The 55,209-nt window shown below is 72.1% G+C and carries 53 protein-coding genes and 3 pseudogenes (1 of these 56 running past the window's edge); 36 read left to right on the forward strand and 20 right to left on the reverse strand.

The features are described 5' to 3' along the window. Positions 1–85: 85 nt before the first annotated feature. Together AC07CM_RS21000 and AC07CM_RS21005 are read right to left on the reverse strand one after the other, a co-directional pair. Positions 86–316, reverse strand: coding sequence for a response regulator transcription factor (locus AC07CM_RS21000; RefSeq protein WP_478877923.1), 231 nt, complete (start codon positions 314–316; stop codon positions 86–88). 135 nt (positions 317–451) lie between these two features. After that, entirely contained in the window at positions 452–961 is a 510-nt protein-coding gene (locus AC07CM_RS21005) for an HAD domain-containing protein (RefSeq protein ID WP_478877924.1), read from the reverse strand. Between the two features lie 138 nt (positions 962–1,099). Here AC07CM_RS21005 and AC07CM_RS21010 point away from each other — a divergent pair, with 138 nt between their 5' ends. Beyond that, entirely contained in the window at positions 1,100–1,651 is a 552-nt protein-coding gene (locus AC07CM_RS21010; protein ID WP_478877925.1) for a SigE family RNA polymerase sigma factor, read from the forward strand. After that, positions 1,648–2,859, forward strand: a complete 1,212-nt coding sequence (locus tag AC07CM_RS21015; RefSeq protein WP_478877926.1) for a YncE family protein — start codon at positions 1,648–1,650, stop codon at positions 2,857–2,859. The genes AC07CM_RS21010 and AC07CM_RS21015 overlap by 4 nt, the downstream gene beginning before the upstream one ends. Here AC07CM_RS21015 and dapA read toward each other — a convergent pair. Next, positions 2,846–3,742 carry a 4-hydroxy-tetrahydrodipicolinate synthase gene (gene dapA / locus AC07CM_RS21020; RefSeq protein ID WP_478877927.1) on the reverse strand — a complete coding sequence of 299 codons (897 nt, stop codon included), beginning with the start codon at positions 3,740–3,742 and terminating at the stop codon, positions 2,846–2,848. The genes AC07CM_RS21015 and dapA overlap by 14 nt on opposite strands. A 170-nt stretch (positions 3,743–3,912) precedes the next feature. On the opposite strand from dapA, the gene AC07CM_RS21025 reads away from it, so the two are divergent. From AC07CM_RS21025 to AC07CM_RS21050, 6 genes are all read left to right on the forward strand, one after another. Continuing rightward, a complete protein-coding gene (locus AC07CM_RS21025) occupies positions 3,913–4,056 on the forward strand; it encodes a hypothetical protein (protein ID WP_478877928.1) in 144 nt (47 codons plus the stop codon). Then, the gene (locus tag AC07CM_RS21030) at positions 4,053–4,748 is read left to right on the forward strand and encodes a hypothetical protein (RefSeq protein WP_478877929.1); all 696 of its coding nucleotides are present in this window, start codon (positions 4,053–4,055) and stop codon (positions 4,746–4,748) included. The genes AC07CM_RS21025 and AC07CM_RS21030 overlap by 4 nt, the downstream gene beginning before the upstream one ends. Before the next feature lie 53 nt (positions 4,749–4,801). After that, positions 4,802–5,221 carry a phage holin family protein gene (locus AC07CM_RS21035; RefSeq protein WP_478877930.1) on the forward strand — a complete coding sequence of 140 codons (420 nt, stop codon included), beginning with the start codon at positions 4,802–4,804 and terminating at the stop codon, positions 5,219–5,221. After that, positions 5,218–5,709 (forward strand): DUF3618 domain-containing protein, encoded by a 492-nt coding sequence (locus tag AC07CM_RS21040; protein WP_478877931.1) that lies wholly within the window; start codon positions 5,218–5,220, stop codon positions 5,707–5,709. The genes AC07CM_RS21035 and AC07CM_RS21040 overlap by 4 nt, the downstream gene beginning before the upstream one ends. Before the next feature lie 93 nt (positions 5,710–5,802). After that, complete coding sequence (locus AC07CM_RS21045) at positions 5,803–6,405, forward strand: helix-turn-helix domain-containing protein (RefSeq protein WP_478877932.1); 603 nt, start codon at positions 5,803–5,805, stop codon at positions 6,403–6,405. A 13-nt stretch (positions 6,406–6,418) separates the two neighbouring features. Continuing rightward, positions 6,419–7,156 (forward strand): SRPBCC family protein, encoded by a 738-nt coding sequence (locus AC07CM_RS21050; protein ID WP_478877933.1) that lies wholly within the window; start codon positions 6,419–6,421, stop codon positions 7,154–7,156. 6 nt (positions 7,157–7,162) lie between these two features. On the opposite strand, the gene AC07CM_RS21055 is transcribed toward AC07CM_RS21050, so the two are convergent. Next, positions 7,163–8,989, reverse strand: a complete 1,827-nt coding sequence (locus AC07CM_RS21055) for an endonuclease/exonuclease/phosphatase family protein (protein ID WP_478877934.1) — start codon at positions 8,987–8,989, stop codon at positions 7,163–7,165. Between the two features lie 265 nt (positions 8,990–9,254). Between AC07CM_RS21055 and AC07CM_RS21060 the strand changes: the two genes are divergently transcribed. The 5 genes from AC07CM_RS21060 (at position 9,255) to AC07CM_RS21080 (ending at position 16,166) form a co-directional block, all read left to right on the forward strand. Further along, entirely contained in the window at positions 9,255–10,682 is a 1,428-nt protein-coding gene (locus AC07CM_RS21060; RefSeq protein WP_478877935.1) for a hypothetical protein, read from the forward strand. A 184-nt stretch (positions 10,683–10,866) separates the two neighbouring features. After that, positions 10,867–12,312: an alkaline phosphatase PhoX gene (locus AC07CM_RS21065; RefSeq protein WP_478877936.1), complete on the forward strand. Its 1,446-nt coding sequence runs from the start codon at positions 10,867–10,869 to the stop codon at positions 12,310–12,312. 498 nt (positions 12,313–12,810) lie between these two features. Further along, complete coding sequence (locus tag AC07CM_RS21070) at positions 12,811–14,394, forward strand: TROVE domain-containing protein (protein WP_478877937.1); 1,584 nt, start codon at positions 12,811–12,813, stop codon at positions 14,392–14,394. Between the two features lie 93 nt (positions 14,395–14,487). Further along, entirely contained in the window at positions 14,488–15,135 is a 648-nt protein-coding gene (locus AC07CM_RS21075) for a GntR family transcriptional regulator (RefSeq protein WP_478877938.1), read from the forward strand. A gap of 23 nt (positions 15,136–15,158) precedes the next feature. After that, the gene (locus AC07CM_RS21080) at positions 15,159–16,166 is read left to right on the forward strand and encodes a 1-aminocyclopropane-1-carboxylate deaminase (protein ID WP_478877939.1); all 1,008 of its coding nucleotides are present in this window, start codon (positions 15,159–15,161) and stop codon (positions 16,164–16,166) included. A gap of 3 nt (positions 16,167–16,169) precedes the next feature. Here AC07CM_RS21080 and AC07CM_RS21085 read toward each other — a convergent pair. Beyond that, positions 16,170–17,616 (reverse strand): annotated as a pseudogene (locus AC07CM_RS21085) (MFS transporter). Between the two features lie 153 nt (positions 17,617–17,769). Here AC07CM_RS21085 and AC07CM_RS21090 point away from each other — a divergent pair. Continuing rightward, positions 17,770–18,348, forward strand: coding sequence for a TetR/AcrR family transcriptional regulator (locus AC07CM_RS21090; protein WP_478877940.1), 579 nt, complete (start codon positions 17,770–17,772; stop codon positions 18,346–18,348). Positions 18,349–18,396: 48 nt separating this feature from the next. On the opposite strand, the gene AC07CM_RS21095 is transcribed toward AC07CM_RS21090, so the two are convergent. The 7 genes from AC07CM_RS21095 to AC07CM_RS21125 all read right to left on the reverse strand — a co-directional run bounded on the left by AC07CM_RS21095 (position 18,397) and on the right by AC07CM_RS21125 (position 25,919). Further along, entirely contained in the window at positions 18,397–19,611 is a 1,215-nt protein-coding gene (locus AC07CM_RS21095; protein ID WP_478877941.1) for a TerD family protein, read from the reverse strand. A gap of 83 nt (positions 19,612–19,694) precedes the next feature. Continuing rightward, positions 19,695–20,684: a zinc-dependent alcohol dehydrogenase family protein gene (locus AC07CM_RS21100; protein WP_478877942.1), complete on the reverse strand. Its 990-nt coding sequence runs from the start codon at positions 20,682–20,684 to the stop codon at positions 19,695–19,697. Next, positions 20,681–21,526, reverse strand: coding sequence for a carbohydrate ABC transporter permease (locus AC07CM_RS21105; protein WP_478877943.1), 846 nt, complete (start codon positions 21,524–21,526; stop codon positions 20,681–20,683). The genes AC07CM_RS21100 and AC07CM_RS21105 overlap by 4 nt, the downstream gene beginning before the upstream one ends. After that, positions 21,523–22,461, reverse strand: a complete 939-nt coding sequence (locus AC07CM_RS21110; protein ID WP_478877944.1) for a carbohydrate ABC transporter permease — start codon at positions 22,459–22,461, stop codon at positions 21,523–21,525. Before AC07CM_RS21110 ends, AC07CM_RS21105 begins: the two co-directional genes overlap by 4 nt. Then, on the reverse strand, positions 22,458–23,828 hold the full coding sequence (locus AC07CM_RS21115; RefSeq protein WP_478877945.1) for an ABC transporter substrate-binding protein: 1,371 nt from the start codon (positions 23,826–23,828) through the stop codon (positions 22,458–22,460). The genes AC07CM_RS21110 and AC07CM_RS21115 overlap by 4 nt, the downstream gene beginning before the upstream one ends. A 78-nt stretch (positions 23,829–23,906) precedes the next feature. Beyond that, positions 23,907–24,677, reverse strand: coding sequence for a DeoR/GlpR family DNA-binding transcription regulator (locus AC07CM_RS21120; protein ID WP_478877946.1), 771 nt, complete (start codon positions 24,675–24,677; stop codon positions 23,907–23,909). A 432-nt stretch (positions 24,678–25,109) separates the two neighbouring features. After that, on the reverse strand, positions 25,110–25,919 hold the full coding sequence (locus AC07CM_RS21125; protein ID WP_478877947.1) for an NAD-dependent epimerase/dehydratase family protein: 810 nt from the start codon (positions 25,917–25,919) through the stop codon (positions 25,110–25,112). A 247-nt stretch (positions 25,920–26,166) separates the two neighbouring features. Here AC07CM_RS21125 and AC07CM_RS21130 point away from each other — a divergent pair, with 247 nt between their 5' ends. Then, positions 26,167–27,108, forward strand: coding sequence for a 5-dehydro-4-deoxyglucarate dehydratase (locus AC07CM_RS21130; protein WP_478877948.1), 942 nt, complete (start codon positions 26,167–26,169; stop codon positions 27,106–27,108). Beyond that, complete coding sequence (locus AC07CM_RS21135) at positions 27,105–28,268, forward strand: hypothetical protein (RefSeq protein ID WP_478877949.1); 1,164 nt, start codon at positions 27,105–27,107, stop codon at positions 28,266–28,268. The genes AC07CM_RS21130 and AC07CM_RS21135 overlap by 4 nt, the downstream gene beginning before the upstream one ends. On the opposite strand, the pseudogene AC07CM_RS21140 reads toward AC07CM_RS21135, so the two are convergent. Next, positions 28,205–29,421: pseudogene (locus AC07CM_RS21140) on the reverse strand (MFS transporter). The gene AC07CM_RS21135 and the pseudogene AC07CM_RS21140 sit on opposite strands and share 64 nt — an antisense overlap. Positions 29,422–29,563: 142 nt before the next feature. On the opposite strand from AC07CM_RS21140, the gene AC07CM_RS21145 reads away from it, so the two are divergent. The 14 genes and pseudogenes from AC07CM_RS21145 to AC07CM_RS21210 all read left to right on the forward strand — a co-directional run bounded on the left by AC07CM_RS21145 (position 29,564) and on the right by AC07CM_RS21210 (position 42,256). Further along, the gene (locus AC07CM_RS21145) at positions 29,564–30,025 is read left to right on the forward strand and encodes a DUF6010 family protein (RefSeq protein ID WP_478877950.1); all 462 of its coding nucleotides are present in this window, start codon (positions 29,564–29,566) and stop codon (positions 30,023–30,025) included. Next, positions 30,022–30,609, forward strand: coding sequence for a TIGR03086 family metal-binding protein (locus AC07CM_RS21150; RefSeq protein WP_478877951.1), 588 nt, complete (start codon positions 30,022–30,024; stop codon positions 30,607–30,609). Before AC07CM_RS21145 ends, AC07CM_RS21150 begins: the two co-directional genes overlap by 4 nt. A gap of 106 nt (positions 30,610–30,715) precedes the next feature. Beyond that, positions 30,716–31,021 (forward strand): hypothetical protein, encoded by a 306-nt coding sequence (locus tag AC07CM_RS21155; RefSeq protein ID WP_478877952.1) that lies wholly within the window; start codon positions 30,716–30,718, stop codon positions 31,019–31,021. A 79-nt stretch (positions 31,022–31,100) separates the two neighbouring features. Continuing rightward, positions 31,101–31,382 carry a hypothetical protein gene (locus AC07CM_RS21160; RefSeq protein ID WP_478877953.1) on the forward strand — a complete coding sequence of 94 codons (282 nt, stop codon included), beginning with the start codon at positions 31,101–31,103 and terminating at the stop codon, positions 31,380–31,382. Positions 31,383–31,452: 70 nt separating this feature from the next. Then, positions 31,453–31,980, forward strand: coding sequence for a DUF6368 family protein (locus AC07CM_RS21165; protein WP_478877954.1), 528 nt, complete (start codon positions 31,453–31,455; stop codon positions 31,978–31,980). A 38-nt stretch (positions 31,981–32,018) separates the two neighbouring features. Then, positions 32,019–32,780 carry an MBL fold metallo-hydrolase gene (locus AC07CM_RS21170; protein WP_478877955.1) on the forward strand — a complete coding sequence of 254 codons (762 nt, stop codon included), beginning with the start codon at positions 32,019–32,021 and terminating at the stop codon, positions 32,778–32,780. 156 nt (positions 32,781–32,936) lie between these two features. Further along, positions 32,937–33,593, forward strand: a complete 657-nt coding sequence (locus AC07CM_RS21175) for a GntR family transcriptional regulator (protein ID WP_478877956.1) — start codon at positions 32,937–32,939, stop codon at positions 33,591–33,593. Next, positions 33,590–34,501, forward strand: a complete 912-nt coding sequence (locus AC07CM_RS21180) for a dihydrodipicolinate synthase family protein (RefSeq protein ID WP_478877957.1) — start codon at positions 33,590–33,592, stop codon at positions 34,499–34,501. Before AC07CM_RS21175 ends, AC07CM_RS21180 begins: the two co-directional genes overlap by 4 nt. Continuing rightward, a complete protein-coding gene (araD, locus tag AC07CM_RS21185; RefSeq protein ID WP_478877958.1) occupies positions 34,489–36,210 on the forward strand; it encodes an L-arabinonate dehydratase in 1,722 nt (573 codons plus the stop codon). The genes AC07CM_RS21180 and araD overlap by 13 nt, the downstream gene beginning before the upstream one ends. Positions 36,211–36,312: 102 nt before the next feature. Continuing rightward, positions 36,313–37,038 (forward strand): annotated as a pseudogene (locus AC07CM_RS21190) (carbohydrate ABC transporter permease); the annotation flags it as partial. Between the two features lie 127 nt (positions 37,039–37,165). Continuing rightward, positions 37,166–38,482 carry a pectate lyase family protein gene (locus tag AC07CM_RS21195; protein ID WP_478877959.1) on the forward strand — a complete coding sequence of 439 codons (1,317 nt, stop codon included), beginning with the start codon at positions 37,166–37,168 and terminating at the stop codon, positions 38,480–38,482. 80 nt (positions 38,483–38,562) lie between these two features. Next, positions 38,563–39,684, forward strand: a complete 1,122-nt coding sequence (locus tag AC07CM_RS21200) for a pectinesterase family protein (protein WP_478878066.1) — start codon at positions 38,563–38,565, stop codon at positions 39,682–39,684. Between the two features lie 133 nt (positions 39,685–39,817). Next, on the forward strand, positions 39,818–40,615 hold the full coding sequence (locus AC07CM_RS21205) for an HAD family acid phosphatase (RefSeq protein ID WP_478877960.1): 798 nt from the start codon (positions 39,818–39,820) through the stop codon (positions 40,613–40,615). Between the two features lie 189 nt (positions 40,616–40,804). Beyond that, positions 40,805–42,256, forward strand: a complete 1,452-nt coding sequence (locus tag AC07CM_RS21210; protein WP_478877961.1) for an NCS2 family permease — start codon at positions 40,805–40,807, stop codon at positions 42,254–42,256. Between the two features lie 70 nt (positions 42,257–42,326). Here the strand turns inward: AC07CM_RS21210 and AC07CM_RS21215 are convergent, their stop codons facing one another. The 6 genes from AC07CM_RS21215 to AC07CM_RS21240 all read right to left on the reverse strand — a co-directional run bounded on the left by AC07CM_RS21215 (position 42,327) and on the right by AC07CM_RS21240 (position 48,077). Then, a complete protein-coding gene (locus AC07CM_RS21215; RefSeq protein ID WP_478877962.1) occupies positions 42,327–43,781 on the reverse strand; it encodes a peptidoglycan D,D-transpeptidase FtsI family protein in 1,455 nt (484 codons plus the stop codon). A gap of 55 nt (positions 43,782–43,836) precedes the next feature. Beyond that, entirely contained in the window at positions 43,837–44,496 is a 660-nt protein-coding gene (locus AC07CM_RS21220; protein WP_478878067.1) for a response regulator transcription factor, read from the reverse strand. A gap of 17 nt (positions 44,497–44,513) precedes the next feature. Further along, the gene (locus tag AC07CM_RS21225; protein WP_478877963.1) at positions 44,514–45,758 is read right to left on the reverse strand and encodes a sensor histidine kinase; all 1,245 of its coding nucleotides are present in this window, start codon (positions 45,756–45,758) and stop codon (positions 44,514–44,516) included. Beyond that, positions 45,755–46,714, reverse strand: coding sequence for a hypothetical protein (locus tag AC07CM_RS21230; protein ID WP_478877964.1), 960 nt, complete (start codon positions 46,712–46,714; stop codon positions 45,755–45,757). The genes AC07CM_RS21225 and AC07CM_RS21230 overlap by 4 nt, the downstream gene beginning before the upstream one ends. Before the next feature lie 76 nt (positions 46,715–46,790). Continuing rightward, positions 46,791–47,261 carry a GNAT family N-acetyltransferase gene (locus tag AC07CM_RS21235; RefSeq protein WP_478877965.1) on the reverse strand — a complete coding sequence of 157 codons (471 nt, stop codon included), beginning with the start codon at positions 47,259–47,261 and terminating at the stop codon, positions 46,791–46,793. Positions 47,262–47,303: 42 nt separating this feature from the next. Next, the gene (locus AC07CM_RS21240; protein WP_132854583.1) at positions 47,304–48,077 is read right to left on the reverse strand and encodes an IclR family transcriptional regulator; all 774 of its coding nucleotides are present in this window, start codon (positions 48,075–48,077) and stop codon (positions 47,304–47,306) included. A 140-nt stretch (positions 48,078–48,217) separates the two neighbouring features. On the opposite strand from AC07CM_RS21240, the gene AC07CM_RS21245 reads away from it, so the two are divergent. Both AC07CM_RS21245 and AC07CM_RS21250 read left to right on the forward strand, forming a co-directional pair. Further along, positions 48,218–49,747 carry an aldehyde dehydrogenase (NADP(+)) gene (locus AC07CM_RS21245; RefSeq protein WP_478877966.1) on the forward strand — a complete coding sequence of 510 codons (1,530 nt, stop codon included), beginning with the start codon at positions 48,218–48,220 and terminating at the stop codon, positions 49,745–49,747. A 30-nt stretch (positions 49,748–49,777) separates the two neighbouring features. After that, positions 49,778–50,386 (forward strand): DUF1349 domain-containing protein, encoded by a 609-nt coding sequence (locus AC07CM_RS21250; RefSeq protein ID WP_478877967.1) that lies wholly within the window; start codon positions 49,778–49,780, stop codon positions 50,384–50,386. Here the strand turns inward: AC07CM_RS21250 and AC07CM_RS21255 are convergent. After that, complete coding sequence (locus tag AC07CM_RS21255; RefSeq protein ID WP_478877968.1) at positions 50,346–51,734, reverse strand: MFS transporter; 1,389 nt, start codon at positions 51,732–51,734, stop codon at positions 50,346–50,348. The two genes, AC07CM_RS21250 and AC07CM_RS21255, sit on opposite strands and share 41 nt — an antisense overlap. A 70-nt stretch (positions 51,735–51,804) precedes the next feature. Here AC07CM_RS21255 and AC07CM_RS21260 point away from each other — a divergent pair, with 70 nt between their 5' ends. From AC07CM_RS21260 to AC07CM_RS21275, 4 genes are all read left to right on the forward strand, one after another. Then, a complete protein-coding gene (locus AC07CM_RS21260) occupies positions 51,805–52,785 on the forward strand; it encodes a GlxA family transcriptional regulator (protein WP_478877969.1) in 981 nt (326 codons plus the stop codon). Further along, on the forward strand, positions 52,782–53,285 hold the full coding sequence (locus AC07CM_RS21265) for an N-acetyltransferase family protein (RefSeq protein ID WP_478877970.1): 504 nt from the start codon (positions 52,782–52,784) through the stop codon (positions 53,283–53,285). The genes AC07CM_RS21260 and AC07CM_RS21265 overlap by 4 nt, the downstream gene beginning before the upstream one ends. Positions 53,286–53,360: 75 nt before the next feature. After that, positions 53,361–54,077, forward strand: a complete 717-nt coding sequence (locus AC07CM_RS21270) for a DsbA family oxidoreductase (protein ID WP_478877971.1) — start codon at positions 53,361–53,363, stop codon at positions 54,075–54,077. A 97-nt stretch (positions 54,078–54,174) separates the two neighbouring features. After that, on the forward strand, positions 54,175–55,209 hold the 5' portion of the coding sequence (locus AC07CM_RS21275; RefSeq protein ID WP_478877972.1) for an aminotransferase class V-fold PLP-dependent enzyme. 27 nt of this gene lie beyond the right edge of the window; 1,035 of the gene's 1,062 nt are visible here — the first part of the coding sequence; it begins with the start codon at positions 54,175–54,177; its stop codon lies beyond the right edge, outside the window.

Consider the following 55,209-nt stretch of genomic DNA (forward strand, 5'->3'; position numbering starts at 1 on the left):
AATACCCCCCTAAAACCCAAAAACTGGTGGGGGGGGGGGGGGGCCGGCCTCTCCCCCCCCCCCCCCCCCCGCGATCATTCCTGCCTCACAGCCCCATGGAGATGGCCAGCCGGGTCAGCTCGGCCGTGCTGTTGATGTTGAGCTTGGTGCGGATGCGGCGCAGGTAGGCGTCGACCGTGTGCTTGGAGAGGCCCATGTGGCGGGCGGTCTGCAGGTAGGTGCGGCCGGCGGCGATGTGCTGGAGGGTCTCCCGCTCACGCGGAGCGAGCTCGGGGGCGGTGGCTTCGGCGATCTGCGTGGTGAGGGTGAGGCTCATCGGAAGTCCTTCGGCGGATCGACTCGGTCGTCGCTGCTCGCGTCCTCGAAAGCAGTGGGCAAATGTCCGGTATCGGCTTTTCGCCCTCTTTCTTCGAGTTTGGGCCGGTAACGTCATCGGGCTGTCCGTCGACTGTCACAGGCGTGTCACGAGGCCGCCGATCGCGTTTGCCAGGACCGTGAAGTCCTTCTCGCGCAGGCCGACCCTCGGGTCGACGTGGTGCAGCAGCGCCGGTCCGGCGTGGTGGGCGGCCACATAGGCGGTGTCCGCCGGGCTCTGCTCGTCGTCCACCCAGGCGAAGGGGCGGCCCTCGGCGTACGTCACGATCGCCTCGGTCTTCCAGTGCACCCCGTCCGGCCGCTCGGCGAACAGTCCCTGCCCGAAGTCGACGTACGGCAGCTCGGGCAGACCGATGACCGGCGCGATCCAGCGGTTGGCCGCCGCCATCCAGGTCGTCGCCCAGCACAGGTCGTAGCCGAGCGCCAGCAGCGCCGGACCGTGGGACGGGTTCAGCCAGACCAGCAGGGGGCGGCCGGGCAGCAGGGACGCCCTGATGGTCGTATAGCCCTCGGGGCGGCGTTCCGGCTGGGCCGCGTACGGGTTGAGGGGGCCGTCGACGTCCAGGAACAGCAGGGGGCGGCTCACGGGGTCACCGTACGGCAGCGGGGCCGTGCGAGCCCCGGAAATTTCCTGCGCCGGGCAGGCATAGCCGCGCTCCGGCTCGCGCGTCACCAGGGATACAGGGCCCGGACACCAGGTCGGCCCGGGGAAGAGAAGGTGACGATGGATGCCCAAGCGGAGGAGAGTTTCCGGGAGTTCGTGGCCGGTCGGTCCTCGGCCCTGCTGAAGACCGCCGTGCTGCTGAGTGGCGGGGATCGGCACGCGGCCGAGGACCTGCTGCAGAACGCGCTGGTGAAGGCGGCCGGGCGATGGCAGGGGATCGACGAACCGGAAGCCTACGTCCGGCGGATCCTGTACCGGCAGCAGATCAGCCGCTGGCGGCTGAAGTGGCCGCGGCGGGAGGTCACGGTCGCCGAGCTGCCGGACGCCGCGACCGCCCCGGACGCCTCTGGTGCCGCCGAGCTGCGGCTCGTGCTGCGGACCGCGCTGTCCCGGCTCACCGCGCGCCAGCGCACCGTGCTGGTGCTGCGCTATTTCGAGGACCTGCCCGAGGCCGACGTGGCCCGGCTGCTGGGCTGCTCGGTCGGCACCGTACGGTCCACCACCCACCGCTCCCTGGCCCGGCTGCGCACGCTCGCACCGGAGCTGGCCGCGGTCGACGGAGCCGATCTGCAGCCGGCCCGTGACTTCTCGCCCGTGGAGGTGCGTCCGTGAACGTCGAGGAACTGATGCGCGCCTCCCTGCAGGAGATGGCGGGGCAGACGCGGCCGGCGGCCGCGAACCTCGCCGACCGGGTGCTGATGCTGCGCCGCAGGCGCCGCACCCGCCGGATCGCCGCAGCCGCCGTCGGCACCGCGGCCGTGGTCGCCGTCGCGGTGGGCGTGCCGATGCTGGACGGCGGTGGGCGGGACGTGCGTCCGGCCGCTGTCACGGACGGCCGGGTCGTGGCCCACGCCGACCAGTCGCCGCCGCGCGACCTGATCGGCGCGGGAGATGCCGTCATGGCCGGCTACAGCACGCAGAAGGCAGTGAAGCAGCCGAACAAGGATCAGATCATCACGCGTACCTACCGGCTGCTGGACCCCGACACCGGCACCTACGGGAAGGACGACCGCTGGGCCCTCGTGGCCGTCGCGCCGGGCGCCCGCACGGCCGCCGTGCTGGAGCGGGAGTTGCCCGCCTCCCGGGTGGGTCTGCTGGACATGGCCAGCGGCAGGGTCGAGCGGTGGATCCCGGTGCCGCAGGGCGCCGGCGGGGCGGCCTTCTCGCCCGACGGGACCAGACTGGTCGTCACCACCTACGCCAAGAACCCCGACCGCGCCTTCTGGAGCAAGCGGATCCCGGTGAACGACACGATCGAGCCCCAGCAGGTGCCGAGCCGGACCGGGTTCACGCTGGTCGACGTCGCCTCGGGAGCGGGGCAGTGGCACAAGCTGCCGTACGGGAAGGGCAAGGATGACTGGGCACTCAACGCACGCACGGATCTGGAGTTCAGTCACGACGGGAAGTACCTCTGGGAACCCCTGAGCACCGACCCGGGCCGCAAGTACCACGCCCTCGACGGCACGGACGTGCCGACGCCTGCGACCGAGGCGCATGTGCCCCCGTACGTCGAGGCCGGCCTCTCGCCCGACGGGAAGTACGCGGCCGGCGACTTCGCCGGGCAGGGCGACGAGATCGCCTCCGCCATCGACGATCCCGTCTCCGGCAGGCGCGTCACCAAGGTGCCCGGTCAGCAGCTGCTGGCCTGGGCCGACGGCAAGCGGCTGATCGCCTGGGGCATCGGCGGCGACGGCAACGAGTTCCACCAGCGGCTGGTCCTCGTCACCGTCGGCAGCCAGAAGGTGCGGCCCCTCAGCGGCTTCCGCTCGCCGAAGGACAACACCGGCGGCCGCTGGGAGCCGTTGTTCACGACCCGCTGACCAGCTCCTCGTACCGCGCCAGCAGCCCGTCGGCCCTCTCCCGGCCGGCGGGCAGCAGGGGAGCGCGCACCGGGCCCGCGGGCAGGCCGAGTTCGGCCAGCAGCGCCTTGGCGGTGACGGTGCCCGGCAGGCCCGCGCCCATCATCGCCTCGACCAACGGCGTCGCCCGCAGCTGGAGTTCGGTGGCGCGGCCGGTGTCACCCGCGTCGAAGGCGTCCAGGACGGCGGCGATGTGGCCCGGTACGGCGTTGGCGACCGTGCTCACACAGCCGGCCGCGCCCACCGCGTACAGCGCGAGGACGTGCTCGTCACAGCCCGCGTAGTACGCCAACTCCGTGTGCGCCAGCACCTTCTGGACGCCGAGGAAATCGTATGAGCAGTCCTTGACCGCCACGATCCCCGGGTGCTCGGCGAGGCGGATCATCGTCTCCGGTTCGATCCGGGTGCCGGTGCGACCCGGGATGTCGTAGAGCATCACCGGCAGGCCGCTCGCGTCGGCGACCTCGCGGAAGTGCGCCTCCACCGCCTCCTGCGGGGGCCTGCTGTAGTACGGGGTCACCACCAGCACCCCGTCCGCGCCCGCCTTCCCGGCCGCCAGGGCGAGCTCGATCGTGTGCCGGGTGTCGGCGGTCCCGACGCCCGCGACCAGACGGACCCGGTCGCCGACCGCCTCCCGGACGGCCCCGACCAGGTCCGCCTTCTCCGTGTCCGTGGTGGTCGGCGACTCGCCCGTGGTGCCGTTCAGCACCAGGCCGTCGCAGCCCTCGGCCACCAGCCGGCCGGCCAGCCGCCGGGCCCCCTCCAGGTCGAGCGCGCCCGACTCGGTGAACGGGGTGATCATCGCGCAGAGCGTACGGCCGAAGGGCTTGCGTCGGTTCGTCATACGAGTAGTCTCGGCACGACCATGGTGAAGCTCTACTTAATTCTTCTATAGAGTATTGATAAGTATTGCTGAGATGTTGGGTGGACGGCCGAAGGTGCTGTGTCCAACCAGTCCGTTCATGGGTCACTATGGGGGCCGGACGGTCATCGACGTCGGTCATGGGAGGCACCATGAAGCTCGGCAAGGCACTGGCCACCGGAGTCGCCGAGGAGCGGCCACTCGTCCGCGAGGAGGAGCCGCGGCTCCCCGAGGAGATCACCCGCACCGCACCGGCCGAACCGCCGGCCCGCGAAGAGGTACCGGCGGCCCGATGAGGCTGCGGCTCCCGGTGGAACGCCCGACGGAGCCGCCGACCGGACACAAGATCGCCCACCCGGTGCTGTCCCAGGACGGCACCCGGGCCGGGTTCACCGGTGTGTCCCTGGGCGGCGCGCTGCCGTACGGCGTGCTCGCCGACGCCTCGTGCGTCTACGGGCGCCGCCACCGTCCGCCCGCGCGCCTGTGCGACTGCGGCTTCCACTGCGTGCACGACCGCACGGCCGCCGAGGCGCTGCTGTGCACGGCGGAGCACCGGAGCGCGATCCTGCTCGAAGTCTCCGTGCTCGGCGCCTACATCCGCTTCGAGCGCGGTTACCGCTACGCACGGCAGCGTGTACGCACGGCGACGGTCGGCCCGTGCGCCTGCGGTGCCACCGCCGCCGCGCTCGCCGACGCGGGCTGGGGCAGACCCGGCTGGCAGGCCCTCGCCCCCGCGTGCGGGGGGTGCGCGGGCGGGCGTACGTCCGTCTCGCTCGCCGGATTCGCCCGGCTGGCCGGGGAGGGCCTGCGGGTGGTCGCGGGGAGTGGCGCCGGGGCCGTCCCGTCCGCCGAGTTGGCCGCCGCCGGGGACCTGGGTGTCCCCGAACTCGTCGCCGAAGCAGCCCTGTTGCAGGCCCGGCTGGACTGGTTCCAGACCCAACTCGCACGGCTCGGCGACCGCGGGGCCGGGGGAGCGGAGCACGGCTAACGGCTCCGGGCCGGGGTACCCGGATGTTCCGTACAGAGAGGAGGCGGAACACCGTGACCGTGACCCAGCACGCACGGCCCGCGGCCGACGGGCACCCCTCCACGGGTGAACTCGTCGGTCGGGCCACCGAACAGCTCTCCCGGCTCCTGCGGCAGGAGGTCACCCTCGCCAAGGAGGAGCTGACCGAGAAGGGGCGCCGGGCCGGACGCGGCGGCGGGCTGCTGGGCGCCGCGGGCGCCGTCGGATACGTCGGCCTGATCGTCCTGGCCGGCGCGGCCACCGCCGCACTCTCCCTGACCCTGCCCGTGTGGGCGGCGGCGCTGATCGTCGCCGCGGTCTTCTTCGCCGTGGCCGGTCTGCTGGCCGCGTCGGGGCGCGCCCAGCTGCGCCGTGCCGCCCCGCCCACACCCGAGGAGACGCTCGGCAGCGTCAGGGCGGACGTCGACGCGATCAGGGAAGGGGCACATCGATGACGCACAGGATCCCGCACGGCTCGGGCGCCAAGGGGCCCGACGAGCTGCGACGCCAGATCGAGCACACCAGGAGCCAGCTCGGCGACACCGTCGCGCAGTTGGTGGACAAGGCCGATGTGAAGGGCCGGGCCCGCGCCCGGGCCGCCGACCTGAAGGACAAGGCCGGTGCCATGACCGTCCAGCTGCGCGCGAGTGCCCGGCACGCCGGCCACGCCGTGCAGGACCGGGCGACCCACGCCGGCCACGCCGTCCAGGACCGGGCGACGCACGCCGGCCACGCCCTTCAGGACCGGGCGACCCACGCGGGGCACGCCGTACAGGACCGGGCCGCGCGGGCGGGCCACTCCGCCGAGGGGAACGTCCCGCAGCCCCTGCGCGGAGCGCTGCGCACGGGCATGCGCCACCCGGGGCCGATCCTCGCCGTGGGCGTGCTGGGCGCCGCCGCCGTGGCGGCGGGCATCGCCTGGCGCAGGCAGCACCACCACTGACCGCGGCACCCGCTCGGCGCGGGCTGGCCCCACCCTCTCACCGAAAATTCTGTCCGTCTGGACAAAAAAAGTTTTCGGTGGGAGGGTGGACGCATGCTGGACGTGACCGTGATCGAGGACCCCGAGGCAGCGGCCGTATCGCTCGACCCGATACGGGCCCGGCTGCTCGCCGAGCTGGCCGCCGCGCCCGCGTCGGCCGCGATGCTGGCCGGCCGGGTCGGCCTGCCCAGGCAGAAGGTGAACTACCACCTCAAGGCGCTGGAGCGGCACGGCCTGGTCGAACTGGCCGGGGAGCGCCGCAAGGGCAATGTCACCGAGAGGCTGATGCGCGCCACCGCCGCGTCGTACGTCATCTCGCCGGCCGCCCTGCCCGCCGTGCAGCCGGACCCGGACCGCTTCCGCGACCAGCTCTCCGCGCGCTGGCTGCTCGCGCTCGGCGCCCGCCTGGTGCGGGACGTCGGCGCGCTGATCACCGGTGCCACCAGGGCCCGCAAGCCGCTGGCGACCTATGCCCTGGACGGCGAGGTCCGCTTCGCCTCCGCCGCCGACCGCGCGGCCTTCGTGCAGGAGCTGACGGCGGGCGTGAGCGCCCTGATGCGCAAGTACGACGCCCCCGACAGCGAGGGCGGCCGCGACCACCGGATCGTCGTCGCCCTCCACCCCACGGTCAAGGACCAGCCCCCCGTCGAAAGCTGAGCAGGAGCCCGCCATGTCCAAGGAATTCGAGATCGTCCGCGAGTTCGAGGTCGACGCCCCGCCGGAGAAGGTGTGGGACGCGATCACCACCGGCACCGGTGGCTACCTGTGGCCGATGGACCCGCCCGAGCCCCGCGAGGGCGGCCAGGGGCCCTTCGGCTCCACCGTCACCGCCTGGGACCCGCCCCACCGCTACACCAACCGCAGCGAGGACGTCGGCTTCCCGGTCCAGTCCGTCAACCAGCTCGACTACACCATCGAGCCCCGCGACGAGGGGCGCCGCGCCTGGGTGCGCTACGTGCACAGCGGCATCTTCACCGACGACTGGAACAACCAGTACGACGGCGCGAGCAAGCACACCAACTTCTATCTGCACACCCTGTGCGAGTACCTCACGCACTTCGCGCCCCGCCCGGTCGCCTTCGCCCAGGTGGACGGACCCGCGGCCTCGCAGTCGCCACGGGCGCTCGCCGCCGCCGCACGGGCGCTCGGCCTCGCGGACGACACGGCCGCGGGCTCGAAGGTGAGCGTCCAGGGCCCGGGTGGCAAGGCCCTGGACGCCGTGCTCGACTACCGCAACCCGTACTTCGTCGGGCTGCGCACCGACCACGCCCTCATCCGCTTCTTCGGGCGCGGTCACTGGGGCGCCCCGCTCGGCGTCAGCGTGCACGACTTCGCGCCGGACGCCGACGCCGAGGCGAACGGAACCGCCTGGCAGGACTGGCTGAACGGCGTGTTCAGCCGGCCCTGAGGCGAGTTACGGGCGGAACCGCAGGACCTGCGGGTCGTGGTCGCTGATCTGGTCGTTGAACTCCGAGTTGATGTGCACGCTGTCGTACTCGAAGTCGCAGCCGCGCCGGATCGCCGGGCTGATCAGGATCTGGTCCAGGACCTGCTCGTTGCCCTGGTAGTCATAGCTGTAACGCTGGCTGCGGGGCAGCGACTTGATCGCCGACCACAGCTCGCCGTCGCCCTCGAGGATCTGCGCGGTCTCGGAGAACTCGAAGTCGTTCATGTCGCCGAGGGCGATGACGTCCGCGTTCTTCTGCGCGGACAGGATGTCCTTGACGAACGCGTTCACCTCGGTCGCCTGTGCGTGGCGCTGGATCTCCGAGCTGCGCACCGGCGGCTGGTACTGCGCCGTCAGACCCTGGTCGCCACCCTTGGAGTTGAGGTGGTTGCCGATCACGAAGACGGTCTTGCCGCGGAAGACGAACTCGCCGACCAGCGGCTTGCGGCTGTTGGCCCAGGCGGCGTTCGCCGGGTCGATGCGGCCCGGGGAGGCCGTCAGCTGCGCCTTGCCGTGCACCTTGGTGACCTCGACCGCGGTGGTCGAGTCGCCGCCGGCGCGGTCCACGAAGGACACCCGCTCGGGGTTGAACAGGAAGACCTGGCGGATGTTGCCGCCGGGCTCGCCGCCGTCCTGGTCGTTGACCGGGTTGATCGACCGCCAGTCGTACTTCGGGCCGCCCGCGGCGACGATCGCGTCGATCAGCTTGTTCACGGTCCCGCTCGCGTCGACCGTGCCGTCGTCCTTGGCGCCGTTGTTGTCCTGGATCTCCTCCAGGGACACGATGTCGGGCGACTGCAGGTTGTTCACGATCGCGGCGGCGTGCTTGTCGAAGGTGGCGTCCGTCGGGTCGAGGTTCTCGACGTTGTAGGTCGCCACCGCCAGCTCGCCGCGCGACTGCTGCTGCGTCGTCTCGCGCTCCAGGCCACCGCTCTTCAGCGTGCCGAGCTCGCTCGCGACCAGGGTGTAGCCGCCGAACTGGTTGAAGTCCAGCGGGCCCGTGGTGGTGCCCTCGAGGGTGTCGCCGACATTCGCCTTCGGGAAGTCGGCGGTCGAGCCCAGCGACTGGATCTGCAGCCGGCCGGTGTTCTGGGAGTCGTAGGAGCCGTACACCGTGCCGCCGCGGCGGTTGCGGTGCTCCCACGGCTTCACCGTGACCCACAGCTCGCTGTAGGGGTCGGTGGCGGTGACCACGCGGGTGTCGGCGACCTGGACGTTCATGCCCTCCAGGGACTCGTAGTAGTCCAGGGCGTACTTCGACGGGTCCAGGGTCAGGCCGTTGACGGAGCCGGCCGCGGCCGTGTCGCCGGCCGGGGCGTACGCGTCCGGCACCGAGGCCTCGTCGATCACGGCGGGCGCCGGGACCGCGTTGCCGGTGGAGACGGTGGTGACGGTCGGCTTGGTCAGCTCCGTCAGCGACTGGTTGCCGCTGGAGGCGCCGCCCGGGACGTACTCGGACACGGTGCCGGTGACCGTGACGGAGTCACCCACCGCGACCTTCGGGGTGGAGCTGGTGAAGACGAACACGCCCTCACTGGTGGCCGGGTTGTCGTCCGGGGTCGGATCCTGGATCCAGAAGCCCCTGGACGAGCCGTAGGTGCGCGTGGCCGTGACGATGCCGGGCACGTCCGTGACCTTCTGACCCGCGAACGGTGATATTCGCGTGGTGCCCTGGATGTCGTGGATGCGCACCGAGTCGGCGTGCGCGGGCAAGGTGAGGACGACGGTCGACGCGGCGGAACAGACGGCGGCGACGGTGAGCGCGGCGAGGCGCGCGGAAGACCTGCTCGGCAAGGGATCCCTCCGGGGACGTGACGATGCGCCGGGACGAGGGTGGAACGGGAGCGTGCCGGGCTCGTAGCCCTGCGTGACACGCATAGAGCCGAGTGAACAGTTGTCCCCCCAACTTCTACGCGCGTCAATCTCCTGCCTAGCGCCGGGAGTTGTCAAGGTTTCGGCCATGTACGCCCGCCGGCCGGGAGATGAACCGGGCGGCATGGGTGGAAATCCGTCTACGCTGAGCGGTTGAGTACGTTCACGGTCCAAGGAGAACCAGCCGATGTCAGACAGCTCCCCCCTGCCGCCCGTACGGCTGCACCCCGAAGCGGAGCTGGCGCGCGCCGCGCTGTCCACGCCGTTGCTCTCCCGCGCCGCCCGCCTCGCCCGCTGGGCCGGACCCGGGACCCGCGTGGACGCCGGCGGCGGCCTGGTCGAGGAGCAGCTTCCGGCCGCCGCCGAGGTGCTCGGGCTGAGCGGGGACGACGCCGCCGCCCACGCCGCCGAGGCATGGCGGGTGGCCCTCGACGCCGGACTGGTCGAGATCACCGACGAGGAGGCCGGGACGGTGACGGCCGGCGAGGAACTGGCGCTGCTCACCGGCGCCTCCCCGCACGACGTGCTCACCGTGTGGCTCAGCGCGCTGGAGACCGTCGTCGCCGACGCGAGCGTGCCCGACCTGGACGGTCTCGTCGAGGCCATGGACGCGGGCGGCGAGGTCGATTTCTCGTCACTCGACTGGGACCCGGAGGCCGAGGCCGAGTTCCTCGACGGCGTCCTCGGCAACCTCTACCTGCTGACGGTCAGTGAGGACGGCCCCGGCGAGGCGCCGGTGCCGCTGCCCGCCCTCGCCGCCTCGATGATCGTCCCCAGCGACATGGGCGAGCCCACCGACGACGTCCTGGAACAGGTCTCCGACGCCATGATGCGCCTCGACGACCAGTTCCGGACGCTGGAGCCGGTCGGACTCGTGGAGTACCGGCCGGTGGACGAGGCGCTCATGGCGGACGCCGACGAGGAGCCCGCGGCGCCCGTGGACGACACCGACGTCGCCCGCTACGGCATGGTCCGGCTGACCCCGCTCGGCGCGTACGGGCTGCGGGCCCGGCTGCTGGAGGCCGGGTTCGAGGCCCCCGCGGTCGGTGAACTCGCCGACAAGGGCGCGGACGCGCTGCTCGACGGCACCGCCCGCTTCGGTCAGTCCGCCGCTCGGGCCGAGACCGAGCAGTGGCTGGCCCGGCGTGACATCCTCGCGGCCGCCAGGGAGTTGCTCGCGGCGGCACGGGGCGCCGATGCCGGTGCGCCGCTGCGCAGGCTGCGCTGCCAGCAGGCGCTGTCCCTGGTCGGTGCGGAGGCCGAGCCGGCGCTGCGGGAGGTGCTGGACGATCCCGAACTGGGCGGACTCGCCCGGGTGTGGCTGAGCGAGCGCGGCGCCGCCGGCGTACCGGCGCCGACCCAGGAGCTGGTGTTCTGGCTGACCGTGGACACGGTGGCCGCACAGCTGGCGGCCGAGGGCAACTCCGACGAACTCCAGGCATTGGTGGAGGGCCTGGCCGCGCAGCACAGCGGCTTCTTCGCCGCGGCCTGGCGGGTGGACCATCCGGCGACCGCGGACGTCCTGGAGGCGATGGGACGGCTGCACCCGGACAAGAGGGTGGCCAAGGAAGCGAGGAAGGCGGCTTTCAAGGCGCGCTCCGCGCAGGGCGGCTGAGCACCCGCGGGAGCGAAACATGGCCGGTGCTTTTGTTGGCCATGGGGCAGTGCATACGGATTCATGGAACAGGGGCCTTCGAAGTAGCCCGGCGTTCAACTCCCGTTCAGAGGCGGGCGGGAGCGTGTGCGCCGAACAGAGGCCCCCCACCCTCCACGGCACGCCCACCGTCACAGGAGACACCATGTCGCTCAGCCGCAGGGACTTCGCCAGAAAATCCGCGATCACCGGTGCCGGGGTCGCACTGGCGGGCAGCGTCGGCGCCCTCGCCACCGCACCGAACGCTCTGGCCGCCACGGACATCGAGAGCACGGACGGCGAGTCGGCGCACGGGCACCACGGGGTCGGCTACGGGCCGCTGATCCCCGATCCGGACGGCATCCTCGCCCTGCCCGAGGGCTTCTCCTACGAGATCATCACCTACAGCGGCAGGACCAGGCTGGAGTCGGGCGAGTTCACCCCGTCCAACCACGACGGCACCTCCACCTTCGACGGCCCGCGCGGCGCCACCCTCCTCGTCAACAACCACGAGCTGAAGGGCCCGCGCGCCGGCTGGAAGTACCCGGTGCCGCTCACCGAGGGCCTGGTCTACGACCCCGCCGCCGCCGGTGGCTGCACGGTCGTCGAGGTGCGCCGCGACCACGTCGCCGAGTGGGTCGGCATCGCCGGCACCTCCACCAACTGCGCGGGCGGCAACACCCCGTGGGGCACCTGGCTGACCTGCGAGGAGACCGAGGACAAGGCCGGCCAGAACGGCATGACCAAGGACCACGGCTACGTCTTCGAGGTCGACCCCGAGGACCGCCGGGCCAACCGCGAGCCCAAGCCGATCAAGGCGCTCGGCCGCTACGCCCACGAGGCCGTCGTAGTCGACCCCAAGCGCGGCCACCTCTTCCTCACCGAGGACGCGGCCGGACCCAACGGCCTGCTCTACCGCTGGACCCCGCCGGAGGGCTTCCGCCACGGCCGCGGCAAGCTGCGCACCCTCGCCGACGACGCGGGCGTCCTGCAGGCCTTCAAGTGCTTCGACTCCGGCGGCAAGTTCGTGGACGACCTCTCCCGCGCCACGAAGATCGGCACCGTGTACGGCGTCGACTGGGTGGACGTCCCCGACCGTGACGCCAAGGCCGTCTCGACCCGCAAGCAGTTCACCGGCGGCCAGATCACCCGCGCCCGCAAGCTCGAGGGCATGTGGTGGGGCGACGGCGGCACGTACATCGTCTCCTCCTTCGCCCGCGAGGAGAGCCCCGTCCAGCACGACGGCCAGGTCTGGTTCTACGACCCCAAGCGCCGCACCCTCACCCTGAAGGTCCTGCTCGGCGTGAACCCCGATCCCTCCGCCGACGGCGCCTTCGACGGCCCCGACAACATCACCGTCTCCCCGTACGGCGGCCTGGTCATAGCCGAGGACGGCGAGGGCGTGCAGCACCTGTTCGGCGCGACCGAGCGCGGCCGCACCTACCCCATCGCCCGCAACGAGCTGAACATCGGCACCGCGGAGAAGCCCGAGTACAGCGAGTTCACCGGCGTCACCTTCTCCCCCGACGGCCGCACCCTGTTCGCCAACATCCAGGACCCGGGCATCATGCTGGCCATCACCGGCCCGTGGAAGCGGCAGAAGTGCGACTGACGGTCGCCCGGTAATTAATTCGCTCGCCCGTCCCGCGGCTCCCCTCCTAGAGTGATCCATGTCCAGGTGCGAAGGCAGGACCTACTTCCACTCTTAATGGGGAGGCCGCGGGTTCGAATCCCGCCACCGGCTCCAACAGGCCGGTGTAGCTCAGGGGCAGAGCACCAACCGTCGGTTCCGCCGGCCTCGATCTCTGGACACCGAAAACTTCATGCACCTCCCGGTGCGCGGGTCACGGCTACTTCTTTCGCAAAGAGAATCCCCGCCGTGGCCGACTTGATCTCGGGAGGCGCAGCACTGGGTGGGTGTCCGGTGCGCAGGCAGCGGTTACTTCATTGGATCAGAAGGCTGCGGGTTCGACTCCCGTCATCGACTTCGGGTCGGTGTAGCTCAATGGATAGAGCATCTGACTAAAGTCCGCAGCCGACTCCTGATCTCGGACACCCTCCTTTTGTCGCGCCTCCCTCCGAAATGCAAACGAATTCGGGGGAATTCATCATGGCGCGATTCAACACGCGTACCGCCAAGGCGCAGCCGAAGTCGGCGGTGACGTCGACGGGCCGCATCCTGCGTACCTACGAGGGCGGCCGGGGCCAGGAGCGCGACCCGCGCTCGGAGCTGTTCCTGCTCGCCGTCTCCAACTTCGTCTCGCAGGACACCTTCTACGAGGGCGGTGCGGACCGCGACGACCGGTTCACCCGCCTCGTGCGCGACCTCGCCGTCAGCGACCCGGACTGGACGGCCGGTCTGCTCGGCTGGCTGCGCGGCGAGGGCAACATGCGGACGGCCTCGATCGTGGGCGCCGCCGAGTACGTGCACGCCCGGCTCGCGGCGGGCGCGACCGACGGCCCGCCGAACCGGCAGGTCGTGGACTCGGTGCTCCAGCGCCCGGACGAGCCCGGCGAGCTGCTCGCGTACTGGACCGCGACGTACGGCCGCGCCATTCCCAAGCCCGTCAAGCGCGGCGTCGCCGATGCCGTAGGACGGCTGTACCACGCCCGGTCGCTGCTGAAGTACGACACCGCGTCCAAGGGCTTCCGCTTCGGCGACATCCTCAACCTGGTGCACGCGGCACCGGACCCGGACAAACCGTGGCAGGGCGAGCTGTTCCGGTACGCGCTCGACCGCCGGCACAACCCGGACACCGCAGTGCCGCCCGCGTCGCTCGCGGCGCTCGTCTCGCACCGCGAGCTGATGGCGCTGCCCGTCGAGGAGCGGCGGGCGGTCGTCACCGCGCCCGACGGCGTCGAGCGGCTGGCGGCGGCCGGCATCACCTGGGAGGCGCTGGCCGGCTGGCTGCAGGGCCCGATGGACAAGGCGGCCTGGGAGGCCGTGATCCCCTCCATGGGGCCGATGGCGCTGGTCCGCAACCTGCGGAACTTCGACGAGGCGGGTGTCTCGGACGAGGTCGCCGCCCGGGTCGCGGCGAAGATCAGCGACCCGGAGCAGGTGGCGCGCTCGCGGCAGTTCCCCTTCCGCTATCTGGCCGCCCACCGGCACGCGCCGTCGCTGCGCTGGTCCTACCCGCTGGAGCGGGCGCTCGGCCACTCGCTGGCCAACGTGCCCGCGCTGCCGGGCCGGACGCTGGTGCTGGTCGACCGCTCGGGCTCGATGTTCTGGTCGCCGGTGTCCGAGCGCTCGCAGCTCACCCGGGCCGACGCGGCGGCGATCTTCGGCACCGCGCTCGCGCTGCGGGCCGCGGACGCCGACCTGGTGCAGTTCGGCACGACCAGCGCCAAGGTGAAGTTCCGCAAGGGCGAGTCGGTGCTGAAGATCCTGGAGCGCTTCGGCGACCTGGGCGGCACCGACACCACCGAGGCGGTGCGCCGGCACTACCGGAAGCACGACCGGGTGCTGATCGTCACCGACGAGCAGTACGCCCCGCACCACCAGGGCGACCCGACCTCGCAGATCCCGGCCCACATCCCGGTCTACACCTGGAACCTGGAGGGCTACCGGGCGGGCCACGGCCCGTCGGGCACGGCGAACAGGCACACCTTCGGAGGCCTGTCGGACTCGGCCTTCCGGATGGTGCCGCTGCTCGAGGGGGCGAGGAACGCCGACTGGCCGTGGCAGGCCTGAACCACGGTCGGCCCTGATCGTGGCCCGCACTTCTACGGGGGGTGCGGGCCGCACCCTTGTCCGCGAGGGTTCTGATATCTAACATTTCAGTTTGTGGAGACGCTACGACCCCTTACCCGCACCCTGCTCCGGGACCGCGCCTACGCCGCGATCCGGGACGCCATCGTGGCCGGGGAGATCGAGCCCGGTGCGGTGGTGCGGGACGCCGACCTCGCCGAGCGGCTCGGGCTGTCCCGCGCGCCCGTGCGCGAGGCGTTCGCGCGGCTCGTGGACGAGGGGCTGCTGGAGAGCAAGCCGCAGAGCTACACCCGGGTGACCCCGCTCGTCGCCGCCGACGTACGGGACGCGGCGGCCGTGGTCGGCGCCATGCACGAGCTGGTCACCCGGGTCGCCGTCCCCCGGCTGCGGGACGCGGACCTCGCGGACATGCGCGCCGCCAACGACCGGTTCGCCGCCGCCGTACGCGCCGGTGACGTCGACGAGGCCCTGCGCGCCGACGACGAGCTGCACGACGTACTGGTCCGGGTGAGCGGCAACCGCGCGGCCGCGGCGACCGTCGCCCGCTACACCCCGCTCATCCGCCGCCTGGAACGGCAGCGCTTCGGTGAGGGCGGCTCGTGCCGCTCGGCCGGGCTGCACGGGCGGCTGATCGAGGCCTGTGCCGACGGTGACGTGGACGGTGCCGTCCGGGTCACGGCCGACATCTGGCGCACTCTCGCAGACCTGGCCGACCCCGACTGACCACGCCCGCCCCAGGAGGTCCCGTGTCCCTGTCTTCCTACGCCCGCTATCCGCTGCTGCTCGGCCCCTCCCCGGTGCACCCCCTGGAACGCCTGACCGCCCACCTCGGCGGTGCCTCCCTGTGGGCCAAGCGGGAGGACTGCAACTCCGGGATCGCCTACGGCGGGAACAAGACCCGCAAGCTGGAGTACCTCGTCGCCGACGCGCTCGCACAGGGCTGCGACACGCTCGTCTCGATCGGCGGGGTGCAGTCCAACCACACCCGCCAGGTCGCCGCCGTCGCCGCCCGCGCCGGGCTGAAGTGCGTGCTGGTGCAGGAGAGCTGGGTGGAGTGGCCGGACTCCGTGTACGACAAGGTCGGCAACATCCTGATCAGCCGGCTCGCCGGGGCTGAAGTGCGGCTGGTGCGAGCCGGGTTCGGGATCGGGTTCAAGGAGAGCTGGGAGCGGGCGCTCAGGGACGTCGAGGAGTCCGGCGGCAAGCCGTACGCCATCCCGGCGGGCGCCTCCGACCACCCGCTCGGCGGCCTCGGGTTCGCCCGGTGGGCGTACGAGGTCGCCGAGCAGGAGCGCGAGTCGGGCGTCTTCTTCGACACGGTGATCGTGTGCTCGGTGACCGGGTCCACCCAGGCGGGCATGGTCGCCGGGTTCCAGGCGCTTCGGGAGGCGGGTGGCCGGCCGCGCCGGGTGCTCGGGATCGACGCCTCGGCCGAGCCCGCCCGCACCCGTGAGCAGATCGCCCGGATCGCCCGCGCCACGGGCCGGCTGATCGGCGTGGAGGGGGAGTTGACCGTCGAGCTGGACGAGAGGTACCACGCGGGGACCTACGGCGTCCCGGACGAGTCCACCCTGGAGGCCATGCGGCTCGCCGCGCGGACCGAGGGCATGGTCACCGATCCCGTCTACGAGGGGAAGTCGATGGCCGGGCTCGTCGACCTCGTCCGGCGCGGCGAGATCGGCGCGGACTCGACCGTGCTGTACGCGCACCTCGGCGGACAGCCCGCGCTCAACGCCTACAGCGCCCTGTTCTAGGCCCTAGGCGGACTCGCGCCGGCCGGTGATCACCGTCGCCGCCACGGCGAGCGCGGCCAGGGCGATCAGCGCGCCGGCGCCGAAGGCGCGGGAGGCCCCATGGGTGAGGACGGCGCCCGGCGCTCCGGTGGTGTGCCTGGCCGCCGCGCCGTACACGGTGACCAGGACGGACAGTCCGACGGTGCCGCCCATCCACTGCAGCGTCTGCAGCAGTCCGGAGGCCGCTCCCGCCTCCCGGGGTTCGACGGCGGCCAGGATGGTCGCGTTGAGCGGCATGAAGCTCAGGCCCACGCCCAGCCCCAACAGCAGCAGCGGGCCGAGCAGTCCGGCCGCGTAGCCGTCCCCGGGACCCAGTCGCCACAGCCACCCGGTGCCCGTGGCGACCAGCGTGATCCCGGTCAGCAGCACCGGCTTGGCGCCGAACCCGGGCGAGCAGACGGGGCACCAGCCGTACCACCGTGAACATCACCAGGGTCAGGGGCAGGAAGGCGAGGCCCGAGCGCAACGGGCTGTAGCCCAGGACCTGCTGGCAGATGAGGGTGAGGAAGTAGAAGGCGCCGAACATGCCCGCGGGCAGCAGCAGGATGCTCGCGTAACCGCCGGCCCGGTCGCGGTCGGCGAACAGCCGCAGTGGCATGACGGGCTGTTCGGCCCGGGCCTCGACGAGCGCGAAGGCGGCCAGCAGCGCGGCCGCCGCACCGAAGCCGAGCAGCGCCCGGGTGTCGCTCCAGCCCGCGTCCGAGACCCGGATGAACGCGTACACGAGGGAGGTGGTCCCGGCCGTGCCCGTCAGCGCGCCGCCGAGGTCGAAGCGGCCGGCGTGGCGCGGGGTCTCGGTGACGAAGCGGGGCAGGGCGAGGACGAGACCGAGGCCGATGGGCACGTTGATGAGCAGGGCCCAGCGCCAGGAGGCCCAGGAGGTGAGCAGGCCGCCGAGGACCAGGCCGACCGAGCCGCCGATGCCGGCCATGGAGGAGTACACGCTCAGGGCGTGGTGACGGCGGGGTCCCTCGGGGAAGTTGGTGGTGATCAGGGCGAGGGTGCTGGGGGCGATGAGAGCGCCGCCGAGGCCCTGGAGCGCGCGGGCGGCGAGCAGCCAGCCGCTCTCGGTGGCGAGGCCGCCGAGCAGTGAGGACAGGGCGAACAGCGCCGCGCCGGCGGCCAGCGTGCGGCGGCGGCCGAGGATGTCTCCGACGCGTCCACCGAGCAGCAGCAGGCCGCCGAAGGCGAGCGTGTAGGCGTTGAGCACCCAGGACAGGCCGGTGCGGCTGAAGTGCAGGCCCCGGGCGATGTCGGGCAGCGCCACGTTGACGACGGTGGAGTCGACGCCGACCATCAGGTAGGCGGTGACGATGACGAGGAGGGTGGTGCCGAGGCGCGCGGGAGGCGAGGGCGCGAAGGTGGTGCCGACGGTGGCGGACGGGCTGGACGGGCTGGACGGGGCGGACATGGTGTTCTCCCGGTCTGGGCGTCCCCGGGCGCGGCGGCGCACACGGGCAGGGCGGAGCGGACTGCCCGGAGCACACGGCGATAAGCGGGGACTGTCTCCGTTTAGTGCTCGATAAGATACGGAGAGGGTCCCCGGTTTGCAAGGAGTAGTTGGATGACGCAGGTCAGGCCCATGCGCGCGGACGCTCGGCGCAACTACGAGCGGTTGCTGAAGGTGGCGGCCGACGCCTTTGCCGAGCATGGGGAGAGCGCGTCGCTCGACGACATCGCGAAGCGGGCGGGCGTCGGCTCGGGCACGCTCTACCGGCACTTCCCGACCCGGCAGGCGCTGCTGGAGGCGGCGTACGTGGACCGGATCGAGGCGCTCGGGACGCGGGCCGACGAGCTGGCGGAGGAGCTGCCGCCGGGTGAGGCGCTGACGGAGTGGCTGAACGAACTGTGCGTCGCCACGATCCAGGTGCGGGGGCTGAAGTCCCTGCTGGGCTCGGCGGTCACGGACGGCAGCTCGGCCGCGCTGACGGCGTGCGGCACGTCGGTGAAGGGCGCGGCGACCCGGTTGGTGGAGGCGGCCCAGGCGGAGGGGGTGCTGCGGGCCGATCTGGAGCCGATCGAGGTGCTGCGGCTGGCCCACGGGGTGGCGACGGCCTCGGAACTGGCGAACGGGCAGGGGCGGGAGATCCGCCGGTACCTGGCGCTGCTGAGGGAGGGGCTGCGGCCGGGCGGGAACCGATGACGGGGCGCCCCCTGGGAACGGGGGCGCCGAGGAACGCCGTACGACCGCCTACAGAGCCCGGGACCCCGGCTCCACCATGTTCCTCACCGTGCGGGCCTTCACGAACTCGCCCATCGCCGTCATCTCCCACTCACCGGAGAACTGCCGGATGAGCTTGGCCATCATCACGCCCGTCTGCGGCTCGGCGTTGGTGAGGTCGAAACGGACCAGCTCCTCTCCGGAGGCGGCGTCCAGCAGACGGCAGTAGGCCTTGGCGACCTCGGTGAACTTCTGCCCGGAGAAGGAGTTGACCGTGAAGACCAGGCCGGTGACCTCCTGGGGGAGACGGCCGAGGTCGACCGTGATCACCTCGTCGTCGCCCCCGCCCTCGCCGGTGAGGTTGTCACCGGAGTGCTTGATCGCGCCGTTCAGGATCGTCAGCTTGCCGAAGTAGCAGCTGTCGACGGCGTTGCGCTGCGGACCGTAGGCGATGACCGAGGCGTCCAGGTCGATGTCCTTGCCGCGGAACGCGGGCTCCCAGCCGAGGCCCATCTGCACCAGGGAGAGCAGCGGGCGGCCGCCCTTGACCAGGGACACGGTCTGGTTCTTCTGCAGGCTGACCCGGCCCTTGTCCAGGTTGATCTTGCCGGTGCCGGGCGCCGGAGCCGGCGGGGCGGCCGGGGCGACCGGGGCGACCGGGGCGACCGGGGCGGGCGGTGCCACCGGGGCCTGCGCGGCGGGCGCCGGCGGGGCGGCCGGCTGCTGCGGCGGGGCCGCGGGCGCGGCGGCGGGCTCCTCCACCGTCACGCCGAAGTCCGTCGCGATGCCCGCCAGTCCGTCGGCGTACCCCTGGCCGACGGCGCGGGCCTTCCACTGGCCGTTGCGGCGGTAGATCTCCACGACGACCAGCGCCGTCTCCGTGCCGAGCCGAGGCGGAGTGAACGTGGCCAGGACCGGGCCGCCGTCCGCCTCCCGGATCGTGGCCGTCGGCTCGATCCCCTGGAAGGTCTGGCCGGCCGCGTCCGGGCTGGCCGTGACCACGATCTTCTCGACGTCCGGCGGCACGGCGGCGGTGTCGACCGTGATCGCGTCGGGCGTCGCACCGCCACCGGACCGGTAGGTCACGCCCGGTCCGGTGGGCTGGTTGTAGAAGATGAAGTCGTCGTCGGAGCGCACCTTGCCGTCGGCGGTGAGCAGCAGGCCCGACACGTCGAGCCGCACCGGCGCGGAGACGTCCACCGTCACGCGGGCGGCCGACAGAGGGATGTTCGAGCCTGGGGTCATAGCTGTCATGACTGGGGTAACGAACGACACCGCTTTACCGTTCCCTTACCGACGCCCGGACGGCCGACCGCTCCCCGGCCGGCTCAGGGCACCACCACGATCTTGCGCCCCACCCCAGCCGCGAACTGCTCCAGGGCCTGCGGGTACCGCTCCAGCGGGATCCGGTCGCTGATGAACACCTCCGGGTCCAGCACCCCGCCCGCGAACAGCTCGGCCGCCCGTTCGAAGCTGTGCAGCACGGCCATGGAGCCGGTGATCGTGATCTCCTGGTTGTAGATCCGGTACGGGTCGATCGTCACGCGGGTCGCGTAGTCGGCCACCCCGAACTGCAGGAACGTACCGGCCTTGGCCACCCGGTCCAGGCCGTCCTGGATCGCCGCCGCGTTGCCGGTCGCGTCGACGACGACGTCCCAGCCCTGCGGACGGTCCAGTTCGTCCGCGTTCGCGGCGGACGCCGAGACGCCGAGCCTGCGGGCGGTCTCCAGGCGGGCCGAGTTGACGTCCACCACGTCCACGCTCGCCGCGCCGGTGCGCTTGGCCAGCTCCAGCATCATCAGGCCCATGGTCCCGGAACCGTAGATCAGGACGTGCGCGCCGAGGCGGGAGTTGAGCACGTCGTAGCCGCGCACCGCGCAGGACAGCGGCTCCACCAGGGCCGCGTCCTCGGTGCGCACGTGCTCGGGCAGCTTCACGCAGTTCGCCACGGGAGCCACCGCGTACCGGGCCGCCCCGCCCGCCGTCGTCACGCCGATCGCGGCCCACCGCTCGCACAGGTTGTTGTGGCCGGTACGGCAGTGGCGGCACTCGTAGCAGTACAGGGAGGGGTCCACGGCGACCCGGTCGCCGACCGCGATCTCGGTGACCTGGGTGCCGACCCCGACCACCTCGCCCGCGAACTCGTGTCCGGGGACGATCGGCAGCTTGGGCGCGAACTCGCCCTGGAGGATGTGCAGGTCCGTGCCGCACAGGCCGCAGGCGGCGACCTCGACGACCACCTCGCGCGGTCCCGGCGTCGGGTCCGGGACCTCGGTGACGACGGCGCGGCCCACGGACTCGATGACGGCGGCCTTCATTTCACGGCTCCCAATGACAGGCCCTGGACCAGCTTGTCCTGGGCGGCGAACCCCGCGGCGAGCACCGGCAGGGAGATGACGAGCGACGCGGCGCACACCTTGGCCAGGAACAGGCCCTGGCTGGTGATGAAGCCGGTCAGGAAGACGGGGGCGGTCTCGGCGACCACGCCCGTCAGGACTCGGGCGAAGAGCAGTTCGTTCCAGCTGAAGATGAAGCAGATCAGGGCGGTCGCGGCGATGCCGGGCAGGGCGATCGGGGCCACCACGCGCGCGAGGATCACCGGCAGCCGGGCGCCGTCCACCCGCGCCGCCTCGATGACGGCCACCGGCACCTCGGCCAGGAAGGACTGCATCATCCACACCGCGATCGGCAGGTTCATGGACGTGTAGAGGACGACCAGCAGCCAGATGTTGTCGAGCATCTGGGCGTTCTTGGCGAACAGATAGATCGGCAGCAGGCCCGCGACGACCGGCAGCATCTTCGTGGACAGGAAGAAGAACAGGACGTTCGTCCACTTGCGCACCGGCCGGATCGACAGCGCGTAGGCCGCCGGGAGGGCGAGCAGCAGCACGCACACCGTCGACAGCACGGACGCCACCGTGGAGTTGATCAGCGCCGGCCACGGGCTCGCCCCGCCGCCGGTGCCGAAGAACTCCCGGTAGCCGTCCAGGGTCAGGGAGGCGGTGAAGGACGGCGGGTTGGTCGCCGCGTCCGACTCGGAGTGGAAGGACGTCAGGGCCATCCACGCGACGGGCAGGAAGAAGACGATGCCGGCCAGCCAGGCCACCAGGCCGAGGCCGGTTCCTCTGCGCACCCTGTGCTTGACGACGGTTGCGCTCATGCGCGGGACACCTCCTCGCGGAACAGGGACGACACCACGCGCAGGGCGAAGGTCGCGATGACGATCGAGCCGATGACCACCAGGACGCCCGCGGCCGAGGCGAGGCCGTTCTCGTGGGCCTGGTAGAAGCTCTGGTAGACGGTGTAGGGCAGGTTGGCGGTGCCGAGGCCGCCGGAGGTGATCGTGAACACCGCGTCGAAGTTCTGCACGATGTAGATCGAGCCCAGCAGGGCGCCGAGTTCGAGGTAGCGGCGCAGATGGGGCAGGGTGAGGTGGCGGAAGATCTGCCAGTCGCTCGCGCCGTCGACCCGTGCGGCCTCGATCTGCTGCTGGTCCCGGCTCTGCAGTCCGGCCAGCAGGATCAGCATCATGAACGGCGTCCACTGCCACACCAGGGAGGCCTCGACCGCGAGCAGCGGGGTCTTCGAGATCCAGTCCGGCTGTGGGCCGCCCACATAGTGCAACAGCCCATTGAGCAGACCGTATTCGGGGTTGTAGAGCACATGCTTCCAGAGCAGGGCCGCGGCCACGGGCACCACCAGGAAGGGCGCGATCAGCAGGGTGCGCACGACGCCCCGGCCGCGGAACCTGCGATCCAGCAGCAGTGCCAGCGCCAGGCCGAGGACCAGGCTGGCCAGCACCACCGCCGCCGTGAGCAGCACGGTCGTCCACACCGAGTGGCGCAGGTCCGCGTCGGTCAGCACCTGGCGGTAGTTGTCGAGGCCGGTGAAGCGGCGGGCCTTGGGGTAGAGGGCGTTCCAGTCGAAGAAGGAGATCACCAGCGTGGCCACGAACGGCAGCTGGGTCACCACGATCATGAAGACCAGGGCCGGCAGGAGCGGGGCCCGGGTGGCCCAGGCGCGCAGCCGGGCCGAGGGCTGTTTCACCGCCCGTACGGAGGCGGTCGCGAGGGGAGCCGTCGTCGTCGCTGTCATCGTCCCTCGTACTCCTTGGAGATCTTCTCGGCGAGCTGCTGGGACTTCCTCAGGGCCGAGTCGACGGACTGGCGTCCGGCGATGGCCGCGCTGATCTCCTGGGAGACCTTGGTGCCGAGGTCGGTGAACTCGGGGATGCCGACGAACTGGATGCCGGGAGCGGGGCGCGGCTGCACGCCGGGGTCGTTCGGGCGGGCGCTCTCGATCGCCTCCTTCGTCATCTCCTGGAAGGCGGCGGCCGACCTGCGGTAGTCGGCGTTCGTGTAGGTCGAGGCCCGCTTGCCCGCCGGGACGTTCGGCCAGCCGCTGGTCTGACCGACCAGTTGCTCGTACCCCTTGCTCGACGCCCAGGAGACGAACTTCCAGGCCTTGTCGGGGTTGCGGGAGGCCTTCTGGATCCCCCAGGCCCAGGTGTAGAGCCAGCCGGAGGAGCCGGTCTTCTCCACCGGCGCGGGGGCGTAGCCGAGCTTTCCCCTGACCGGGGACTTGGCCGACTCCAGCAGACCGGCCGCGGACGTGGCGTCGTACCACATGGCGACCTTGCCCTGGGTCATGTCGTTGAGGCACTCGGCGAAGCCGGACTGGGCCGCGCCGGACTCGCCGTGAGCACGGACCAGATCGACATAGAACTTTGTCGCCTTCTCGAACTCGGGGGAGTCCAGACGCGCCTTCCAGCCCTTGTCGAACCAGGTCCCGCCGAAGGTGTTCACCACGGTGGTGAGCGGTGCCATCAGCTCGCCCCAGCCGGGCAGCCCGCGCAGGCAGATGCCCTTCATGCCGGGCCGCGCGCCGTCCGCCTTCGCGGCGAGGTCCGCGACCTGCTGCCAGGTCGGGCGGGCCGGCATGGTCAGGCCCTTCGCCTCGAACACGTCCTTGCGGTACATCAGGAAGGACGACTCGCCGTAGAAGGGCTGCCCGTAGAGCCTGCCGTCGTCGCCGGTCAGGGACTGCCGCATCGGCTTCAGCACGTCCTGCTCGTCGTACGACCGGTCCTCGGCGACGTACCGGTCCATGTCGTGCAGCCAGCCGTTGCGGGCGTAGATCGGTATCTCGTAGTTGGACAGGGTGGCCACGTCGTACTGGCCGGCCTGGTTGGCGAAGTCCTGGCTGATCTTGTCGCGGACGTCGTTCTCGGGCAGGACCGTGAAGTTGACCTTGATGCCGGTCTCCTTCGTGAAGTGGGCGGCGGTCAGCTTCTGCAGCTCGGTCATCTGGGGGTTGTTGACCATCAGCACATTGATGGAGTCGCCGCCGGAACCGGTCCCGCCCGCACCGACCCAGCAGCCGGAGAGCAGCGGGGCGAGCAGCGTCCCTGCGGCGGCCATGGCGAGCGTGGCTCGCGGCCTCCGTCGGCTCGGGGTGCGCATGAATCGCTCCTGGATGTATCGGGATATAAAGGGCAAAATTCGGTGTGAACGGGCCCCGCGAGTGGGCGAGTTGGTTGTTCAGACCCGGATGACCTGCGGGCCCAGCAGGGAGTAGCGGTGGGCCTCGGCGGCCGGGAGCAGCGTGCTCGTTACGATCGCCTCCAGCGCGCCGACCTCGGCGAACCGGCAGAAGCTGACCGCCCCGAACTTGGAGTGCACGCCCGCGAAGACGGTCCGCCGCGCGGCGCGCACGGCCTGGGCCTTGACCTCGCTGACCGCGGGGTCGGGCGTGGTCAGGCCGTGTTCGCGGGAGATGCCGTTGGCGCCGATGTAGGCGAGGTCGACGACGAAGCCGGCCAGCATCTTCGTCGTCCAGTGGTCGACGGTGGCCAGCGTTCCGGCGCGGACCCGCCCGCCCAGCAGCAGGACCGACGTGTTCCCGGCCTCGGCGAGGGCGCCCGCGACCGGCAGGGAGGCGGTGACCACGGTCAGCGGGCGGTCCGTCGGCAGGGCCTCGGCGATGAGCTGCGGGGTGAAGCCCTCGTCCACGAAGACCGTCTCCGCGTCCCCCAGCAGCTCGGCCGCGGCGGCCGCGATCCTGCGCTTCTCGGGGACGTGGCTGGTGGCGCGGAAGGCGAGCGTCGTCTCGAAGCCGGCGCTCTCCACCGGGTAGGCGCCGCCATGCGTACGTCGGACCAGGCCGTGGTCCTCCAGGGCGCGCAGATCGCGCCTGATGGTCTCCTTGGCCACGCCCAGCTCGGTGGCGAGCGCGGTGACGTCGACCGAGCCGGTGGCGCGCGCCGCGCGCACGATCTCGCGCTGGCGCTCTTCCGCCGTCCTCGTGTTCATGTCGTCACCCACTTCCCTGTGCGGCTGCCCGTTCGGGCCATGGGGGAAGTTCTACAGCGGGCACGCGGCACTGACCAGGCCTGTTGCGAGCCCGATACTGCCCGTGTGTGCCCGTTCGCCGTGCGGTGTGCCCGCCTCGGACCTGCGCGGCTTCGCGGGCGGGCGTGGGAGCGGGCGGCCCCGGTGCCCGAACACGGCGGGGGGGGGGGGGGGGGGGGGGGGGGGGGGGGGGGGGGGGGGGGGGGGGGGGGTGGTTGGGGGGGGGGGGGGGGGGGGTGGGTCCTGGGGCACCGAAAAGGGGGGGGGGGGGCCCCCCTCCCCCCCCCCCCCGCCGCCGTGAGCGATCGTTTTCCGCCGCTCGGACGTCCAGGGCCTGTCGATTCCCGTCTGCCCCGCCCGCCCTTCGGGCGATGTCGGGAATTCGAGACAGCCCTAGTACGGCCAGATCGGCGGATCGTTGACGAAGTGCCCGCCCAGGTGGCTGTGGGCCGGGTTCTCCGGGTCCAGCTCGCCCTGCTCGGCGATCAGCTTCTCGGCGTACGGCTCGGAGTCGTCCTGCGGCTCGTAGCCGAGTGCCCGGGCGGTCGTGAGGTCCCACCACAGCCGGGTGTTGGCCGAGGAGCCGTAGACGACCGTGTGGCCGACCTCCTCGGCGGTCAGGGCCGCGTGGAAGAGGCGGGCGCCGTCGGCCGGGCTCATCCACACCGAGAGCATGCGCACGCCGGTCGGCTCCGGGAAGCAGGAGCCGATGCGCACGGAGACGGTCTCCAGGCCGTGCTTGTCCCAGTAGAGCTGGGCCAGGTCCTCGCCGAAGGACTTGGACAGCCCGTAGAAGGTGTCCGGGCGGTGCGGGGTGTCGATCGGGATCGGCGCCTCGCCCGCGCGCGGGGCCGGGGTGAAGCCGACGGCGTGGTTGGAGGAGGCGAAGACGATCCGCGGCACGCCCTCGAGGCGGGCGGCCTCGTACAGGTTGTAGGTGCCCTCGATGTTGGACTTCAGGATCTTCTCGAAGGGCGCCTCCAGGGAGATGCCCGCGAGGTGCACGATCGCGTCCACGCCCCGCACCGCCTCGCGCAGCGCCTCCTTGTCGGAGAGGTCCGCGGTGATCGCGTCCGGCGCGTCCTCGACGGGGCGCACGTCGAACAGGCGCAGCGTGTAGCCGTACTCAGGCAGCAGGGACCGCATCAGGGTGCCCAGCCCGCCGGCGGCGCCGGTGAGCAGAACGGTGCGGGGAGCGGGCATCCTCGGTCTCCTTGGCATCAGCGGCCGTGTGCGTGGACGAGATTCACATGCGTGGACACGCTAGAAAGCGGTCGCATGCCTCGTCAAGTGTGCCGTGACAGGGGGAAATTCGCTGCCGTGTTGCCCGTTCGTGCGCTTGACCCGCTCGGATACGGCCCCGTAGCGTGAGATCGTTCAGAAATATAGACGCCGATCAGAAGCATGCACCGAGTAGCGTGCACCGCGACTGCACCGACAGGGAGCGCCCGTGACGCCTGCCCCTCTCGCCGCCCGGCTCCGCGACCCGAGCGGGCCGCTCTTCTTCCCCGTCACGGCCTACGGCCCGGACGGCACCCTCGACCTCGACGTCTACCGCACCCATGTGCGCCGGGGCGTCGCGGCCGGCGCTGCCGCCGTGTTCTCCTGCTGCGGCACCGGGGAGTTCCATGCGCTGCTGCCGGAGGAGTTCGAGGCCTGCGTACGGGCGGCCGTGGAGGCGGCCGAGGGGCGCGTCCCGGTGATCGCGGGCGTGGGCTACGGCACCGCGCTCGCCGTCCGCTACGCCCGGCTCGCCGAGGGGGCGGGCGCCGACGGGCTCCTCGCCATGCCGCCCTACCTCGTCCTCGCCGACCAGGAGGGCCTGCTGCGGCACTACCGGGAGGTCGCCGCGGCCAGCGCCCTGCCGGTGATCGTCTACCAGCGGGACAACGCGGTCTTCACACCACGGACCGTGGTCGAACTCGCCCGCACCGACGGCGTCGTCGGCCTCAAGGACGGCCTCGGCGACCTCGACCTCGTGCAGCGGATCGTCAGCGCCGTGCGCACCGAGGCCCCCGGCGACTTCCTCTACTTCAACGGCCTGCCCACCGCCGAGCAGACCCAGCTCGCCTACCGCGCCCTCGGCATCACCCTGTACTCCTCGGCGGTGTTCTGCTTCGCCCCCGAGATCGCCCTCGCCTTCCACCGGGCCCTGGAGACGGGCGACCAGGACACCGTGCGCCGCCTCCTGGACGGCTTCTACCGCCCGTTCGTGGAGCTGCGCGCCCAGGGTCGCGGCTACGCCGTCTCGCTCGTGAAGGCGGGCGTACGGCTGCGCGGCCTGGACGTGGGCGAGGTCCGGCCGCCTCTGCACGAGCCGGCCGAGGACCATGTCAAACAGCTCGCCCAGCTGATCGAACGCGGCCACGCGCTGCTGGAGGAGGACGCGTGAAGGCGTCGGCGTTCGTCTACCCCTGGGACGTCAACGGTGACCCGCGGGCCCCCGCCGGGATCGCCGCGCTCGGCGTCGAGCAGGTGACCCTCGCGTCCGCCTACCACTCCACCCGCGCCCTGACCCCCCGCCACCCGCGCCACCGCATCGTCACCGCCGAGTACGCGGCCGTCCTGTACCCGGCCGGCAACCGCTGGGCGGGCCGTGGCCTGCGCCCGTACACGGCCGGCCGCTGGGCCCCCGGAAACGCCTACGGAGAGGCCGCCGAGGCGCTCGCCGGGGCCGGGCTCGAGGTGCACACCTGGGTCGTCCTCGCGCACAACTCCCGCCTGGGCGCCGAACACCCGGACACCTCGGTCGTCAACGCCTACGGCGACCGCTACCCGTGGGCCCCCTGCATCGCCCGGCCCGCCACGCGCGCGTACCTGGTCGACCTGGCAGCCGAGGCCGCCGTACGCCCCGGCGCGCACGGCACCGAACTGGAGTCCCTGGGCTGGTACGGCCTGCAGCACCTGCACGCCCACGACAAGACCTCGGGGGTCGGCCTCGGGGACGCCGGGCAGTATCTGATGTCGCTCTGCTTCTGCCCGGACTGCCGCGCCGGGTACGGCGCACAGGGTCTGGACGCCGACGGGCTGGCGGCCGCCGTACGGGACGCCCTCGAGCCGCTGTGGCGCGGCGCGGCGGACGACGGGGGCTGGCCGGCCGTCGAGAAGCTCCTCGGGGAGGACACGGCGGCCGCCACGCGCGCGTGGCGCGACACCACCGCCCGCACCCTCCAGGAGGAGGCCGTCACCGCCGTGCGCGCCACCGCACCCGACGGGTTCCGGATCCTGCTGCACGCGGACCCGGTGCCCTACCGCTGCGGCGCCAACGTGGGCGTCGACCCGGCCCACGTCCTCTCCGTCGCGGACGGCGTGGTGGTGCCGTGCACGGGCGGTACGGCCCTGCTGACGCCCTTCGCCGAGCAGGCGCGCGAGGACACGGTCCTGGCCGCCAACTTCACGGTGGTCTCCGGCATGGGAGGCACCCCCGGCACGCTCGCGACCGACGCGGCACGCGCGCGTGCGCTCGGCGCGACGGAACTGCGGCTCTATCACGCCGGGTTGGCGTCGGACGGGGACCTCGCGGCGGTGCGCGAGGCGCTCGCCGCGCGCTGACCCCCGAGCGTGCCGGCCGTCAGGAACAGCGCCACGACGTACAGCGGCAGCAGCAGTCCGGGGCCGGCCAGTTCGACCGGACCGGCCCCGGCGGCCGGCCCGACCACGTTCGGCGTGAACAGGAGTGTGTGGACGGTGGCCGTCGCCCGGCCCAGCAGTGGCCCGGGAGTCTCGCGCTGCACGGCGGTGAGCGCGGCGATCAGCACGCACGGCAGACCCAGGCCGATCCCCGCGCAGGACACCAGGACCACCGGATCCGACGGAACGGCCCGCGCGGCCACCGCGGCCGCCGTCAGAGCGATCCCGGCCGCCGCGAACCGGCGCTCGCCGAGCCGCCGCAGCGCAGGCCCGGACACCAGCCCGACCGCCACCGAGCCGGCGCCCTGGACGGCGTGGAGGAGGCCCGCGTAGGCGGGGGAGTGCCCGAGCCGGTCCACCACGGCGTACAGCGTCGTGCTGCTGAGCGAGACGAGCATCATCGTCATACCGCCGGCCCGGACCAGCGGGCGCAGCCCGGGGCACCCCCACAGGTGCCGGAAGCCCGCCACGGTCCGCCGCCGGCCGGCCGCTCCTCGCGCACGCGGAGCAGGGCGCACAGCCCCGCGGCGAGCACGAAGGTGGCCGCGTCGAGACAGGCGACCGCCGGCCCGCCGTGGGCCGCGCAGAGGCTCGCTCCGGTCAGCGGGGCGACGAGCTTCATGCCTTCCGTGAGCGTCGTTCGCAGTCCGTTGACGTCGCCGAGGAGATCCGGGGCGACGGCGTCGCCGACCAGGGCCGACTCGGCGGCCTCGGCGACGACGCCGCCGGCGCAGTACAGGAACAGCACCACGAACAGCAGCCACAGGCGGCCGGGGGAGCCGACGGCGAACAGGGTCGGGAGCAGGGCCGCGAGGCCCGGGTTCACGGTGATGAGCAGGGGCTTTCGGCGCAGGCGGTCGGCGAGCGCGCCCAGCGCCGGGCCCGCCGGGGTCGGCGCCCACAGGGCGAGCGCGCACAGCGCGGCCAGGCCGTTCGAACCGGTGAGGTCCTTGACCCACACGCCCGACGCCGGCCACAGCGAGGAGGTGCCGAAGGCGGACACCAGCACGCCCGTCAGACACAGCGCGGCGTTGCGGTCCCGCAGCACGCGGGTCACCGTCCAGGAAGTCGTCATGCCTGGCCATCGTGGGTCTGAGGGGGGACCCGCGGATCGGTCATCCGCCCTGTTTCGCAGCGGACCGGCACGGCGACAATCCGTCGGAACCTGTCAGTGACGCCCCTGGGACGGCCGCCTGCCCGCCCCTAGCGTCGACCGCATGCGTTACGTCGCCCCGATCGTCATCGGCCTGCTCTACGTCCTGCTCATGTCACTCGTCCCCGAAGCCCACCGGCGCCGCCTCAACGCGGTCATGGTCGCCGGTGCGGGCGCCGCCTACCTCAGCGGCGGGGCCCTCGGCGGCTGGGAGTTCGCCTTCACCGCGGTGGCCACCTACGTCGCCTACCGGGGCCTGGACTCCTGGACGTTCATCGGCGTCGGCTGGCTGCTGCACACCACGTGGGACCTCGTCCACCACCTCAAGGGCCATCCGATCATCCCGTTCGCCCACGACTCGTCCTTCGGCTGCGCGCTGTGCGATCCGGTGATCGCCGTGTGGTGCCTCGGGGGCGGCCGGTCACCATGGAAGTGGGTGCGCGGCCGCAGGGCACCGATGAGTTTCCGGGAGCCGTCCGGTCAGCCCTCCGTACGGGTACCGCAACCACCAAGGAGCAAGGCATGACCGACACGATCCTCGATCTCGGCCCCCAGGCCCGGATCGTGGCACGGCTCGCCGAGACCGTGACCGACGACCGGCTGTCGGCCCCCACCCCGTGTCCGGACCTCGCGGTACGGAACCTGCTGGGCCACCTGCTCGGACTGTCCGTCGCCTTCCGAGACGCCGCCCGCAAGGACCTCGGCGCGAGGACCGACACCAACCCGAACGCCGTCGTCCCCGCCGTCGGCCCCGGCTGGCGCGAGGAGCTGCCCAAGGTGCTGGACGAACTCGCCGACGCCTGGCGCGACCCGGCCGCCTGGACCGGCATGACCCGGGCGGGCGGGGTGGACCTGCCCGGCGCGCTCGCGGGCGCGGTCGTCGCCGACGAACTGGTGATCCACGCCTGGGACCTGGCCCGCGCGACCGGGCAGCCCTATGACCCCGACCCCGCCGCGCTCGACTCGGCTCTCGTCTTCCTGCGGGCAGCGGCCGACGACCCGAACCGCGGCAGCGGCCTCTTCGGCCCGGTCGTCCCGGTCCCGGAGGAGGCGCCCCTGATGGACCGGGCGGTGGGTCTGAGCGGCCGGGATCCGGGGTGGCGGCCGTAGCCGCTGCTCCCGCCGCCCGGCGATCGCCGGGCGGCGGGAGTGGCGTATCGGACCTACGGTGACCTGAGAGGGGGCAAGCCGAACCGGTACCACGGAGGAAGCCGCGATGGAGGAGCACTACGTGTGGGTGACGACGCGCCGCCTTCAGCCGGGCACGTTGGAGGACTTCGAGAGGGCGTGGCGTCCGGCCCCCGCCCCGCAGGGCCTGCGCCGCGCCTTCGCGTACTGGTCCGGGGACGGACAGGAGGTCACCGGAGTATCGTTCTGGGACTCCCAGGAGGCATGCGACTCGTGGCGGGCCTCCGAGCCGGAGGCAGAGCGGCGGGCGGCCATGGCCCCGTACGTCGTCGAGGAACGCGAGGGCTTCTACCGCGGCCGTGAACTCGCCGTCCCGAGCGCCGGCCGCGGGTGAACGCGGCTGCTCCAGGGACCGGTCGTCGCCGGTCCGCCACCGCCAGCGGATCAGCCGAGAACGTGCCTACGGTGGAGACATGAGCGAGATGGTCGTCGTGTACGAACTCGACCAGCCGGGAGCGGCCCGCACCGCCCCGGACGGCTCGCCCGGCGCGGGACGGCTCCCGCGCCGGGTGCACGTGGCCCCCGCCGCCCCCGGCAGGCCCGACACCGTCGGCCCGCGGACCCTCTGCGGCAAGGACACCTTCGCCATGGAGAAGGCCCGGGTGCTGCCGGACGAGCGCCCGGGGGCACCCTGGTACCCCGCCGAGTACGCGTCCAAGGTGTGCCCCGACTGCGACGCGGTGGTGGAGATCTGAGCGGTCTCGGCGGCAGGCGGCGCGGTGGCTGCCGTAGGTTCACCCGTCCGGACGGAGATCGGGGGACCTCATGGCGGGGCCGGTCGTGGGGCTGTGGCTGTGCGACGGGACCCGTACCGCCCGAGACGTCGTGGCCGAGCTGGTCCCCTGGCTGGAGTCCTTCTGCGATCCCGTCCGGCCGGGGGAGCGCGGAGAGGTCGACTTCCGGATCGCGGATGCCCGCCCGCTCGGGCCGGACCCGGCGGACGTCGGGGGGACGGGTTGCTTCAGCCTGGGAGTGGACGATCAGATCCCCGCCGACGATGACGACTACTCGGCCCTTCCCCGGCCACCGGCCCACGGGATCGTCCTGATCGCCGGCTCCTCGGGCCCGTCGAACCACCGGACCCTCGGCCGTCTCGCCCTCACCCTGGCCCGCCGCCTGGACGCGCCGATCGACTTCGACGGTCTGCTCTTCGAGGGACCCTCGCCCTTCCCGGGCACCCTCACCCAGGTGTCCTACGACACCGCGGACGGCGAGCGCGCGGTCCGTCACGTGGGTGACGCACGGTTCCTCGCCGCCTGGCTGCGTCACCCGGGGTTCCACTTGGCGAAATGAGCCCGAGCCGGGCACAGGGCGTCGGTAATCTCCCTCCCATGCCGCTCACCCTCACCGTCCTCGGCACCGCCTCGCCGCACCCCGGCCCGGACCGGCCCTGCTCCGGCTACCTGGTGTCCGGCGGGGGAGCCGAGGTGTGGGTGGACGCGGGTCCCGGTACGTTCGCCGCGTTGCAGCGGCACACGGATCCCGCCCGGCTCACCGCGATCTGGATCTCGCATCTGCACGCCGACCACAGCGCCGACCTGCTCGCCGCCGCCTACGCATTCGCATTCGGCGGGATGACCCCGCCCGCGCCCGTGCCGCTCTACGCGCCGCAGGACTGCGCGCGCCGGCTGGCCGGTTTCTTCGGCCGCCCGGACGTCGAGTTCCTGAAGGGGGTCTTCGACTTCCGCGACCTGTACGACGGCCACCACGTCCGGCACTGGAACCTCCGTCTGACCACCCGTGCCGTCCTCCACGACGCCGAGGCCTACGGGCTGCGCGCCGAGTGCCAGGGCAGTGTGCTGGCGTACTCGGGAGACAGCGGTCCCTGCCACGCTCTCACCGAACTCGCCTCCAGCGCCGACCTGTTCCTGTGCGAGGCGGACATCGACGCGCATCGCGAAGGCGAACAGTCCCGACAGGTGCATCTGACGCCGGAGGACGCGGGGCGCATCGCCCGTGACGCGCGGGTCCGCGAACTGCTCGTCACCCATGTCGGACCCACGCTCACCAGGGAAGCGGCGACCGAGCGGGCCGCCGTCCCCTTCGGCCGGCCCACCCGCGCCGCCGTCGAGGGCGACACCCACACCGTCTGAACCGCCCGTCCCGGCAACGCACTTCTCCCCCGCCCGACCCGCGGCGACTTCCTTTGTCATAGGCGTTGACGAAACGCGGGCCCCCTCCTACCTTCAACCGCGTCGTACTTCGTACGTCATATATGAGACGCGATACGTGAGATTTGAGAGGGCCGCATGACCTCTGTGCCCACCCCGATCCCGTCCCGCACGCAATACGTGCTGGACGCGATCAAGCACCGCATCCTGACCGGGCAGTTGCCGCCCGGCCAGGCCCTGGTCGAGACGGAGCTGGCCGCGCAGTACGGGGTGTCCAAGACCCCGGTGCGAGAGGCGCTGAAGACCCTCGCCGGGACCGGTCTCGTCGTGATGAGCCAGTACAAGGGCGTCACGGTGCGCATGGTGGACGCGGACATGGCGCGCGAGGTCTACGACGTGCGGCTGCTGCTGGAACCCGAGGCCCTGCGCCGCGCGGTGCGGCGCGCGGCACCCCTCGACGCCGCCCGCGACGCCCTCACCCGTGCCGACGCCGCCACCGACACCGCCGAACGCTCCCTCGCCAACCGCGAGTTCCACCGCGCCCTCTACCTGCCGTGCGGCAACCCGCTGCTCGGCCGGATGCTCGACGAGGTCCGCGACCAGGCGGCGCTCGTCTCCGCCTGGGCCTGGGCGGCCGACCCCTCCTGGGAGCGGGAGGCGGCCGAGCACCGGGAGATCCTGCGGCTCGCCCTGGGCGGCGACGCGGACGGCGCCGCGAGCGCCCTGCACGCCCACATCGCGTCCTTCGTGCGGCGAGCCTTCCCCGAGCCCCGCCCAGAGGAAGGTCATCAATGAGCAGCGTGACGTTCGAGACCCAACGGGCGGCCCTGGCCGACGTGGTGGCCATCCCGGTGACGCCCTTCGCCGAGGACGGCTCCGTCGACCAGGACACCCACCGGGCCCTGCTGCGTCGCCTGCTCGACGGCGGGATCACCACCCTCACCCCGAACGGCAACACCGGCGAGTTCTACGCCCTAACCCCCGAGGAGCGCCGCCTGGTCACCGAGCTGACCGTCGACGAGGCCGGCGACAGTGCCGTGATCCTCGTGGGCGTCGGGCACGACCTGCCCACCGCGATCGCCTCCGCCCGACACGCCCGCGACCTCGGCGCCCGGATGGTCATGGTGCACCAGCCCGTGCACCCCTACGTCTCCGCCGCCGGCTGGGTCGACTACCACCGCGCCATCGCCGAGGCCGTGCCCGAACTGGGCGTCGTCCCCTACATCCGCAACGCCCAGCTGCCCGGCGCCCGCCTCGCCGAACTCGCCGACCACTGCCCGAACGTCATCGGCGTGAAGTACGCCGTCCCGGACGCCGCACGCTTCGCGGCCTTCGCGCGGGACGCGGGCCTCGACCGCTTCGTCTGGGTGGCGGGCCTCGCCGAGCCGTACGCCCCTTCGTACTTCTCCGCGGGCGCCACCGGCTTCACCTCAGGACTCGTGAACGTCGCCCCGGCCGTCTCGCGGAACATGCTGGAAGCGCTCCGGTCCGGTGACCACCTGGCCGCCATGAAGGTCTGGGAGCAGATCCGCCGCTTCGAGGAACTGCGCGCCGCCCACGGCTCCGCCAACAACGTCACCGTCGTCAAGGAGGCACTCGCCGCCCTCGGCCTGTGCCGCAGGGACGTCCGCCCGCCGAGCAAGCCGCTGCCCGAGGACGAGCGGGCCGAGGTCGCCGCCATCGCCGCCGGGTGGTCCGTGTGAACGAGCTGAGAAGCCATCAGTGGTACGGGACCGACGGGGTGCGGTCGTTCAGCCATCGGGCCCGGACCCGGCAGCTCGGGTATCTGCCCGAGGAGCATCTGGGCAAGCCGGTCGTCGCGATCCTCAACACCTGGTCCGACATCAACCCCTGCCACGTCCACCTGCGCGACCGCGCCCAGGCCGTCAAGCGCGGGGTGTGGCAGGCGGGCGGCTTCCCGCTGGAGTTCCCGGTCTCCACCCTCAGCGAGACCTTCCAGAAGCCCACCCCGATGCTCTACCGCAACATGCTCGCGATGGAGACGGAGGAGCTGCTGCGGTCGTACCCCGTCGACGGCGCGGTCCTCCTGGGCGGCTGCGACAAGTCGACCCCCGCCCTCCTCATGGGCGCGGCCTCCGCCGACCTGCCCGCCGTGTTCGTACCGGCCGGGCCCATGCTCCCGGGCCACTGGCGGGGCGAAGTCCTGGGCTCCGGCACCGACATGTGGAAGTACTGGGACGACAAACGGGCCGGCCTCATCGGTGACTGCGAGATGGCCGAGCTGGAGAGCGGGCTCGCACGCTCCCCGGGGCACTGCATGACCATGGGTACGGCGTCGACGCTGACCGCCGCCGCCGAGGCCCTCGGCGTGACCGTGCCGGGTGCGTCGAGCATTCCCGCGGTCGACTCCGGGCACGACCGGATGGCCGCCAAGGCCGGGATGACCGCCGTGGAGCTGGTACGCGACGATCGCCGGCTGTCGCGGATCCTCACCCGCGAGGCCTTCGAGGACGCTGTCACCACCGTCCTCGGTCTCGGCGGCTCCACCAACGCCGTCATCCATCTGATCGCCATGGCCGGCCGCGCCGGGGTGAAGCTCACCCTCGACGACTTCGACCGCATCGCCCGGACCGTGCCCGTCCTCGCCAACGTCCGCCCCGGCGGCCGCAAGTACCTGATGGAGGACTTCCACTTCGCGGGCGGCCTGCCCGGCTTCCTCTCCCGCATCCCGGACCTGCTCCACCTCGACCGGCCGACGGTGTCGTACGGCACCCTGCGCGAGCAACTGCGAGGCGCGCGGGTGCACGACGACGACGTCATCCGGCCCCGCGGCAACCCGGTCGCGCACGAGGGCGGGGTCGCGGTCCTGCGCGGCAACCTCTGCCCGGACGGCGCCGTCATCAAGCACATCGCCGCCGAGCCCCATCTGCTCCGGCACACCGGCCACGCGGTCGTCTTCGACGACTACCGGACGATGCAGCGCACCATCAACGACCCCGCCCTCGGCATCACCGCCGACAGCGTGCTGGTGCTCCGCAACGCCGGACCCAAGGGCGGCCCGGGCATGCCCGAGTACGGCATGCTCCCGATCCCCGACCACCTGCTCAAGCAGGGCGTGCGGGACATGGTGCGCATCTCCGACGCCCGGATGAGCGGCACGAGTTACGGCGCCTGCGTGCTGCACGTGGCACCGGAGTCGTACGTCGGCGGCCCGCTGGCGCTGGTGCGCACCGGGGACCCCATCACCCTCGACGTCGGGGCGCGCACGCTCCACCTCCACGTGGGCGACGAGGAGCTGGAGCGCAGGCGGGCCGCGTGGACATCGCCGCCCGCCCGCTACGAGCGCGGCTACGGCGCCCTCTACAACGAGCAGATCACCCAGGCCGACACCGGCTGCGACTTCGAGTTCCTGGCCCGCCCGGGCAAGGTGCCGGACCCGTACGCCGGCTGACCCGGCGACAGAGGTGAGGTCCCTCACCCATGTGCATGTAGAAAGCGCTTCCTGCGCCCGCTGTACCCGCTGTACAAGTCCCACTGTGAACGGAGAACAGTCATGGCCCAAGCCGCAGCCGTGGCGAAACCGCCCGCGCCACCCCGGCGGCGCCGTGCCTCCGCGACCCCGCGCATGCTGCCGTACCTGCTGATCGCCCCGGCGGCCCTGCTCATGCTGGGCTTCATCGCGTACCCGGTGCTCAGCGTCTTCTACTACAGCCTGCAGAACTACAACCCCACCAAGCCATGGCGGAACGGCTTCGCGGGCCTCGGCAACTTCACCCAGGCCTTCGCGCACGACCCGCAGTTCTGGGACACGCTGACCTTCAGTGCAAAGTGGGTCGTGGTGGAGGTCGTGCTGCAGCTGCTGTTCGGCCTGGCGCTGGCGCTCATCGTCAACCAGACCTTCGCCGGGCGGGCGCTGGGACGTGCCCTCGTCTTCTCGCCCTGGGCCGTCTCCGGTGTGCTGACCTCCGCGATCTGGGTGCTGCTCTACAACTCCCAGACGGGCACCACCCGTTACCTCGCCGACGCGGGGCTCGGCTCCTACGGCACCAGCTGGCTGTCGGACACCTCCACGGTCTTCCCGGCGGCGGTGGTCGCCGACCTCTGGCGCGGCGTCCCCTTCTTCGCGATCCTCATCTTCGCCGACCTCCAGTCCGTCTCCCGGGACCTGTACGAGGCCGCCGCGGTCGACGGGGCGAGCCGACTCAAGCAGTTCTGGCACATCACCCTGCCCCACCTGAAGGACGCCATCGTCCTGTCCACGCTGCGTTGTCGGCCTTGGAGATCGTGTTCCAGTCGGGCAGGTAGTACGGCAACTGGACGATCTTGGTGCTGGCCCCGTTCAGAGCCTCAGCGGCGATGCTGAGCCACAACCTGGGGTCGTACCAGGACCATCTGAGACTCGCACAGTGCGTACACGCAAATGTCATGGACGTGCCATAGCGGCGGTCGTGGGCTGTACGGCCCTCGTCCTCGGCGTCACCGGCACCGCCTCCGCTCGGACCGTCCACCGGGCCGGCCCCGACCGTCAGGTGCTGCCCGCCGGGGACGGCTGGGCGGCCTACGGCACGGGCACGACCGGTGGCGCGGCGGCCGACTCCGCGCATGTGTACACCGTCACCACCTGGGAGCAGTTCAAGGCCGCCCTCGCGGACGGCGGCAACGCCCCGAAGATCATCAGGGTGAAGGGTACGGTCGACGCGGACGGGCCGGGCTGCGACTCGTTCGCCGTCCCCGGGTACGACTTCGACACCTACCTGAAGACCTACGACCCGGCGGTGTGGGGACGGACCGAGAACCTCGAGGGCGAGCCCGACGACAGCCCCGAGGGCCTGCGCCGCGCCTCCGCCGCCCGGCAGGACGCCTTCGTCAAGGCGAACGTCCCCGCCAACACCACCGTCATCGGCATCGGCAGGGACGCCGGCTTCAAGGGCGCCGGCCTCCAGATCAACGGCGTGGACAACGTCGTCGTCCGCAACCTGAGCTTCGAGAGCCCGCTGGACTGCTTCCCGCAGTGGGATCCGACCGACACCGCCGACGGCAACTGGAACTCCGAGTACGACAGCGCGGTGGTCAACGGCTCGACCCACGTGTGGATGGACCACGACACGTTCACGGACGGCGACCACCCGGACAGCACCCTGCCCCACTACTTCGGGCGCGTCTACGAGCAGCACGACGGCGAGCTGGACATCGTCAAGGGCGCCGACTACGTCACCGCCTCCTGGAACGTCTTCGATGACCACGACAAGACGATCCTCGTCGGCAACAGCGACAGCGCGTCCACCGCCGCCGTGGACCGTGGGCACCTGAAGGTCACCTTCCACCACAACCTGTTCTCGAACCTGGTCGAGCGCGCGCCGCGCGTCCGGTTCGGGCAGGTCGACTCGTACAACAACCACTTCGTCGCCGGGGCCGGCTACTCCTACAGCTACGGCATCGGCATGGAGTCCCAACTCGTCGCCGAGCACAACGCGTTCACGCTGCCGACGGGCGTGCGGGCCGGGTCGGTCCTGAAGAAGTGGAAGGACGCTCCCGTCACCGCCGACGACAACTACGTCGACGGCGTGCGGACCGACCTGATCGCCGTGCACAACGCCGATTTCTCCGAGGAGACCCTGCGGTCCGGGGCCGGCTGGACGCCGACCCTGCGCACGAAGGTCGACCCCGCCAGGGCCGTGCCGGGCCTCGTCGACCACCGCGCCGGCGCGGGCCGCCTGGGCTGAGCCACCGGGGCCGGCCATGCCCGGCCCCTCTCTTCCTCACGAGTCCTTCCTCACGAGCCGCACCGCGAAGGAGCACTCCCATTCCCTCGCCCCACCTCCCCGTCAGCAGAAGACGCTTCCTCGTCGCGAGCGCCGGAGCCACCGCGGCGCTCGGCCCCGCCTCCGTGCCCGCGCGGGCGGCCGGCGGGCCCCGCCCGTTCGGCCGGTACGGGTCACCGACCCGCCGCCTCACCCCGGGGACCCGCTACGTCGATCCGCACGGCCGTGGTGATTTCACCTCCGTCCAGGCCGCAGTGACGGCCGCCACCGGCAGCGGCCGGACGCTGGTCCTCGCGCCCGGCGCCTACCGGGAGACGGTCGCGGTCGACGTCAGCCGGACGGAGATGACCTGGATCGGCGCCTCCGAGAACCCCCGGGACGTCGTCATCGTGTACGACAACGCGGCGGGCACCCCCAAGCCCGGCGGGGGTACGTACGGCACCACCGGGTCGGCCACCACCACCGTGCAGGCCGACGGGTTCTCCGCCCGCTGGATCACCTTCGCCAACGACTGGCTGCGCGCCGACCACCCGGACATCGGCGGCACCCAGGCCGTCGCCGTCAAGGTGCAGGGCGACCGCAGCGCCTTCCTGCACTGCCGCTTCCTCGGCCACCAGGACACGCTGTACGCCGATTCCATGGCCCTCGGTACCTTCGCCCGCCAGTACTACGCCCACTGTCAAGTCGAGGGGGACGTCGACTTCGTCTTCGGCCGGGCCACCGCCGTCTACGAGCACTGCCACTTCCGCACCCTGAACCGCAGCGACCTCGTGGCGGCCCCGTACGGCTTCGTCTTCGCGCCCTCCACGGCCGTCGCCAACCCGCGTGGCTACCTGGTCATCGGGGGGCGCGTGAGCAGCGCGGCCCCGGACGCCTGCTACAAGCCGGCCCGTCCCTGGGTGCCCGGCTCCGACCCCACCGCCCGCCCGATGCTGACCGTCCGTGACACCGGGCTCGGCCCCGGCATCGACGCGGCCGCCCCCTACACCGACATGTCGGCCGCCCACCCGTGGCAGGACCAGCGGTTCGCCGAGTACCGCGACACCGGCCCCGGCGCGCTCGTCACCGTCCCGGAGAACCGGCCCCAACTGACCCGAGAGCAGGCCGAGTCGGCCACCCGGGAGGCCCATCTCGGCGACTGGGCGCCGTGGCAGGAGCGCTGACCGTGCCAATGGCTCGGCCGGCTGGCCGAATTGGAGTGTATCGATCGGATAAAAAGGCTCGTGTTCCGGGTGTGATGCGCGTAGACAAGGCGTGACCTGGTGCAACAACCACCGAACAGATCCCGGAGTTTCCATGCGGAAGTCCCTCAGGGCGGCTGCCGTCGTCGCGGCCTGTACCGTCGCGGGCAGCGCCCTGTACGCGGCCGGCGCCGCCACTGCCGGTCAGTCGACGGCGAACTCGACCCACGAGCCCTACAACATCGGGCTCCTGGTGAAGGACATCGACACCTACTACGGCACCACCGCCGACAGCAACGGCGTCTACCAGGCGTCCCCGGTCAGCCCGTACGCCAAGGACCTGGCGCGCATCGACGCCGACGCCAGGCGCTACATCGACAAGGCGGCGCGCAAGGCGCACCACCACGGTGAGAAGCCGGCCGTCGTCTTCGACATCGACGACACGCTGCTGCTCAGCCTCGACTACGAGAAGCGCTACAACTACACGTACAACGGCACCACGTGGGCCGACTACGTGAACAGGGCCGACCGTCCGGCCGTGTTCGGCAGCCCCGAGCTGGTCCAGTACGCCGAGTCCAAGGGCGTCGAGGTCTTCTACAACTCCGGTCTGAGCGAGGCGCAGCGCACCGCCGCGGTGGAGAACCTGAAGAAGATCGGCGCCGACGTGAACCTCGACGCCGGCCACATGTTCCTCAAGGACAAGGCCAACCCGCCGGCCTACCTGAGCGCCTGCGCCACCCCGGGCACCTGGAACTGCACGACCGTGCAGTACAAGGCCGGCACGCGCGAGCACATCGAGGACGACCTCGGGTACGACATCATCGCCAACTTCGGCGACCAGTACTCGGACCTGGACGGCGGTCACGCCGACCGCACGTACAAGCTGCCGAACCCGACCTACTTCGTCTCCTGACGCTCACCCGCAGGTCCTGAGCAGCCGCTCGTACTCGGCCCTCGTCACCGGCACCACCGTGCCGTGGCGGGGGCCGACGCGCAGTTCGTGGACCGTTCCGTAACACGGGGAAAACCTGAAACGGGTGCAACGGGGGAACAATCCAGCCAGCATCCGCACACCGTTCATCAGGCGACGAGGAGTACGACCATGTCCGAGACGCAGAAGGTGGACCAGCGGCCGAGCGCCGTGCCACCTGCTGGAAACAGCGTCGACCGGTACTTCAGGATCTCCCAACGGGGATCCACCTTCGGCCGGGAGATACGCGGCGGTTTCGCCACGTTCTTCACCATGGCCTACATCCTTGTCCTGAATCCGATCATCCTGGGCAGCGCCAAGGACAAGTTCGGCCACTCCCTCGACACCGGCCAACTCGTCACCGCCACCGCGCTGGTGGCCTGTGTGATGACGATCGTCATGGGCGTCGGCGGCAACCTTCCGCTCGCCATCGCGGCCGGGCTCGGTCTCAACGCGGTCGTCGCCTTCCAGTTGGCCCCGCTGATGAGCTGGCCCGACGCGATGGGCCTGGTCGTCCTCGAAGGCCTCGTCATCTGCCTGCTGGTCCTCACCGGACTGCGGGAGGCCATCATGAACGCGATACCCCAGCAGCTGAAGCAGGCCATCGGCGTCGGCATCGGTCTGTTCATCGCGTTCATCGGCTTCGTGGACGCCGGGTTCGTCAGCCGTATCCCGGACGCCGCGCACACCACCGTGCCCGTCCAGCTCGGCGCCGTCGGGCGCCTCACCGGCTGGCCCGTCCTCGTCTTCTGTCTCGGCGTCCTGCTGACCATCGCGCTGCTCGCCCGCAGGGTGAAGGGCGCGATCCTCATCAGCATCGTGACGATGACCGTCGTCGCGATCGTCATCGACGCCGTCGCCGACATCAAGAGCTGGGGCCTGACCACCCCGAAGGTCCCGGACAAGATCGTCGCGGCCCCGGACTTCGGGCTCGTCGGTCACTTCAGCCTGTTCGGCGGCTTCGCCAAGGCCGGCGTCCTCACCGCCGTCCTGCTGGTCTTCACCCTGATCCTGTCCGACTTCTTCGACGCCATGGGCACGATCGTGGGCATCAGCGCGGAGGCCGGACTGCTCGACGAGAAGGGGCAGGTGCCCGGCATCGGCCGGGTGCTGTTCATCGACGGTGCCGCCGCCGTCGCCGGCGGAGTCGGCTCCGCCTCCTCCAACACCGCCTACATCGAGTCCGCGGCCGGTGTCGGCGAGGGCGCCCGCACCGGTTTCGCCAACCTGGTCACCGGCGGCCTCTTCGGCCTCGCGCTCTTCCTCACCCCGCTGCTGACGATCGTTCCGCTGCAGGCGGCGGCGCCCGCGCTGATCGCGGTGGGCTTCCTGATGATGACCCACGTCAAGCACATCGACTGGGACAAGTACGAGATCGCCATCCCGGCGTTCCTCACCATCGCCGCCATGCCGTTCACGTACTCGATCACCGACGGCATCGGCGCGGGCTTCGTGTCGTACGTGGTCGTCAAGACGGTCCTCGGCAGGGCCAAGGAGGTCAACTGGCTGCTGTGGGGGGTCTCGGCGCTGTTCCTGGTCTACTTCGCGATCGATCCGGTGGAGCAGATCCTCGGGGTCAAGTGAGGAACACTGCGCGATCGGCTACGGGTCGTCCGTGGCTGATCGCGCAGTTCCCCGCGCCCCGGTGGGGCGCCTAGCCGAGCGCCGCCTTCATCATCGCCCTGGCCACCGGTGCCGCCAGCCCGTTGCCGCTGACCTCGGACCGTGCCGCGTCCGACTGCTCCACCATCACCGCCACGGCGACCTCCTTGCCGCTGCTGTCCGACTTGCCGTAGGACGTGAACCAGGCGTACGGCGTCTTGCTGTTGTTCTCGCCGTGCTGCGCGGTACCGGTCTTGCCGCCCACGGTCACCCCGTCGATCAGCGCGTTCGTACCGGTGCCGTCCTTGACCACCGTCTCCATCGCCGACCGCAACTGCTCGGCCGTGCCGGAGCTGACGATCTCCTTCGTGTCGGCGCTGTCGTCGTAGTCCTTCAGCACATCGCCGCCACTGTCGGTGATCCGCGAGACCATGTGCGGCGAGACCAGCTTGCCGCCGTTGGCAATGGCAGCCGACACCATGGCCATCTGGAGCGGGGTCGCGGTGACGTCGAACTGCCCGATGCCCGAGAGGGCGGTCTGCGCCTTGTCCATGCCCGACGGGTACACGCTGGCGTAGGCCCGCACCGGCACGTCCTGCGCGTCGTCGTCGAAGCCGAACTTCTCGGCCATCGCCCGCACCTTGTCCTGGCCGAGGTCGACGGCCATCTTGCCGAAGACGTTGTTGCAGGAGAAGCGCAGCGCGACACGGATCGAGGCGTCCTCGCACGGGGCCGACCTGTTCTCGTTCTCCAGCGGGCGCGTCGTGCCCGGCATCGTGTACGGATCGGGGCTGTCGGTGTGGTCGTTCACGTTCTTGTACAGCCCGTCCTCCAGCGCGGCCGCCGCCACGACCAGCTTGAACGTGGAGCCCGGCGGCAGCGGCTGGCGCAGCGCGCGGTTGGTCAGCGGCTTGTCCTTGTCGGCGTTGAGCCGCTTCCAGGCCACCCCGGCGGAGTTCGCGTCGGTGAGCTCCGAGGGGTCGTACGACGGGGTCGACACCACCGCGAGGATCTTGCCGGTCTTCGGGTCGAGGGCGACGGCCGCGCCCTTGTTGCCGCCGAGCGCGTCGTACGCCGCCTTCTGCACGGCCGGGTCGATCGTCGTGAGCACGTTGCCCGGCTCGGCGCGCTCACCGGTGACCGTGTCCATCACGGTCTTCAGCTGGTTGTCCGTGCCGTTGAGCAGATCCGCGTAGATGCCCTCCAACTGGGTCGGGGCGTAGGCCTGCGAGGCGTAGCCGGTCACCGCCGCGTACAGCTTGCCGTTCTTGTACGTCCGCTTGTACGCGAGGTCTCCGTTCTTCGTCCGCGCCGAGCCGGTGATCGAGTTCCCGGCCACGATGATGTTCCCGAGCGGCCGTGAGTACGTCTCGATCGCGTTCCGCCGGTTGTGGTTGTCGTCCGCGAGGGCCTTGCCGTCGTAGAACTGCACCCAGGTCGCCCTGACCAGCAGAGCGAGCACGAGCAGCAGTGCGAAGACGGAGGCCCGCCTGATCGTCTTGTTCATGCCGTCCGTGAAGACGATCGGGAAGGGGGCGATCGTTCCCGTACGCCCCGTTTTCTCATCGCGCGTTCAGAAAGCCGGCCTCGTACGCGGCGATCACCGCCTGTGTCCGGTCCCGGGTGCCCGTCTTGGCCAGGACCGCCGCGACGTGCGACTTCACCGTGGCGGGTCCGACGTCCAGGCGCCGGGCTATCTCCGCGTTGGTCAGCCCCGCGGCCAGGTGCCGCAGCACCTCGCTCTCCCGCCCCGTGAGCCTCCTCACCCACGCCGGGGGCGCGGGTGCCCGGCGCGCGTGTTCGGCGGCGAGGGCCCGGACGGCCGACGGGAACAGCAGGCTGTCGGTGCGCGCGACCAGCCGTACCGCCTGCACGAGCGCGTCGGCGTCCGCCCGCTTCAGCAGGAACCCTGCGGCTCCGGCGCGCAGCGCGTCGTACACGTAGGAGTCGTTCTCGAAGGTGGTCACGACCACGATCCGGGGCGGTTCGTCGAGGGTGGCGAGGATCTGCTCGGTGGCCCGGATGCCGTCGACCTCCGGCATGCGGACGTCCATGAGGACCACGTCGGGGCGCAGCTCCCGGACGACGGACACCGCCTCGGCACCGGTCGCCGCCTCGCCGACCACCTCGAGGCCGGGCTCGGCCGAGAGGATGGCCCGCAGGGCGGTGCGGACCATGCGCTCGTCGTCGGCGAGGACGACCCGGATCGCGGGCCGGGGCATACCGGTTCCTTCGGCGCTCACGTGGTTCCCTTCAGTGGCAGTCGGACGTGCAGGCGCCAGGTGTCCCCGGCCGCGCCCGCGTGCGAGGTGCCGCCCAGCAGCCGGACCCGGTCGGCGATGCCGCGCAGGCCGTGGCCACCGCCGGGGCGGGGAGCGGGGCGGGCGCCGAGGGGGTTCTCGACGGTGATCTCCAGGTGGCCGTCGGCGGCGGCGATGTGGAGGGCGACCGGTTCGCCGGCGTGCTTGAGGGCGTTGTGCAGGCCCTCCTGCACGATCCGGTAGGCCTCCCGGGAGACCAGCGCGGGCAGGTCGGCGGGGCCGGTGTCGACGGTGGCCGTCACGCGCTGCCCGCCGGCCCGGGTCCGGCGCAGCAGCCCGTCCAGGTCGGCCGCGAGGGTCGGTGCGGGGGCGGTGCCGGGCGCGTCGCCGTCCCGCAACACGCCGAGCACGGCGTCCAGTTCGCCGACCGTGCGCCGGGTGGTCTCCTCGATCGCGGCCAGCGCCTCGCGGGCGAACTCCGGGTCGGTGTCGAGGACCCGGCGCGCCGCGCTCGCCTGGAGTGTGACGGCGCTCAGCGCGTGGCCGACGGAGTCGTGCAGCTCACGGGCGAGCCGGTTGCGTACGGCGAGGTCCGCGGCGCGGGCCTCCACCGCGGCGAGCCGGTCCGCGGGGGTCGGCCCGAGCAGGGCGGGCGCCGAGCGGGCGAGCAGGGCCCCGCAGGCGGCGGCGCAGCCGGCGAGGGCGGCCAGCATGCCCAGGCCCGCGACCGGACAGAGCGCCAGGGCCCACGGGTGGTCGAGGACCCGGGGCAGTCCGAGCGGGCTGTCGCGCAGCCCCGCGAACAGGGGCAGCACGACGAGCACGACCGCGAACGGCGGTACGGCCAGCGACATCCCGGAGACGATGCCGCCGAGCCCCAGGTGCAGCGTGAACCAGGCGGCCGTACGGCCCCGTTCGGCCCGCGTCCGGGCCGGTCCCTGGGCGAGGGCGTCCGCGTCGATGCCGCACAGGGCCCGTGCGGCGGCGCACTCCAGCGGGCGGGTCAGCGGGAAGAGCGAGGTGACGGCGGCGATCGGCAGACCGACCGCGAACGAGCCGAGTTGCAGGGGGAGGGAGGCGAACACCTCGTCGGCGCCGGTGAACGGCCCCACGATCACCGAGCCGACGAGGACGTACGGCATGGCGAGCGCCCCGCCCAGGATCAGATGGATCCAGCGGCGCCGCGCCCGCCCGCCGAAGAGCGGGCTCAACGCCTCGGTCACCGCGGTGCCTTGGTGGACCGGTCGGCGAAGTGGTGCGCGGCGACGGTCGCCACGAGGAAGCCGACGATCATCTGCCCAGCGTAGGTGAGGCTCATCGCCGGTGTCGGGCGGTCGGCGAGGTCGTGGGACGTGACGAGTGCGCCCAGGGCCGTCCAACCGCCCCAGCAGGCCGCTGACGCGGACCCGGCCCAGGCCAGGGCGAGCGGCACGGCGACCGGGAGCGGGCGGCCGCGGCGGAAGGCCAGCTGCCAGGCGCCGGTGACGGCGGCGGCCAGGAAGCCGGCGTAGACGGCCTCGATCAGCCGGCCGCCGCCGGTGTTCCGTCCGGCCGTGACCCCACAGGCCCACAACAGCCGGAGCGTGCCCGGGACCAGCGCGAGCACCGCCGCCGTCACCGCGGTGATCCGCTGCGCGGCCGCCGCGCCCGGCACGGGCAGCTCCCACACCCGGCCCCGCCACAGATGCCCCCACCGCTCACGGGCGTACCCGACGAACAGCGCGCCCAGGGCGAGCCCCTGCACGATGAACCCGCCGTAGACGACCCCGAACACCCACCCGTCGAGGAACGGCCGGTGGTCACCGCCGCTGCCGCCGCCCTGGAGGGCCAACTGCAGCGGATACGCCACCATGATCGGCGCGAGCAGCCCCGTGGCGACCCACATCGGCACCGCGAGCAGCCAGGCGGGCACCCGCCGTCCCCACGGCCGGGTCAGCAGCAGGGCCAGCACGATGACGGCCGCGTCCATCAGCACGGTGAGACCGTTGGCGAGGACCATGGTCACCCGGTGCCTCAGCAGCGGGCTTCCGTGCGGGATCCCGAGGTGGCTGCCGCAGATCCAGGCGAGTTTGAGGCAGAGGTACGGCAGGCAGGCGGCAATGGCCGCGAGCCGCAGCAGACGGCGCCGGGGACCGGCGGCGACGGGGGCCGCCGGGGCGGCCGCGGTTGAGGAGCTCATGCCGCAACGCTCCCGCGCCGGCCCGGTGGTCCACTTCCTGCGCGAAGACGATCCGCCTCCGCCGGACGGGGGAGGATCAGTCCTCCAGCCTCAGCACCACCTCGTCGATCTCCGCACCGCGCCCGTTGGCGAACCCCCGCGCCTGCGCGCTCTCCCGGAAGCCGCACTTCTCCAGCACCCGCAGCGATCCGGCGTTGTCGGCGGCGGCCCGGGCGTACAGCGGGCGTTCGGGCACCTCCACGAGCAGCGCCCGCAGGGCCGCCGTCGCCACACCCCGCCCCCAGTACGCCCGCTCGATCCAGTACGTCACCTCGAGCTCGCCGGGCTCCCCGTAGACCGCCGCGCTGCCGACCACGGCGCCGTCGGCCAAAACCGTGCGCAGCACGACGGAAGAGGACCGGACGCGCTTCCAGTGGGCCTCGAACGCAGCGCGGTCGGCCGGGTCCTTCGGGCCGAACGCGGCCATCCACAGGGCTTCGGGGTCGTTCATCTGCCGGAAGAAGACCGGCAGATCGCTGTCCTCGACGGCACGCAGCGCGATCTCCATGGGGCAGAGCCTACGCGTCCGCCACGGGCCCGCCCCGGGTGCTCAGAGCCGACGTGTCGCGAGCGTCAGCCGGTCCCTCGCGTCGAACAGCGCGTCCTTGATCATCTGCTCGTGGGCGGGGGTCAGCCGGGCCACCGGGACCGAGCAGCTGATGGCGTCGCGGGCGGGGGTGCGGTACGGGATCGCGACGCCGAAGCAGCGCAGCCCCAGCGTGTTCTCCTCGCGGTCGACGGCGAAGCCCTGCTCGCGGACCTGGTGCAGCTCCTCGATCAGCTTCTCGCGGTCGGTGATCGTGTGCTCGGTGAGGGCGGGCAGCGTCTCCGGCAGCAGCTTGCGGACCTGCTCGTCGGTGTGGGTGGCGAGCAGCGCCTTGCCGAGGGAGGTGGAGTGGGCGGGCAGCCGCCGGCCGACGCGGGTGAAGGGGCGCAGGTAGTGCTGCGACTGGCGGGTGGCCAGGTAGACGACGTTCGTGCCGTCGAGGCGGGCCAGGTGGATGGTCTCCGTGGTGTCGTCGGAGAGGCGGTCGAGGGTCGGCCGGGCAGCGGCGACCACCTCGTCGCCGTCGATGTAGGACGTGCCCACCAGCAGCGCCCGCACCCCGATGCCGTACCGCGTCCCGGTCGCGTCGGTCTCCACCCAGCCCAGCTCCACGAGCGTGCGCAGCAGCATGTACAGGCTGGACTTGGGGTAGCCCACGGCCTCCTGGACTGCCGCCAGCGAGTGCATACCGGGCCTGCCGGCGAAGTACTCGAGCAATTCCACGGTCCGCACCGCGGACTTGACCTGTGCCCCGCCGCCTGTCTCGACTGCCGACATCGCCCCTGACCCCTTCGTTCGACGAGGACCTAGATATATAGTCTCCGAGCAGCGAATTCACCATCAGAGACAGTGTTCAGTATATCGAACGCGACTGATGGTTGACCCAGGAATTGCGGTCTTACTTGGAGGGATCCGCGGTGGCAGCAGCACCAGTCTGGAGTGTCGACCCGCGCACCGGGAAGCAGCGCGAACAGGTTGCGGTGGAGGCCACAGCCCAGGAGGTGGACGCGGCCGTCCGGGCGGCGCACGCCGCGCGCGCCGCCCTCGCCGATCGCTCGATCCGCTCCGCCTTCCTCCGCTCGGCCGCCGCCGGCCTGGACGCGGCCAAGGACGGCCTGGTCGAGACCGCCGACGCCGAGACCGCCCTCGGCCCGGTCCGGCTGACCGGCGAACTCGCCCGGACGACGTACCAGTTGCGGGCCTTCGCCGACCAGGTCGACGAGGGCGCCTTCCTCGACGTGATCATCAACCACCCCGACGACACCGCCACCCCGCCCGTCCCCGACCTGCGCCGCTACAAGGTCCCGCTGGGCGTCGTGGCCGTCTACTCCGCCTCCAACTTCCCCTTCGCCTTCTCCGTCGCCGGCGGCGACACCGCGAGCGCGCTGGCCGCGGGCTGCCCGGTGGTCGTCAAGGCCCACCCCGACCACCCGGCCCTGTCCGAGCTGGTCGCCGGGGTGCTGCGCCGGGCCGCCGCCGAGCACGGCATCCCCGAGGCCGTCGTGGGCCTGGTGCACGGCTTCGAGGCGGGCGTGGAGCTGATCAGGCACCCGCTGGTCGCCGCCGCGGGCTTCACCGGATCGGTGCGCGGAGGCCGTGCCCTGTTCGACGCGGCCGCCGCGCGTCCGGTGCCGATCCCGTTCCATGGCGAGCTGGGCTCGCTGAACCCGGTCGTGGTGACCGAGGCCGCCGCAGCCGAGCGCGCGGAGGCGATCGGGTCCGGTCTCGCCGGGTCCATGACCCTGGGCGTCGGCCAGTTCTGCGTCAAGCCGGGCCTCGTGCTGGTGCCGTCCGGTGCGGCGGGCGACGGCCTCGTCAAGGCGCTCACGGACGCCGTCGGCGACACCGGCGCAGGGGTCCTCCTCGACCACCGCATGCGGGACAACTTCGTCGCGGGCGTCGCCGAGCGGGCGCAGCTGCCCGAGGTGGACGCGCCGGTCACGCCGGGAGCGGGCGGTGAGCACACGGTCAGCGCCGGGTTCCTCACGGTGCCGGCGAGCAGGCTGGCCGAGGAGGGGGCGTACGACCTCCTCCTGGAGGAGTGCTTCGGGCCGGTCACCGTGGTGGTCCGGTACGAGGACGAGGGCGAGGCGACGGCGGTCCTGTCGCGGCTGCCGGGCAACCTGACGGCCACGGTCCATCTGTCCGGCGAGGAGGCCGCCGGCCAGGGACGGGGCGCCGAGATTCTCGCCGAGCTGACTCCGCTCGCCGGCCGGGTCCTGGTGAACGCGTGGCCGACGGGGGTGGCCGTGGCTCCGGCTCAGCACCACGGTGGTCCCTATCCCGCCACGACCTCCACCTCGACCTCCGTGGGCGGTACGGCCATCGAGCGGTGGCTTCGGCCGGTCGTCTATCAGAACGCCCCCGAGGCACTGCTGCCGAAGGAGCTCCGCGACGACAATCCGCTCGGGCTTCCGCGTCGGTTCGACGGGGTCCTGGAGCGGTAGCGGCACAGCTTCCTCTGCGAGAATCCGCCGATGGACACAGAGCTTCCCGAACTCCCCTTCCCCCTGCGGACCTACGGCCCCGACGGCCACTGGTCCCATGAGGACGGCGTACTGACCGGGTGGGCCGGGCCCCGGCAGGATCGGTTCGTCACGCCCACCGGTGAGGCTCTGGAGCCCGCCTCCGACGCGCCCCGGCTGCTCGGGGCGCCGGAGGGCGACTTCCAGCTGATCGCGCGCGTCACCGTCGGCTTCAACGCGTCCTTCGACGCCGGAGTGCTCTACGTCCACGTCGGTGAACACGCCTGGGCCAAGCTGTGCCTGGAGTACTCCCCGGACGTGCCCACCGTCTGCACGGTGGTCACCCGGGGACACTCCGACGACGCGAACTCCTTCACCGTGGACGGGAGTTCGGTGTGGCTGCGGATCAGCCGGACCGGACGGGCCTTCGCCTTCCACGCCTCCCGGGACGGCGCGCGCTGGACCTTCGTCCGGCTCTTCACCCTGGGCGAGGCGAAGGAGTCGGGCGCCGCGCTGGTCGGGTTCATGACCCAGTCGCCGCTGGGGGAGGGGTGCGTGGTCACCTACGACCACATCGAGTTCAGGCCCGCCTGGCCGAGCGACCTGCGAGACGGAAGCTGAGCGCGAAGGTCACCGCGAGCAGTGCCGCGCTGATGACCAGGCACAGCCGCATGCCGGCCTCGAAGCCGTCGGCGACCAGCGCCCCGAACACCGCGATCCCCAGCCCGCCGGACACCTGCCGCGCCGCGTTGAGCACCCCGGCCGCCAGCCCCGCCCGCTCGGCGGGTACGGCGTCCATCATCGCGGCGGTCAGCGGTGGCACCGTCAGCGCGCAGCCCAGCGCCAGCGGCACCAGCAGCACGGACACCAGGGCCGGCGGTGTGCCGGCGTCGACGTACAGCAGCAGGAGGAGTCCCGCGACGGCCAGTGGCTGTCCGACCAGCATCGGCAGCAGCGGGCCGTAACGTCCCGCGAGTTTGCCCGCCACGACGTTCGTCACCGCGATCAGGCCCGTCATCGGCAGGAACATGAGCCCGGCGTACAGCGCGGAGTGGCCCTGGACCTGCTGGAAGAAGAGCGAGAAGACGAACACCAGGCTGTAGAAGGCCACGCTGACCGCGGAGCCGACCGCGACCGCCGTGGCCACGGTCCGGTCGCGGAAGAGCCCGAGGGGCACCACCGGGTGGGGCCGGCGGGCCTCGACGCGCAGGAACGCGGCACCCGCGACGACGGCCACCACCAGCGCCGCCCAGCCCGCCGGGCCGCCCTCGATCACCGCGAACGTCAGGGACACGAGGGCCACCACGGCCGTCAGCTGACCGGGCAGGTCCAGCGGCGCCGGGCGGGGCCGGGAGCGCGGGGCCCGGACCAGCAGCGCCAGAATCGCCGCGCCCAGGGGCAGGTTGACGAAGAAGATGCCGCGCCAGCCCCAGGCCGTGGTCAGCGCACCGCCGGCCACCGGGCCGAGCGCCACCGCGAGCGAACCGCCCGCCGCCCAGGCGGCCACCGCGCGGGCGCGCCGCGCCGGTTCCCGGTACGCCTGCCGCACCAGCGCGAGCGAGGCCGGGAGCACCACGGCCGCCGCGACGCCCTGCACCACCCGCGCGCCGATCAGGGCCGGCAGGTCGGGCGCGAGTCCGCAGGCCGCGGAGGCGAGCGTGAACACCGTGGTGCCGAGCGCGAACGCCCGGCTCGCCCCGGCACGGTCCGAGAAGGCCCCGGTGGAGAGCATCAGCGCCGCGAAGGCCAGCGTGTACGCGTCCACCACCCACTGCAGGCCGGACATCCCACCACCCAGGGAGGAACCGATCGCGGGCAGGGCCACGTTGACCACGGACGCGTCCAGGCAGATCAGCGCGAAGCCGAGCAGGGAGGCGGTGAGGGTGAGTGCGGCGGAGGACCTCGTGGGTTCCAGGTCGCCGGAAACGGGGGCAAGTTGCTCGACCCCGGGCATCTGGTTCGTCGACATGTCCCCATGCTGCGGATCTCCGCCGCCCTACAGTAGTGACCTGAATGCCACGCACCCGGAGGTTCTGGCCATGCCGCACCGTGTCGCCGTCATCGCGCCCTCACCGGTCTCGATGTTCAACGTCGCGATCCCCGAGATGCTGTTCGGCAAGGTGGAGGTCGACGGCCGGCCCGGCTACGAGGTGCTCGTCTGCACGGCCGAGCCGGGACCGGTGCCCACCACCGGCGGTCTCGACCTGTACGTCCGGCACGGCCTCGACGCCGTGCGGGAGGCGGACACCGTCGTGGTCGCCGGCACCGGGGAGCCGTTCGAGCCGGAGCGTCGGATCGTGGACGCCGTCCGCGAGGCGGCCGCCGACGGCAGGCGGATCGCGTCCATCTGCACCGGCGCCTTCCAGCTCGCCGAGGCCGGCCTGCTCCAGGGGCGCAGGGCCACGACGTACTGGGCGCACGCCGAGGAGCTGCGCAGGCGGTACCCGCAGGTCGACCTGCGGGGAGACGTGCTGTACGTGCAGGACGGCCAGTTCCTGACCTCCTCCGGCTACGCCGCCGGCATCGACCTGTGTCTGCACGTCATCCGCACCGACTACGGCGCCGCCGTCGCCAACGAGGTGGCCCGGCTCGCCCTGGTCGCACCGGTCCGCCCCGGCGGCCAGACCCAGTTCACCCAGACCCCGCTGCCGCCCGAGCGCGGTACCGTCTGCGCCGACACCCGCGGCTGGGCCATGCGCAACCTCGACAAGCCGCTCACCCTCACCGATCTGGCCCGCCACGCCGGTGTCAGCGTGCGCACCCTCACCCGCCGCTTCCACGCCGAGAGCGGGGTCAGTCCGCTGCAGTGGCTGCTCCACCAGCGCGTCGAGCGCGCCAAGGAACTGCTGGAGACCACCACCCTGCCGATGGACCAGGTGGCCACCGCCTGCGGTCTCGGCACCGCCGACTCGCTGCGCGCCCATCTGGTCCGCCGGACCGGCCTCACCCCGAGCGCCTATCGCGCCCAGTTCAGCCGGCACGGAACCGGAACCGGGGCCCTCACGTCCTCCGTTGCATGATCAGTGAACGTGTGAACGGCGCCCTGGTGATCCGCACCGCCCTGCCCGCCGAAGCCGAGACCATCGCCGATCTGCACCTCCGGGCCCGCTCGACGTACTACCCGGACGGCGTCCCCCAGGCTGACGTCGACTGGACCGAGGCGTGGCGAGGCTCCATCGAGCGCCCCGACGCCCACGTCCTGTGCGCCGTCGAGCAGGGCCGGATCGTCGGCATCGCCTCCTTCCGCACCCCGGACGGCGGCCCCGCGCAAGAGGTCAAGCTGTTCCAGTTCCACGTCGACCCCGAGCACTGGCGAGCCGGCATCGGCACGGCCCTGCACGCGGCCTGCGAGGAGGAGTGGCGGGCCGACGGCATGCGCTCGGCCGTCCTCGACGTCCACGTGGACAACCACCGCGCCCAGGCCTTCTACGCCCGCCGGGGCTGGCTTCCCGACCCGGAGAACCCGCCCGCCGAGGGTGACCACCATCTCTTCCTGCGCCTCTCCGTACCCGGGGAATGAACGTCGCTGCTTGAACGTTCACGCACTGGGTGGAGAGAGCCTCCGGACCCGTACGACTTGGAGAGAGCAGAAGACATGCGCGTCGAGATCTGGACCGATATCGCCTGCCCCTGGTGCTATGTCGGTAAGGCCCGTTTCGACAAGGCGCTCGCTGCCTTCCCGCACGGCGACGAGGTCGAGGTGGTGCACCGCTCCTTCGAGCTGGACCCGGGCCGCGCCAAGGGCGACGTCCAGCCGGTGATCACCATGCTGACCAGGAAGTACGGCATGAGCGAGGCACAGGCACAGGCCGGCGAGGAGAACCTGGGCGCCCAGGCCGCCGCCGAGGGCCTGGACTACCGCACCCGGGACCGCGATCACGGCAACACCTTCGACATGCACCGCCTGCTGCACTTCGCCAAGGAGCGGGGCAGGCAGGACGAGCTGATCCAGATCCTGTACCGGGCCAACTTCGCCGAGGAGCGGTCCGTGTTCACCGAGGGCGACGAGCGGCTCGTGGAACTGGCCGTGGAGGCCGGTCTGGACGCCGAGGCCGCCCGGGCCGTGCTCGCCGACCCGGCCGCCCACGCGGACGAGGTCCGCGCCGACGAGCGCGAGGCCGCCCGGCTCGGCGCGAACGGTGTGCCCTTCTTCGTCCTGGACCGCGCGTACGGCGTCTCCGGCGCCCAGCCCGCCGAGGTCTTCACCCAGGCGCTGACCCAGGCCTGGGGCGAGCGCTCCCCGCTGAAGCTCGTGGACCAGGGTGACGCCGAGGCGTGTGGCCCGGATGGGTGCGCGGTGCCGCAGCACTGAGAATCCGCAGGTCGGAGCGGACGTATAAGGGCTCCTAAGCGAATCCACGTAAAAATTCGCAATGGACTACGACTTCATGGGGCCGCACAGTGGTCCCATGGAGACCACGGAGACGTTCGAGAGCCTCGTCCGCGCCGAGTTCACCACCACGAGCACCTATCTCAACACCGCCAGCAACGGCCTGCTGCCGGCCCGCACCGTCGCCGCCGTGCACGAGGCGGCGCTGCTGCGGGCCGCTGGCCGGCCGCTGACCCCGCTGTTCGAGGACGTGGAGGCCTGCCGCGCCGCGTACGCCCGGCTCGCCGGCGTCCAGGCCACCCGGGTCGCGGCAGGCGCCTCGGTCGCCGCCCACACCGGGGTGATCGCCGCCTCGCTGCCCGCGGGTGCCGAAGTCCTCACCGCCGAGGACGACTTCACCTCCGTACTGAACCCCTTCCACGTCCGCGGCGACCTCAAGGTCCGCACGGTCCCGCTCGAGCGGATCGCCGAGTCGATCCGCCCGGGTACCGCGCTGGTGGCCGTGAGCGCCGCCCAGTCCGCGGACGGCCGCGTCGCCGACCTGCCCGCCCTGCGCGAGGCCGCCCGCGAGCACGGCGCGCGCACCTACGTCGACTTCTCCCAGGCCGCCGGCTGGCTGCCCATGGACGCGGACGCCTACGACTTCACCGCCGCCGTCTCCTTCAAGTGGCTGCTCGGCCCGCACGGCGCGGCCTTCCTCACGGTCCCGGAGGACTTCGGCGGGCTGGTCCCGGTGCTCGCCGGCTGGGTCGCGGGCGAGGCGCCGTGGGACAGCTGCTACGGTCCGGTCGCCGAACTCGCCCACTCCGCAAGGCGGTTCGACCTCACCCCGGCCCTGTTCACCTTCGCCGGCCTGCGCCGCTCGCTCGACCTGATCGAGGAACTCGGCGTGGCCGCCGTCCATGCCCACGACGTGGCCCTCGCCGACCGGTTCCGGGCGGGCCTCGCCGACCTCGGTCACGAGCCCGTGGCCGCACCCGGCTCGGCCATCGTCTCGGTGCCCGGACTCGGCTCCAGGCAATCGGAGTTGAGCAAGGCAGGCATCGAGGTCTCCGACCGCTCGGGCAACCTGCGCGCGGCCTTCCACCTGTACAACACGCCCGCGGACGCGGAC

This window comes from Streptomyces sp. NPDC044061 (genome assembly GCF_056434305.1).

What these genes read in the sequence shown, in the direction of transcription:
- AC07CM_RS21120 (WP_478877946.1), bottom strand. Translation starts at nt 24,677, where the DNA reads ATGAACACGAGGACGGCGGAAGAGCGCCAGCGCGAGATCGTGCGCGCG.
- AC07CM_RS21100 (WP_478877942.1), bottom strand. Translation starts at nt 20,684, where the DNA reads ATGAAGGCCGCCGTCATCGAGTCCGTGGGCCGCGCCGTCGTCACCGAG.
- AC07CM_RS21045 (WP_478877932.1), top strand. Translation starts at nt 5,803, where the DNA reads ATGCTGGACGTGACCGTGATCGAGGACCCCGAGGCAGCGGCCGTATCG.
- AC07CM_RS21165 (WP_478877954.1), top strand. Translation starts at nt 31,453, where the DNA reads ATGGCGGGGCCGGTCGTGGGGCTGTGGCTGTGCGACGGGACCCGTACC.
- AC07CM_RS21155 (WP_478877952.1), top strand. Translation starts at nt 30,716, where the DNA reads ATGGAGGAGCACTACGTGTGGGTGACGACGCGCCGCCTTCAGCCGGGC.
- AC07CM_RS21250 (WP_478877967.1), top strand. Translation starts at nt 49,778, where the DNA reads ATGGACACAGAGCTTCCCGAACTCCCCTTCCCCCTGCGGACCTACGGC.
- AC07CM_RS21105 (WP_478877943.1), bottom strand. Translation starts at nt 21,526, where the DNA reads ATGAGCGCAACCGTCGTCAAGCACAGGGTGCGCAGAGGAACCGGCCTC.
- AC07CM_RS21210 (WP_478877961.1), top strand. Translation starts at nt 40,805, where the DNA reads ATGTCCGAGACGCAGAAGGTGGACCAGCGGCCGAGCGCCGTGCCACCT.
- AC07CM_RS21150 (WP_478877951.1), top strand. Translation starts at nt 30,022, where the DNA reads ATGACCGACACGATCCTCGATCTCGGCCCCCAGGCCCGGATCGTGGCA.
- AC07CM_RS21040 (WP_478877931.1), top strand. Translation starts at nt 5,218, where the DNA reads ATGACGCACAGGATCCCGCACGGCTCGGGCGCCAAGGGGCCCGACGAG.
- AC07CM_RS21030 (WP_478877929.1), top strand. Translation starts at nt 4,053, where the DNA reads ATGAGGCTGCGGCTCCCGGTGGAACGCCCGACGGAGCCGCCGACCGGA.
- AC07CM_RS21260 (WP_478877969.1), top strand. Translation starts at nt 51,805, where the DNA reads ATGCCGCACCGTGTCGCCGTCATCGCGCCCTCACCGGTCTCGATGTTC.
- AC07CM_RS21180 (WP_478877957.1), top strand. Translation starts at nt 33,590, where the DNA reads ATGAGCAGCGTGACGTTCGAGACCCAACGGGCGGCCCTGGCCGACGTG.
- AC07CM_RS21240 (WP_132854583.1), bottom strand. Translation starts at nt 48,077, where the DNA reads ATGTCGGCAGTCGAGACAGGCGGCGGGGCACAGGTCAAGTCCGCGGTG.
- AC07CM_RS21205 (WP_478877960.1), top strand. Translation starts at nt 39,818, where the DNA reads ATGCGGAAGTCCCTCAGGGCGGCTGCCGTCGTCGCGGCCTGTACCGTC.
- AC07CM_RS21095 (WP_478877941.1), bottom strand. Translation starts at nt 19,611, where the DNA reads ATGACCCCAGGCTCGAACATCCCTCTGTCGGCCGCCCGCGTGACGGTG.
- AC07CM_RS21090 (WP_478877940.1), top strand. Translation starts at nt 17,770, where the DNA reads ATGACGCAGGTCAGGCCCATGCGCGCGGACGCTCGGCGCAACTACGAG.
- AC07CM_RS21065 (WP_478877936.1), top strand. Translation starts at nt 10,867, where the DNA reads ATGTCGCTCAGCCGCAGGGACTTCGCCAGAAAATCCGCGATCACCGGT.
- AC07CM_RS21060 (WP_478877935.1), top strand. Translation starts at nt 9,255, where the DNA reads ATGTCAGACAGCTCCCCCCTGCCGCCCGTACGGCTGCACCCCGAAGCG.
- AC07CM_RS21170 (WP_478877955.1), top strand. Translation starts at nt 32,019, where the DNA reads ATGCCGCTCACCCTCACCGTCCTCGGCACCGCCTCGCCGCACCCCGGC.
- AC07CM_RS21255 (WP_478877968.1), bottom strand. Translation starts at nt 51,734, where the DNA reads ATGTCGACGAACCAGATGCCCGGGGTCGAGCAACTTGCCCCCGTTTCC.
- AC07CM_RS21160 (WP_478877953.1), top strand. Translation starts at nt 31,101, where the DNA reads ATGAGCGAGATGGTCGTCGTGTACGAACTCGACCAGCCGGGAGCGGCC.
- AC07CM_RS21220 (WP_478878067.1), bottom strand. Translation starts at nt 44,496, where the DNA reads ATGCCCCGGCCCGCGATCCGGGTCGTCCTCGCCGACGACGAGCGCATG.
- AC07CM_RS21265 (WP_478877970.1), top strand. Translation starts at nt 52,782, where the DNA reads ATGATCAGTGAACGTGTGAACGGCGCCCTGGTGATCCGCACCGCCCTG.
- AC07CM_RS21110 (WP_478877944.1), bottom strand. Translation starts at nt 22,461, where the DNA reads ATGACAGCGACGACGACGGCTCCCCTCGCGACCGCCTCCGTACGGGCG.
- AC07CM_RS21070 (WP_478877937.1), top strand. Translation starts at nt 12,811, where the DNA reads ATGGCGCGATTCAACACGCGTACCGCCAAGGCGCAGCCGAAGTCGGCG.
- AC07CM_RS21115 (WP_478877945.1), bottom strand. Translation starts at nt 23,828, where the DNA reads ATGCGCACCCCGAGCCGACGGAGGCCGCGAGCCACGCTCGCCATGGCC.
- AC07CM_RS21145 (WP_478877950.1), top strand. Translation starts at nt 29,564, where the DNA reads ATGCGTTACGTCGCCCCGATCGTCATCGGCCTGCTCTACGTCCTGCTC.
- AC07CM_RS21270 (WP_478877971.1), top strand. Translation starts at nt 53,361, where the DNA reads ATGCGCGTCGAGATCTGGACCGATATCGCCTGCCCCTGGTGCTATGTC.
- AC07CM_RS21000 (WP_478877923.1), bottom strand. Translation starts at nt 316, where the DNA reads ATGAGCCTCACCCTCACCACGCAGATCGCCGAAGCCACCGCCCCCGAG.
- AC07CM_RS21025 (WP_478877928.1), top strand. Translation starts at nt 3,913, where the DNA reads ATGAAGCTCGGCAAGGCACTGGCCACCGGAGTCGCCGAGGAGCGGCCA.
- AC07CM_RS21175 (WP_478877956.1), top strand. Translation starts at nt 32,937, where the DNA reads ATGACCTCTGTGCCCACCCCGATCCCGTCCCGCACGCAATACGTGCTG.
- dapA (WP_478877927.1), bottom strand. Translation starts at nt 3,742, where the DNA reads ATGACGAACCGACGCAAGCCCTTCGGCCGTACGCTCTGCGCGATGATC.
- AC07CM_RS21215 (WP_478877962.1), bottom strand. Translation starts at nt 43,781, where the DNA reads ATGAACAAGACGATCAGGCGGGCCTCCGTCTTCGCACTGCTGCTCGTG.
- AC07CM_RS21235 (WP_478877965.1), bottom strand. Translation starts at nt 47,261, where the DNA reads ATGGAGATCGCGCTGCGTGCCGTCGAGGACAGCGATCTGCCGGTCTTC.
- AC07CM_RS21010 (WP_478877925.1), top strand. Translation starts at nt 1,100, where the DNA reads ATGGATGCCCAAGCGGAGGAGAGTTTCCGGGAGTTCGTGGCCGGTCGG.
- AC07CM_RS21050 (WP_478877933.1), top strand. Translation starts at nt 6,419, where the DNA reads ATGTCCAAGGAATTCGAGATCGTCCGCGAGTTCGAGGTCGACGCCCCG.
- AC07CM_RS21125 (WP_478877947.1), bottom strand. Translation starts at nt 25,919, where the DNA reads ATGCCCGCTCCCCGCACCGTTCTGCTCACCGGCGCCGCCGGCGGGCTG.
- AC07CM_RS21230 (WP_478877964.1), bottom strand. Translation starts at nt 46,714, where the DNA reads ATGAGCTCCTCAACCGCGGCCGCCCCGGCGGCCCCCGTCGCCGCCGGT.